Annotated in this window: 47 protein-coding genes and 5 pseudogenes (1 of these 52 running past the window's edge); 29 read left to right on the top strand and 23 right to left on the bottom strand. The window is 71.0% G+C overall.

What is annotated here, in order from left to right; genetic code table 11:
- Nucleotides 1-1,258, bottom strand: the start of a protein-coding gene (locus IF43_RS0120775) for an RHS repeat-associated core domain-containing protein (RefSeq protein ID WP_158939430.1). The gene continues 5,075 nt to the left of window position 1, outside the view; 1,258 of the gene's 6,333 nt are visible here — the first part of the coding sequence; the start codon lies at nt 1,256-1,258; its stop codon lies beyond the left edge, outside the window.
- A 338-nt stretch (nt 1,259-1,596) separates the two neighbouring features.
- Here IF43_RS0120775 and IF43_RS0120770 point away from each other — a divergent pair, with 338 nt between their 5' ends.
- Together IF43_RS0120770 and IF43_RS0120765 are read left to right on the top strand one after the other, a co-directional pair.
- Nucleotides 1,597-5,235: a ricin-type beta-trefoil lectin domain protein gene (locus IF43_RS0120770; RefSeq protein ID WP_030202701.1), complete on the top strand. Its 3,639-nt coding sequence runs from the start codon at nt 1,597-1,599 to the stop codon at nt 5,233-5,235.
- Between the two features lie 251 nt (nt 5,236-5,486).
- Nucleotides 5,487-5,723, top strand: coding sequence for a hypothetical protein (locus IF43_RS0120765; protein WP_030202698.1), 237 nt, complete (start codon nt 5,487-5,489; stop codon nt 5,721-5,723).
- Nucleotides 5,724-5,852: 129 nt separating this feature from the next.
- Here the strand turns inward: IF43_RS0120765 and IF43_RS0120760 are convergent, their stop codons facing one another.
- Together IF43_RS0120760 and IF43_RS0120755 are read right to left on the bottom strand one after the other, a co-directional pair.
- The gene (locus IF43_RS0120760; RefSeq protein WP_078910320.1) at nt 5,853-6,815 is read right to left on the bottom strand and encodes a PaaX family transcriptional regulator C-terminal domain-containing protein; all 963 of its coding nucleotides are present in this window, start codon (nt 6,813-6,815) and stop codon (nt 5,853-5,855) included.
- Nucleotides 6,812-7,429, bottom strand: a complete 618-nt coding sequence (locus IF43_RS0120755; RefSeq protein WP_051795718.1) for an N-acetyltransferase — start codon at nt 7,427-7,429, stop codon at nt 6,812-6,814. Before IF43_RS0120755 ends, IF43_RS0120760 begins: the two co-directional genes overlap by 4 nt.
- A gap of 99 nt (nt 7,430-7,528) precedes the next feature.
- On the opposite strand from IF43_RS0120755, the gene IF43_RS0120750 reads away from it, so the two are divergent.
- Complete coding sequence (locus IF43_RS0120750; protein ID WP_051795716.1) at nt 7,529-8,629, top strand: S9 family peptidase; 1,101 nt, start codon at nt 7,529-7,531, stop codon at nt 8,627-8,629.
- A 219-nt stretch (nt 8,630-8,848) separates the two neighbouring features.
- Complete coding sequence (locus tag IF43_RS0120745) at nt 8,849-9,598, top strand: ZIP family metal transporter (protein ID WP_030202678.1); 750 nt, start codon at nt 8,849-8,851, stop codon at nt 9,596-9,598.
- A gap of 121 nt (nt 9,599-9,719) precedes the next feature.
- On the opposite strand, the pseudogene IF43_RS42855 reads toward IF43_RS0120745, so the two are convergent.
- Nucleotides 9,720-10,256, bottom strand: a pseudogene (locus IF43_RS42855) (phosphatase PAP2 family protein).
- An 852-nt stretch (nt 10,257-11,108) separates the two neighbouring features.
- Between IF43_RS42855 and IF43_RS0120735 the strand changes: the two are divergent.
- On the top strand, nt 11,109-12,581 hold the full coding sequence (locus IF43_RS0120735) for a hypothetical protein (RefSeq protein WP_158939428.1): 1,473 nt from the start codon (nt 11,109-11,111) through the stop codon (nt 12,579-12,581).
- 220 nt (nt 12,582-12,801) lie between these two features.
- Here the strand turns inward: IF43_RS0120735 and IF43_RS39665 are convergent, their stop codons facing one another.
- The gene (locus tag IF43_RS39665; RefSeq protein WP_078910319.1) at nt 12,802-15,303 is read right to left on the bottom strand and encodes a CHAP domain-containing protein; all 2,502 of its coding nucleotides are present in this window, start codon (nt 15,301-15,303) and stop codon (nt 12,802-12,804) included.
- Between the two features lie 150 nt (nt 15,304-15,453).
- Complete coding sequence (locus IF43_RS0120725) at nt 15,454-18,228, bottom strand: hypothetical protein (protein ID WP_158939426.1); 2,775 nt, start codon at nt 18,226-18,228, stop codon at nt 15,454-15,456.
- Nucleotides 18,229-18,610: 382 nt separating this feature from the next.
- On the opposite strand from IF43_RS0120725, the gene IF43_RS0120720 reads away from it, so the two are divergent.
- A complete protein-coding gene (locus tag IF43_RS0120720) occupies nt 18,611-19,309 on the top strand; it encodes an RICIN domain-containing protein (RefSeq protein WP_158939424.1) in 699 nt (232 codons plus the stop codon).
- A 378-nt stretch (nt 19,310-19,687) separates the two neighbouring features.
- Here IF43_RS0120720 and IF43_RS40900 read toward each other — a convergent pair whose 3' ends face one another.
- Entirely contained in the window at nt 19,688-21,418 is a 1,731-nt protein-coding gene (locus IF43_RS40900) for a hypothetical protein (RefSeq protein ID WP_158939422.1), read from the bottom strand.
- Nucleotides 21,419-21,761: 343 nt separating this feature from the next.
- Between IF43_RS40900 and IF43_RS0120710 the strand changes: the two genes are divergently transcribed.
- On the top strand, nt 21,762-22,565 hold the full coding sequence (locus IF43_RS0120710) for an aminoglycoside 3'-phosphotransferase (protein ID WP_030202653.1): 804 nt from the start codon (nt 21,762-21,764) through the stop codon (nt 22,563-22,565).
- A 52-nt stretch (nt 22,566-22,617) separates the two neighbouring features.
- Here IF43_RS0120710 and IF43_RS41715 read toward each other — a convergent pair.
- Nucleotides 22,618-22,992 (bottom strand): annotated as a pseudogene (locus IF43_RS41715) (transposase); the annotation flags it as partial.
- Between the two features lie 285 nt (nt 22,993-23,277).
- Nucleotides 23,278-24,666, bottom strand: a complete 1,389-nt coding sequence (locus IF43_RS0120700) for an NAD(P)/FAD-dependent oxidoreductase (RefSeq protein ID WP_037889327.1) — start codon at nt 24,664-24,666, stop codon at nt 23,278-23,280.
- A gap of 151 nt (nt 24,667-24,817) precedes the next feature.
- Between IF43_RS0120700 and IF43_RS0120695 the strand changes: the two genes are divergently transcribed.
- Complete coding sequence (locus IF43_RS0120695; RefSeq protein WP_234332384.1) at nt 24,818-25,915, top strand: glutamate--cysteine ligase; 1,098 nt, start codon at nt 24,818-24,820, stop codon at nt 25,913-25,915.
- 739 nt (nt 25,916-26,654) lie between these two features.
- Here IF43_RS0120695 and IF43_RS0120690 read toward each other — a convergent pair.
- Complete coding sequence (locus IF43_RS0120690; RefSeq protein ID WP_158939420.1) at nt 26,655-27,413, bottom strand: hypothetical protein; 759 nt, start codon at nt 27,411-27,413, stop codon at nt 26,655-26,657.
- Nucleotides 27,414-27,524: 111 nt separating this feature from the next.
- Nucleotides 27,525-28,052 carry a transposase family protein gene (locus IF43_RS38185; RefSeq protein WP_158939418.1) on the bottom strand — a complete coding sequence of 176 codons (528 nt, stop codon included), beginning with the start codon at nt 28,050-28,052 and terminating at the stop codon, nt 27,525-27,527.
- An 889-nt stretch (nt 28,053-28,941) separates the two neighbouring features.
- Here IF43_RS38185 and IF43_RS0120675 point away from each other — a divergent pair.
- From IF43_RS0120675 to IF43_RS42850, 5 genes are all read left to right on the top strand, one after another.
- Complete coding sequence (locus tag IF43_RS0120675) at nt 28,942-29,481, top strand: hypothetical protein (protein WP_051795706.1); 540 nt, start codon at nt 28,942-28,944, stop codon at nt 29,479-29,481.
- Nucleotides 29,478-29,954, top strand: a complete 477-nt coding sequence (locus IF43_RS38180; protein ID WP_051795705.1) for a hypothetical protein — start codon at nt 29,478-29,480, stop codon at nt 29,952-29,954. Before IF43_RS0120675 ends, IF43_RS38180 begins: the two co-directional genes overlap by 4 nt.
- Before the next feature lie 2 nt (nt 29,955-29,956).
- Nucleotides 29,957-30,853: a hypothetical protein gene (locus IF43_RS0120665; RefSeq protein WP_158939416.1), complete on the top strand. Its 897-nt coding sequence runs from the start codon at nt 29,957-29,959 to the stop codon at nt 30,851-30,853.
- An 86-nt stretch (nt 30,854-30,939) separates the two neighbouring features.
- On the top strand, nt 30,940-31,872 hold the full coding sequence (locus IF43_RS0120660; RefSeq protein ID WP_030202608.1) for a hypothetical protein: 933 nt from the start codon (nt 30,940-30,942) through the stop codon (nt 31,870-31,872).
- A 384-nt stretch (nt 31,873-32,256) separates the two neighbouring features.
- Nucleotides 32,257-32,715 (top strand): hypothetical protein, encoded by a 459-nt coding sequence (locus tag IF43_RS42850; RefSeq protein WP_234332383.1) that lies wholly within the window; start codon nt 32,257-32,259, stop codon nt 32,713-32,715.
- Nucleotides 32,716-32,723: 8 nt separating this feature from the next.
- Here IF43_RS42850 and IF43_RS42845 read toward each other — a convergent pair whose 3' ends face one another.
- The gene (locus IF43_RS42845; RefSeq protein WP_030202602.1) at nt 32,724-32,969 is read right to left on the bottom strand and encodes a hypothetical protein; all 246 of its coding nucleotides are present in this window, start codon (nt 32,967-32,969) and stop codon (nt 32,724-32,726) included.
- Nucleotides 32,970-33,028: 59 nt separating this feature from the next.
- On the opposite strand from IF43_RS42845, the pseudogene IF43_RS43895 reads away from it, so the two are divergent.
- The 6 genes and pseudogenes from IF43_RS43895 to IF43_RS0120620 all read left to right on the top strand — a co-directional run.
- A pseudogene (locus tag IF43_RS43895) lies at nt 33,029-33,418 on the top strand (DNA polymerase III subunit beta); the annotation flags it as partial.
- 23 nt (nt 33,419-33,441) lie between these two features.
- The gene (locus IF43_RS43890) at nt 33,442-33,819 is read left to right on the top strand and encodes a hypothetical protein (RefSeq protein ID WP_369405189.1); all 378 of its coding nucleotides are present in this window, start codon (nt 33,442-33,444) and stop codon (nt 33,817-33,819) included.
- Nucleotides 33,820-34,112: 293 nt separating this feature from the next.
- Nucleotides 34,113-34,736, top strand: coding sequence for a hypothetical protein (locus tag IF43_RS0120635; protein WP_030202599.1), 624 nt, complete (start codon nt 34,113-34,115; stop codon nt 34,734-34,736).
- Between the two features lie 127 nt (nt 34,737-34,863).
- Nucleotides 34,864-35,226, top strand: coding sequence for a MarR family winged helix-turn-helix transcriptional regulator (locus IF43_RS0120630; RefSeq protein WP_014173936.1), 363 nt, complete (start codon nt 34,864-34,866; stop codon nt 35,224-35,226).
- Nucleotides 35,223-36,656 carry an MFS transporter gene (locus tag IF43_RS0120625; RefSeq protein WP_030202596.1) on the top strand — a complete coding sequence of 478 codons (1,434 nt, stop codon included), beginning with the start codon at nt 35,223-35,225 and terminating at the stop codon, nt 36,654-36,656. Before IF43_RS0120630 ends, IF43_RS0120625 begins: the two co-directional genes overlap by 4 nt.
- Nucleotides 36,657-36,689: 33 nt before the next feature.
- Complete coding sequence (locus IF43_RS0120620; RefSeq protein ID WP_030202593.1) at nt 36,690-36,983, top strand: DUF1330 domain-containing protein; 294 nt, start codon at nt 36,690-36,692, stop codon at nt 36,981-36,983.
- Here the strand turns inward: IF43_RS0120620 and IF43_RS38175 are convergent.
- A complete protein-coding gene (locus IF43_RS38175; RefSeq protein WP_051795699.1) occupies nt 36,911-37,480 on the bottom strand; it encodes a hypothetical protein in 570 nt (189 codons plus the stop codon). The two genes, IF43_RS0120620 and IF43_RS38175, sit on opposite strands and share 73 nt — an antisense overlap.
- A gap of 488 nt (nt 37,481-37,968) precedes the next feature.
- On the opposite strand from IF43_RS38175, the gene IF43_RS42835 reads away from it, so the two are divergent.
- The 4 genes from IF43_RS42835 to tsaD all read left to right on the top strand — a co-directional run bounded on the left by IF43_RS42835 (nt 37,969) and on the right by tsaD (nt 40,709).
- Nucleotides 37,969-38,214, top strand: a complete 246-nt coding sequence (locus IF43_RS42835; protein ID WP_324605120.1) for a histone-like nucleoid-structuring protein Lsr2 — start codon at nt 37,969-37,971, stop codon at nt 38,212-38,214.
- A gap of 2 nt (nt 38,215-38,216) precedes the next feature.
- The gene (locus IF43_RS43530) at nt 38,217-38,345 is read left to right on the top strand and encodes a hypothetical protein (protein WP_267884795.1); all 129 of its coding nucleotides are present in this window, start codon (nt 38,217-38,219) and stop codon (nt 38,343-38,345) included.
- Nucleotides 38,346-38,461: 116 nt separating this feature from the next.
- Nucleotides 38,462-38,698, top strand: a complete 237-nt coding sequence (locus IF43_RS42830) for a hypothetical protein (protein WP_234332376.1) — start codon at nt 38,462-38,464, stop codon at nt 38,696-38,698.
- 952 nt (nt 38,699-39,650) lie between these two features.
- Nucleotides 39,651-40,709, top strand: coding sequence for a tRNA (adenosine(37)-N6)-threonylcarbamoyltransferase complex transferase subunit TsaD (tsaD, locus tag IF43_RS0120590; protein ID WP_030202580.1), 1,059 nt, complete (start codon nt 39,651-39,653; stop codon nt 40,707-40,709).
- 195 nt (nt 40,710-40,904) lie between these two features.
- Here the strand turns inward: tsaD and IF43_RS0120585 are convergent, their stop codons facing one another.
- On the bottom strand, nt 40,905-41,090 hold the full coding sequence (locus IF43_RS0120585) for a hypothetical protein (protein WP_030202576.1): 186 nt from the start codon (nt 41,088-41,090) through the stop codon (nt 40,905-40,907).
- 442 nt (nt 41,091-41,532) lie between these two features.
- Here IF43_RS0120585 and IF43_RS43730 point away from each other — a divergent pair.
- Nucleotides 41,533-41,856, top strand: a pseudogene (locus tag IF43_RS43730) (ATP-binding protein); the annotation flags it as partial.
- A gap of 184 nt (nt 41,857-42,040) precedes the next feature.
- Nucleotides 42,041-42,391: an STAS domain-containing protein gene (locus IF43_RS0120580; RefSeq protein ID WP_030202574.1), complete on the top strand. Its 351-nt coding sequence runs from the start codon at nt 42,041-42,043 to the stop codon at nt 42,389-42,391.
- Nucleotides 42,392-42,546: 155 nt separating this feature from the next.
- On the opposite strand, the gene IF43_RS0120575 is transcribed toward IF43_RS0120580, so the two are convergent.
- Complete coding sequence (locus tag IF43_RS0120575; RefSeq protein WP_063753374.1) at nt 42,547-43,209, bottom strand: DUF6098 family protein; 663 nt, start codon at nt 43,207-43,209, stop codon at nt 42,547-42,549.
- Between the two features lie 550 nt (nt 43,210-43,759).
- Here IF43_RS0120575 and IF43_RS0120565 point away from each other — a divergent pair.
- Nucleotides 43,760-44,044 carry a DUF3027 domain-containing protein gene (locus tag IF43_RS0120565; RefSeq protein ID WP_078910314.1) on the top strand — a complete coding sequence of 95 codons (285 nt, stop codon included), beginning with the start codon at nt 43,760-43,762 and terminating at the stop codon, nt 44,042-44,044.
- A 7-nt stretch (nt 44,045-44,051) separates the two neighbouring features.
- On the opposite strand, the pseudogene IF43_RS43725 reads toward IF43_RS0120565, so the two are convergent.
- Both IF43_RS43725 and IF43_RS0120555 read right to left on the bottom strand, forming a co-directional pair.
- Nucleotides 44,052-44,962 (bottom strand): annotated as a pseudogene (locus tag IF43_RS43725) (IS630 family transposase); the annotation flags it as partial.
- A 467-nt stretch (nt 44,963-45,429) separates the two neighbouring features.
- On the bottom strand, nt 45,430-45,876 hold the full coding sequence (locus IF43_RS0120555; protein ID WP_030202565.1) for an EF-hand domain-containing protein: 447 nt from the start codon (nt 45,874-45,876) through the stop codon (nt 45,430-45,432).
- Nucleotides 45,877-46,591: 715 nt separating this feature from the next.
- On the opposite strand from IF43_RS0120555, the gene IF43_RS0120550 reads away from it, so the two are divergent.
- Nucleotides 46,592-46,831, top strand: a complete 240-nt coding sequence (locus tag IF43_RS0120550) for a hypothetical protein (protein ID WP_030202559.1) — start codon at nt 46,592-46,594, stop codon at nt 46,829-46,831.
- 189 nt (nt 46,832-47,020) lie between these two features.
- Entirely contained in the window at nt 47,021-47,611 is a 591-nt protein-coding gene (locus tag IF43_RS39640; protein WP_078910313.1) for a replication-relaxation family protein, read from the top strand.
- A 596-nt stretch (nt 47,612-48,207) separates the two neighbouring features.
- Here IF43_RS39640 and IF43_RS0120540 read toward each other — a convergent pair.
- The 6 genes from IF43_RS0120540 to IF43_RS0120515 all read right to left on the bottom strand — a co-directional run bounded on the left by IF43_RS0120540 (nt 48,208) and on the right by IF43_RS0120515 (nt 56,575).
- Nucleotides 48,208-48,957 carry a hypothetical protein gene (locus IF43_RS0120540; protein ID WP_030202547.1) on the bottom strand — a complete coding sequence of 250 codons (750 nt, stop codon included), beginning with the start codon at nt 48,955-48,957 and terminating at the stop codon, nt 48,208-48,210.
- A 44-nt stretch (nt 48,958-49,001) separates the two neighbouring features.
- On the bottom strand, nt 49,002-50,099 hold the full coding sequence (locus tag IF43_RS0120535) for a hypothetical protein (RefSeq protein ID WP_030202543.1): 1,098 nt from the start codon (nt 50,097-50,099) through the stop codon (nt 49,002-49,004).
- Between the two features lie 55 nt (nt 50,100-50,154).
- Complete coding sequence (locus tag IF43_RS0120530; RefSeq protein WP_030202540.1) at nt 50,155-51,507, bottom strand: cytochrome P450; 1,353 nt, start codon at nt 51,505-51,507, stop codon at nt 50,155-50,157.
- A 270-nt stretch (nt 51,508-51,777) separates the two neighbouring features.
- Nucleotides 51,778-52,728, bottom strand: a complete 951-nt coding sequence (locus IF43_RS0120525) for a polyprenyl synthetase family protein (RefSeq protein ID WP_267884796.1) — start codon at nt 52,726-52,728, stop codon at nt 51,778-51,780.
- Between the two features lie 626 nt (nt 52,729-53,354).
- A complete protein-coding gene (locus IF43_RS0120520) occupies nt 53,355-56,015 on the bottom strand; it encodes a DEAD/DEAH box helicase (RefSeq protein ID WP_030202532.1) in 2,661 nt (886 codons plus the stop codon).
- On the bottom strand, nt 56,012-56,575 hold the full coding sequence (locus IF43_RS0120515) for a hypothetical protein (protein ID WP_030202529.1): 564 nt from the start codon (nt 56,573-56,575) through the stop codon (nt 56,012-56,014). The genes IF43_RS0120520 and IF43_RS0120515 overlap by 4 nt, the downstream gene beginning before the upstream one ends.
- A 129-nt stretch (nt 56,576-56,704) precedes the next feature.
- Here IF43_RS0120515 and IF43_RS0120510 point away from each other — a divergent pair, with 129 nt between their 5' ends.
- On the top strand, nt 56,705-57,079 hold the full coding sequence (locus tag IF43_RS0120510; protein ID WP_107048549.1) for an ankyrin repeat domain-containing protein: 375 nt from the start codon (nt 56,705-56,707) through the stop codon (nt 57,077-57,079).
- Nucleotides 57,080-57,671: the final 592 nt, after the last annotated feature.

The raw sequence follows: 57,671 nt of genomic DNA, 5'->3' as shown, positions 1-57,671 counted from the left end.
GCCGGTGCTTGCCGAAGAAGTACTGGGCACCCTGTGCGGTGGTGACCTTCCAGTACTCGTTGTCGTCGTCGCCGTTGGCCGTGTCGGTGCCGCCGCCGTTCAGGTGCTCGACGCGGGAGCCGTCGTCCTGGGCCGGCTTCCAGACGCCGGTGGTGCGGTCCTTGACGAGCGGGGTGGAGCTGCCGTTCAGCGACATGACCGCGTTGTCGGAATGCCAGCAGAGGTCGCCCGAGGCGGCCGGGGCGTTGCTGCCCGTGCCGTTGTCGTCGGGGCAGGACATGTACTGCCGCTCGATGAAGCCGGTCTCCATCGACCAGCCGTCGCCGATCCAGGAGGACTGGTTGTTGCTGGAAGCCGTCCGGCCGTCGATCGACGACGAGGAGTAGCCGAGTTGCAGCTTGGGGGCCAGACCGCCCGGTACGGGCGGCAGGGGGAGCGGGTACTGCCAGCCGAACCCGCCTTCGTTGCCACCGGCCGCCCAGGTGCCGGACGGTGCCAGGGGGGTGGCGGTGAAGTCGCCGTTGCCGCCGGAGGGGGCCGCGGTCGCGGCGACCGCGGTCAGCGCGGCCGGGGCGGCGGGGGCGGCGGAGGCGGCCGGGGCGCTCGCGGCGGCCGGCCGGGGAACCGGGGCCAGCGGCACGTCCGCGGTGAGGGTGCCGGTCCGGACGTTGTTGCGGGTGGCCAGCGGCTTGCCGACCTTGCAGGCCGGCTTCTCCGGCGTGGTCAGCGCACAGGCCGGGAGCTGCACCAGGCGGAGCCGGGTCGCCCAGTCGGCGCCGTACGCGCCGCGGAAGGCGCCGTAGTCCACCCGCAAGGAGACCGTGCCGGCGCCCCGCTGCCCGTCGGCACGGCCGACGCCCAGCAGGACGCCCGCCACGCCGGCCTTCGCCGTGGTCCTCCGGTCGGCCATCCGCAGCCGGACCTTCCCCGGCGCCTGCGCTGCGGCGGCCAGGGTCCCCTTGGCCGAGCCGGACCGGGCCGGGGCGGCCACCGACAGCGGGAGCCCCGCGGCGGCCCGCGGCCGGCCCGCCGTGCCGCCCGTCAGGTCGACCACCCGCTCGCCGGCGGCCGGCCAGCGGACCGTGCCCTGCGCCGGCCGGGCGTGCGCCCGGTCGGTGTCGGTGACCCGGGAGGGCGCCTCCGGTCGTACGGGCGCCCCGGACACCGAGCCGGTCCGCTGGGTGGCGCGCACCTTGAACTCCACGGCCGCGTATCCCGGGCCGGCCGGCAGCAGGGCCGCCAGGATCGTTCCGGCCACCAGCCCCCCGGTCACCACGCGGCGGCGGGTGATACCGGAACGGCCGGCGGTCGCCCCGCCCGGCGCTTTCCGGCCTCCAGCGGAGCGCCTGAATTTCTCGTGTCTCACTGCCTTCTCCCCCTGTCTCGTCTGGGGCGAAGTCTGAGTGGAAATCCGGTGCGAAACCGCTGATGGACAGCGGAGTAATAGCAGGTGTGGACCACTAGGAGGGCGGAATGCTTGGTTCCCTCCAAGGTGTCCCGGCATGATGTGGACCGCACCTCAAGTGCGCCTCAATTCAGGCCATTTGACGGACGCTCACGTCATCGAATGCGCCGCTCCCACGAAAGAAACGAGCCATGAAGCGCCGAATTCTCCCGACGGAATCCGTCGGACACCGCTGGAGGCCGCTCGCCGCGGCGCTGAGCCTCGCGCTGGCGGCCGGACTGGTCACTGCGGCCTCTCCGCAGGCCGGGGCGGTGGACCGGGACGTTCCGCCGAAGCAGCAGCGGCCGGCGGCCGGTCTCGTGGCGGCCGATCTGAAGGCGCAGGCGACGGCCCGCCGGAACGGCCGCCCGGTCGAGGTACCGGAGCGCCGCGACGAGCACACCGAGGTGCTGGCCAACCCCGACGGCACCTTCACCTGGCGCCAGCACGTCAAGACCGTCCGCGTCAAGGTCGCGGGCGCCTGGCGCACGCCGGACGCGAGGCTCGTACGGCGGCCCGACGGGAGCCTGGCGACCCGGGCGACGACCTTCCCCATGACCTTCTCGGGCGGCCGCGGGGGGCCGCTCGCGACCATGGTCCGCGACGGCAAGTCGCTCTCCCTGACGTGGCCGTCCCGGCTGCCGTCCCCGGAGGTCAACGGCAACACCGCGCTCTACCCGGAGGTGCTGCCCGGCGTCGACCTGAAGGTCGTCGCCCACGTGGAGGGCTTCGCCCACCACCTGGTAGTCAAGAACCGCAAGGCCGCCGCCAACCCGAGGCTGAAGACGCTCACTTACGGCATGAAGGCCGCCGGCGTCACGGTGAGGACGGCCGAGGACGGCAGCCTCACCGCCAAGGACCGGCGCGGCACCACCGTCTTCCAGGCCCCGCCCGCCGCGATGTGGGACTCCGCCCGCGCGCAGCGGGCCGCGAAGGCCGCCACGGCCCGCTCCGGCGCCCCCGGCAGCGGTGCCGGAGCCGACTCGCCGGCCCCCGAGGACGCCCGGCGGATGCCCGTCAGCGTGTCGGGCGGCACCCTGCGGCTGGTCCCGGACCGGACCCTGCTCACCGGCGCGAAGACGGTCTACCCCGTGGTGATCGACCCGGTCTTCTCGGGCGGCGGCCGGATCAACTGGACCGTGGCGTACAAGCAGAAGTACAACGCCAACGCCGCCAACACGTCCTACTGGTGGGGCGCCCACTTCGACGACGGCCTGGCCCGTACCGGCTACGAGGACGACCCGGCCTACAAGAGCTACGGCACCGCCCGCAGCTACTTCCAGATGGACGTACGGGGGCTGGGCGGCACACAGATCATCAAGGCCACCTTCAACGTCTTCAACACGTACAGCTGGTCCTGCACCGGTACCCCGGTGGAGCTCGGCTTCACCGGTGCCATCGGCACCGGCACCACGTGGAACAACCAGCCCGGCTGGGCACAGACCCTCCAGACCAAGTGGTTCGCGCACGGCCGCAGCGGCTGCGGCGCGGCCGGCGAGGACTTCGCCGACAGCCCCCTGAAGGACCTCATCCAGCGGTCGGCCAACGAGGGCGGCTGGAACGACGTCACCCTGGGGCTGCGCAGCCGGGGCGACTACGAGACCAACCACGACTCGTGGAAGAAGTACAGCAACGACCCGCACCTGGAGATCACGTACAACCGTCCGCCCGCCGTGGACGCCTACGGCGCCTACGAAGGCCCCTGGTCGCCCGGCAGCACCACCGCCAAGCAGATCGTCTGCGACACCGATCCCGCCACGTGGCCGATCATCGGGAACAACGACGTCACCCTGACGGCGAAGGTCTCCGACCCGGACGGCGAGGACGTCAGGGCCCACTTCGGCATCTGGGCCGACGGCGGCAACGGCGTCCAGTCGTCGGACCCCACGGTCTCCAGCGGCAACTGGGCCACCGCCGGGGTCTCCCGGGACCTGCTGGCCGACGGACAGAACTACCGATGGGCGGTGGCCGCCCAGGACGCCTACACCAGCTCCCCCAACAGCCCCTCCTGCGGCTTCCGCGTCGACCGCACCCCACCGAGCCAGCCCACGGTCACCGCCGCCGACGGCGGTGACAAGCCGGCCCGTACCGAGCGCACCTTCACCCTGGCCGCCACCGACAACGTCGGCGTCGCAGGCTTCTGCTACTCGCTGAACAAGCCGCTGCCCACCTCCAACACCCGCTGCGCGGGCGGAACCTGGGCCGACGCGGCGGCGGACGGCACGGCCACCGCCAAGGTCGTCCCGACCCTGTGGCCCAGCAACCAGCTGTACGTCACCGCGTACGACAAGGGCGGCAACATCACGTCGTACGGCGCCTCCGGCGGCGCCGAGGTCAAGGCCACCAGCCCGGGCTTCGTGGCCTCTCCGTCCGGCACCCGCACCGGCGACCTGCCGGGCGACCTCAACGGCGACGGCTACGCCGACCTGGTCGCGGCGGTCACCGACGACACCCTCCGCCTCTACCCGGGCAAGGGCGCCGGCAGCCTCGACCGGGGCCGCACCATCGGCGCCGGCGGCTGGCGGGGCGCGCTGATCACCCACCGCGGTGACTTCGCCGCCGCCTCGGCCGGCCTGACCAAGGACGGCTACGAGGACTACCTCGTCAAGCTCGGCCCCAAGCTGTACGTCTACCCCAACGACGGTCTCGGCACCCCGCTCTTCGACCGCCGCACCGAGCTCAGGCACCCCACCGCCGACTGGTCCGGCACCCGGCAGATCCTCGCCACCGGCAACGTCGACGGCAGGATCGGCAGCGACCTGCTGGCCGTCGACGGCGACGCGCTCGTGCTCTACAGCGGCACCAGTTCCGGCCCGCTGGCCCAGGACGCCGCCGGCAGGCTGGTCCCGGTCACCGCAGGGGCCGCCGGCTGGTCCGCGTACGACATCGCCTCGCCCGGAGACCTGGACGGCGACGGCATCGGGGACCTGCTGGCCCGCAACCGCACCACCGACCCCGCGCACGCCGAGTTCGGCCGGCTCTTCTTCTACCCCGGTGCACGCCCGGGCGGTGCCGGCACCTACGGCACCGGCGCGCGCAGCGTGCTCGCGGCCTCAGGCTGGTCTCCGAACCGGGTGCCGATGTTCAGCAGCCAGGGCAACCTGCACGGCTCGGTGGTCACCGCCGCCGACGGCAGCCGCCAGTACGTCCCGACCGCGGGCAAGGAGGGGCCGGACGTCTGGACGGCCACCGCGGGTGACGCCACCCCGGTCGACTACGTCGACGACGCCGGCCAGGACGCCGCCACCACCTGCCCGACCGGCTGCCTGCTGCTCGCGCCGCTGACCACCACCGGCGCGGGCCGGCCCGCCATGATCGGCACCGGTGACTGGGCCACCACCATCACCACCGTCGACGCCCTCAGCGACCCCACGCCCAAGCCGGCCAAGGCCGTCAACGGCGTGGACCCGAACAAGTGCATGGACGTCAACTGGGGTGCCACGGACGACGGCACCAAGGTGCAGATCTGGGACTGCAACTCCTCCGCCGCGCAGCAGTGGACCCTGCCCGGGGACGGCACGCTCCGGGCCGTCGGCAAGTGTCTGGACGTCGCGGGCGGCGGCACCGGCAACAACACGCTGATCCAGCTGTGGTCCTGCAACGGCACCGGTGCGCAGCAGTTCGTCCCGCGCGCCGACGGCTCGTTGTACAACCCGCAGTCCGGGCGGTGCGTGGCCCTGCCGGCCTCGAACACCACCAACGGCACCCAGCTGATGCTCTGGGACTGCCTCGGCATCGCCGACCAGCGCTGGACCATCCCCGGCACCAGCACCCCCACCGGCACGGTCTAGTACTCCGGCCGCACCACGTGGACGCCGAAGCGCCCGCCCCGGGACTCCTCCCAGGTCGGGCGCTCCGTCATGTCCCCTCCAGGACCCGCGCCACGGCACCAGCGACGGCGAAGACGCACGGGGGCGGGCGAGGGGTGGAAGATGCACGGGGTCGAGACGGGGCCGTTGCCCCGACTCCTCGGGCGCGGGCCGGCTGCCCGGGCGGACGCAGTCCGGATGCGTCCGGAGCCGTCCCGACGGAGGCTGGGCGCATGGCGGATCGCGCGCGGATCATCGTCCACCCTGTCGGCCCGATCGGCGGCCGGGCGGTGATCGCGCACGTCCACGGCACCGACGCCGCCCTCGGCACGGCGTACGACCTCGCGGACGTCGCGGAGTTCATGCGCCGGATCGGCCTCGAGGACGCAGAGGACCTGCTGGCCGCCCGGGACCCGCTGATCGAGTGGCAGGGCGGCGGGCCCGATGTGTGGGGCGAGTCGCCGCCGTGACCTCGGGGCCGCAGCCGCAGTCAGCCGGACGTGATCCACGACGAGTACGCGCCCGACGACGGCGCCGACCGCCTGCCGCTCCTCACCCGCGACGGGGCCGTCGAACTGATCGCCCTCGACGGGGCTCGCCTACGGGTTCGAAGCGTGTTCGGTGCCCTGGGTGTAGAGCCGGAAGAGCCGGGGCTCGTTCGGCTCGGCGGGCAGTTCGGCCAGCCGCTGCCACAACTGCGCCGCCAGCGCCCGTGCTCGCCTCCCGGCCCAGTGTGCGGGCAGGAGCTCCGGTGGAAGCAGCGGGTCGGGAGTCATGGCCCGGGTGAACTCCGCGGCCGCCTCCACCGCGTACGTCAGCCGCTGCACCGCACCCAGTTGCCCGGATCCCGCGCCGGCGCCCAGTGCCGCCTCGACCAGTGCCAGCCGGTCCGTGGCGAGCGCGGCGAGGTCCTGGTACCGGGCGGCGATCTCCTGAAGCGGCCACAAACGGGCAGCCAGCTCGCTCGGCTCGGACGTCCCCCCGACACGGAGATCGGTGCTCGTGAGCGTGGTGACGGCCGAAGCGATGCCGAGGTCGACCGCGGCCGCGCCCACGTACGGCCCGATGTCATTCGCGGTCACGTACAGCCCGCCTTGCAGCGGTGCTGCGCCGAGTGAGATGAGCCGGTCGCGCAGCGCGTCGCGGGCGGGGCGCTGGGACTCCGGGACGGCGAAGGCGATCAGGTGCCACCGGCCGTCCCACGGGGCTTCGCCGCGGTCTTGGCGATAGGCGAAGCGGACGAAGTCCGCATCCGGCGCGAGGGCCCCCGAAGCGTCGGCGACGGCGCGCAGGACGGCCCTGCGCCCCCGACCCTCGTGGCTGAACCGCCCCTCCGCGACCAGCCGCTTGATGCACAGGCGCACCTGCTGGTCCGTCATGCCCAGGGCCGCCGCCACGGCGTAGAGCTCGCCTGCGTCCACGCTGCCGTCCTCGCGTACGAGGGCCTCGACCAGGAGCCGGGTCGGGATCCCGGGGGCCTTGACCCCGGTCGCGGCGCTGGCCCCGGTCCGGGCTCCGGCCCGGGGTGCGTGCCTGGTGGCCTTCGCGGCCTCGCTCGTCATGATGTCGCTCCCGGGGTGCGGTCGGCTGCGGTGACGGGGCGGTGCATGGTGGTCACGGCCTCGAATCCCATCAGATCCCGCAGGAAGGGAGTGCGCTGGGTGGCCGTGGCGCGAAAGCCCTGACGTTCGTACAGTGCCCGGGCCCGGGCGTTGACGTCGATCACGTCCAGCCGGAGCCGGTCGCAGCCGTGCTCGGCCGCGACCGCGTACACCTCTCGCAGCAGGCGTGCCCCGATACCCAGGCCTCGCAGCTCCGGCGCGACGGCGAGCCCGTCCATCACCATCTCCCCCCTTGCCGCATCGCGCTCCAGCAGGGCGAGCAGCGCGAGCCGGGGCAGCCCCCGCACAAGGCCATACCCGCGCAGGACATCCACCGCGCCACCGCCCGTGAGGCCCCGGCCGTCGGAGGTCTTGTACCCGCCGACCGCGACGACCCGCCCCTTGCGCAGGGCCACCACGGCCCGATCGCGGTGCAGGTGGGCTGCAAGGAAGGCCCGCCCCGCCTCGGCCGGACCCAGGGCCGGCCCCAGCTTGCGCTCGAACGCCTCCCAGTACAGCTCCGCCACCCGTCCCTGGGCGCCCTCAGGCACGCCCCGCCGAATCTCCGTCACCATGTGGTCAACTGTAATACGTTCGAATCTGAAACGATAGTTTGTCGTCTGATAGAAAGAGTGGCGGGGCGCGTCAGAGGGCGCGCGAAGGGGGCGGAAGCGATGTTGCACAACCACGAGACCGAGCAGAAAGCCCAGGAGCAGCTCGGCCCGGCGAGCAGACCGCGTTCGCGCAGGCGCCGCTTCCTGCGGGCACTTGCCGCAACGGCGGCCGCACTGTCGCTGGTTGCCGCCGCTCTCACTGGCCTCGCCGCCTGGCAGAACACCTACGACCTGCGCGAGGAGCACGTCGTGATCCACACCGGCGGCCGAGCCCTGAACGCGGTCCTGGCCCTGCCCGACATCGGCCGGGGCCCGTTCGGCGTGGTGGTCTTCGTCCACGGCGACGGACCCGTCGACGCCACCCACGACACCTTCTACCGGCCCATGTGGGAGGCGTTCGCCAGAGCCGGCTATGCCTCGCTGTCCTGGGACAAGCCGGGCGTCGGCGGGTCCCGGGGCAGCTGGCTTCACCAGAGCATGGCCGACCGCGCCGCCGAGACCGCCGACGCCATCGCGTGGGCCCGCACCCGGCCCGACCTCGACAGCGGGCGCATCGGCCTGTGGGGCGCCAGCCAGGCCGGCTGGGTCCTGCCCAAAGTCGCGGCCACCACCCCCGGCATCCGCTTCGTCATCGCCGTCTCACCAGCCGTCAACTGGCTACGCCAAGGCCGCTACAACACCCTCGCCGAGTTCGCCGACCGCGGCGCCCCACCGGCCGAGCGCGATGCCGCCCTCGCTCGCCGTGAAGCTGGCCTCGCGGTGCTGCGCCGTGGCGGCACGTACGCCGACTACCGCGCGGCCGTGCCCTCCGACCGGGCGATGACGGCGGACCGCTGGCACTTCATCAGCCGCAACTGGACTTCTGACGCCACGTCTGACCTACGAGCGGCCGGCGCGCGCGGTGTGCCCACCCTCCTCGTGCTGGCCGGGCACGACCGCAACGTCGACGTGGCCGAGACCGAGACGGTCTACCGCCGCGAACTTCCGCCCCGCTCCTTGCAGGTGGAGCACTACGCGCAGGCCGACCACGGCCTGGCCGACCTCGATGTGATCCGCTCCCGGACGCGCGCCTTCCTGACGGCGGTCTTCGCCCCCCGCAGCCTCTTCACCCCCGGCTACCTCGATTCCTTGCGCACCTTCACCGCACGCTTCAACCCCTGACACCCGCCCCCGAGGGGTGCTCCCACGCGGGCCGGCGCCCTACGGCAGCGAACGCGCACCGAGCCCACCCACGGAGTGACGGTGGGCGACCGCGACCCCCGTGCACCGGTCGACGCCTCATCACCGGCCTGGCAGCCGGGCGGCTTGGGCCCGGGATGCATCCACCCCCGTGGGCGGGTACACGCTCTCCACGGTCAGCAGCGGAGGAAAGGGGCGGTCGTGGGTGGAGCGCTGGTTGCAGGCGGTTGGGGACTGTTCGCGGGGGCGGCACTGTTGGTTGGTGCTGCGGTCGGGTCGTTCGTGCGAGTCGCACCACGGTGGATCGCGCTGGTGATGGCGTTCGGCAGCGGTGTGCTGTTGTCGGCGGTGCCATTCGAGCTGATCGCCGAGGCCTACGAGCGTTCCGGCATGTGGCCGGTGGCAGGCGGGGCGGTGGCCGGGGCGGCGGTGTACTCGGCGGCCAACGTCCTGCTGGCACGGCGTGGCGCGCAACACCGCAAGCGCTCCGGGCAGCACCAGCCCTCGGAGTCCGAAGAGCCCGGTTCGGGCAGCGCCATCGCGCTCGGCGCGCTGCTGGACGGGGTGCCGGAGTCCGTGGTCATCGGCACCAGCCTGCTGGGAGGTGGTCACCTCGGGGCGGCCACGGTGGGGGCTGTCTTCATCAGCAACCTGCCCGAGGGCCTGGCCAGCGCAGCCGGCATGCGCGCCGCCGGCCGCAGCCGCACCTACGTCTTCGCCTTGTGGGCGAGCATCGCCGTCATCAGCGGCCTGGCGGCGCTTGCCGGCTACGCCCTGCTGGGCGGAGCGTCCCCGGCCCTGCTGGCGGTGATCACTGCCGTCGCCGGCGGGGCGATCCTGTCGATGATCGCGGACACGATGATCCCTGAGGCATACAGCCGGGTGCACCTGTTGACCGGCTTGGTCACCGTCACCGGTTTCCTCGCAGCGTTCGCTCTCGGCCACCTGTAGGGGGGGCCGAGGCCCTCTCCACGGCGAACGAGGCATGAGCCCTGAAGGGCAGCGGGGACCGCGTCGAGGTCAGGCCGTGGCCGGCGCTGCCAGCCCGAGGGGCCGGCAAGGCGGGGGCGGGTCAGCCGGGCCGGGTGCCGGTCAGCCGTCCCGCGGTGGCGGCTCCTGCCCGGTCGACGGCCGCCGTGACGACGGCGAAGATCGCGCCACCAGGGCAGCGGCGAGCAGGACCTCCTGCCAGGCGCGGTCCTCCTCGGGGGCGCCCGGAGCGTCGTCCTCGTGGCCCATCACCTTCCACACCAAGGAGGCGAGCCCGTAGCCGGGCGCGAACCAGAAGGCGGGGCGCCGTACGGACCAGGGCCGCGGCCGCGCCACCGATCACCGCTCCGGCCGCCACGTCAGAGGGGTAATGAGCACCGCTGTGGACCCGCTCGACGGCCACCAGCACCGTCGGAACCGCGCACGCGGCCCCGGCCCACGGCCACGACGCCGCAACAGCAGCGGTGAAGGCCACGGCGGCGGCGGTATGCCCGGAGGGGAACGACGAGCTGTCCGGCCGGTCGGCGACATCGCCGTGCGCAATCCACTCCGCAGGCGGCCGGCGCCGCTCGACCAGCTGCTTGGCGACCCCGTTCGACAACAGCTCGGCCACCGCCATGGCCAAAACCCCGCCGGCCGCGGCCCTGCGGCCCCGCCAGCCGCCCTTCACGGCCATAGCGAGGGCGGCGGCCCACCACAGTTTCGTGTGTTCGGCCGCTTCCTCGACCGCGGGCAGCAGGCCGCGCACCGCCGGAGAGTCCCAGGCCGCCAGCCGCCGGGTCACCTGGTGATCGCGGCGTTGCAGCCCCGCCAGCACCCTCATCGCCCGCCTTCGCCTCCCTCACAAGTCCCCGACCGCGGCTCACTCCATCCGGCGCCGGTCTTCCTCACTCCACGCCCGGTGTCGCGGGGCGCGACGTACGGCTCCTCGTCCTCGGGCTGCCCGCCGGCGATCGCGCGCCGACGAACCAGCCCGGCGTCGAACTCCAGGCCTTGCGCATTTCCACTCCCGCCGCACCCATGCCCGCCCCCACCGAACGCCCCCGGCCCCCTCAGCCCGCCGTTCCAAGGCCGGCGGCCCGCATCCGAGCCCCTGGCCCAGCCATGGGGCGGGGGACCGTCGATCGCGGGCTGATCACGATCGTCCGGCTGACCCCACCCTCCGCGCACATCTCGCCTCGGAAGAGCGCTGGCCAGGCACGCAGCAGCTCGCGACGTGCAGCACGGCTGCGTCCTGTGGTGGACTGGGCGGCCGATTGCCGGGCCCCCTCCCAAGGCAACCGACTCGTCTGGGCGGCCGGTTTGCGGGACGAGGTGGTCCGCGGTGAGGCATCCTCGAGGGGCGGGCCCTCAGACGTTGCGCACCTGGCGAGCGTCAGCCTGTCCGGCGCCTGCGTCTGGGGGGATGGTCATCGTGCGTTCGGGCTTGAGAACCCTTGCGGCGGCTGTGGCGGCGCTCTGCACGGCAGCCTTGCTGTCCACCTCGGCGGCAGCGGCACCCGATCCGCTGCCCTGGTCGTACCACCAGGGGCAGGGCAACGCCGGGGAGTGCCTGGCGATCTCCGCCTCCGGCAACGCCTTCACCTACTCCTGGACCGAAGAGGACCCGACCTGCAGGCCGAAGGTCGAGTTCATCCGGCACTCGTTCTGGGTGCGCCGGCAACTACCGCAGGTGGATGACCCCGACGTCGCCTACGTCTATCCCGACCCCGGCCCCTACCAGGTCACCATGCCCGGCATCGGCGTCTACTCGGTCTCCATCGCCTCCAGTGACGACGAGGGCAGCTGGTATCCGGCAACGGGCGGCGTGGTCACCATCGGCGCCGACCGGGACGACGACTGGATCCCGGACGCCCTGGACGCGTGCCCGACCCTGTCCGGCCTGGGCCCCGAGGGCTGGCCGGATCTCGGGCTGCGCCCCGAGCACCTCGGCTGCCCCAACCGCGCCCCCCGGGTGCGCGCCGGCGCCGACCTTGCCCTGAACGGGCAGGACGGCACCACCCTCAGGGCCTCCGTCACGGACGACGGACTGCCCGAGTACTTCCCGGTGACCAGTGCCTGGTCGACCCTCTCCGGTCCGGCGCCGGTGCGCTTCGCCCACCCCGACCGCGCCACCACGGCTGTCACCTTCACCGCGCCGGGCCGCTACGTGCTGCGGCTGGCCGCCACCGACCAGGCGCTGACCGCGCACGACGACGTGGTGGTGACCGTCACCGAGCGCTACCGGGTCGAGGTCCGGGCCTGGATCCCGCACCCCAGGGTCGTCGACCCCGTCCACCCGGTGCCCGAGATGCTCCCGCACGTCAACAGCGTGGACTCCATGCATGCCTGCGGCGTGGTCAACGGCCCCCTGTGGCAGACCTCCACCTTCCGCGGCGACAACCACCGCGGCTTCGACGGCAGCTACCGCGGCCGCGTCTGGACCGAGTTCACCTGGGACGGCACCACCATCACCGGCATCAAGACCACCCGCGACCCCGCGGCACTGTTCGGCACCTCACACCGCGACTTCGTCATCGACCCCATGCCAGGAGCCGCCAAACACTGCACCGAGGCCCAACGGCCCACCGAGAAGGCCACGGTCACCCGCAACGGCACCACGGGCGTGCACCTGGACCTCCACACCCCCAACCCCCTCGTCGACTGGTTCCCGGGGCTCGGCCACGCACCGGCGATCGACTCCGACCTCTGGGTCACCTTCTCCTCCCGCAGCAAGATCACGTTCAAGGCCGGCGCCGACGAGTTCCCCAACCACGGCTTCCGCGCCTGGCGCAACGGCAAGCCCTTCTACACCCGTGCTGTCAACCAGGCGGCATGCGTCGACGTCCTCGGCCCCACCGGTGCCTGGAACCTCTTCCACCGCCTGATCTCCCAGACCAACCACGGCACCTGGACCACCAGCACCCACGCCACCCCACACACCTTCGACAAAACCTGCGGCTGACCCCCTCCGCGAGCCGACGTGCAACGCGCCAGCGGGCCCGGAGGGCCGTCGGGAAGGCGGCAGAGCACCAGGGCCGGCACGCTTGTCGTCCGCGGTGCGCAGGCCCGCGCCGTCCCCTACCGGACCGTGGCGATGCCCGCCATGGCCTGATCGTGAACCCCGCGGGCGGGCACACGTGACAGGGGGCGCCGCGCGTCGGCCGGCGGCAGCTCTGCGCCGGTCAGCCGACGACGGCATAGCCCGAACCGCCGCCGCCCAGCACGGGGCGGCGGCTCGTCACGCCGGGCACGCGCATCGGCACGGCGCTCCGGGTGACGGTGCCCGGCTGGGGGCCCGGGTTCCAGAAGTCGTGCCACCGCTGCCCCAGCTCGCCGCCACCGTTGTCGCCCCATGCCCACACCGAGCCGTCGGACCGTACGGCGTACCCGTTGCCGTACCCGGCACCGATGGCGGTCACGGCGGTGAGGTTCCGCACCGGCGCGGCCGTGCTGCTGTGCTGGAACGCGGGACCGTCATCCTGACCGCTCGTGCCGCGGCCGAGTTCGCCGGTCTGGTTCCACCCCCACGCCCACACGGTCCCGTCGCCGCGCAGCGCGTAGCCGGCCAGGCCGAGTGAAGAGGCGATGCTCCGCACCCCGGTCAGACCCTTCACCCTGGCGGGCGTGAGTGCGACCTCGCGGTCGGTGCCGCTGCCCAGCGCGCCGCCGTACTTGTCGCCCTCGCCCCAGGCCCAGACCGTGCCGTCGGTTCGCAGGGCGAATCCGTTCATGGCGCTCGCCGCGATGGAACGCACCTGGGTGAGTGCCTCGATGCGGATCGGGGAGTACGCGTCGTCGGTGCGGCCCGTGCCGTCCTTGCCGTTGCCGAGGCGTCCCCGCAGGGCGTCGCCCCACGCCCAGACGCGGCCGTCGGCGTCGAGGGCGTAGCCGTTCATACCGCCGACGGCGATCTGCACGATGCGGGCCAGGCCCGGGATGCGGGTCGGGGTGTCCACGACCTCGTCGCGGGGCGGCTGCCCGAGTCCCAGCTCCCCGTTGTGGTTGAACCCCCAGGACCAGACGGTCCCGTCCGCGCGCAGCGCCAGCGTGACGTCCTGACCGGAGGCCACCGCCGTGACCCGGTCGAGCTTCACCCTCACCGGCACCGTCACGACCGTGTTGCGGGCGTGGGTGCCGTTGCCCAGCTGCCCGTTGACGCTGTAGCCCCACGCCCACAGCGCACCCTCGGCGGTGAGGGCGTACCCGTTGCTCAGGGAGCTTCCGGAGACGGCCGTGACGTGATCGAGCCCCGGTACGGTCCCGGCCTGGTACGGCGCCCCGACCACGTTGCGCAGCGGCGAGCTCGTGCCCCAGGCGCAGAGCGTTCCCGGCGTGGTGCAGGGCGCCCCGGCGGGGGCGGCGTACAGGTACTCCAGACGCCGGCCGTACCCGGGCAGGTCGGACACGCGCAGGTACCGGGCCAGCGGGACATCGGCGAACGGGACCGCGAAGTACGAGGCGCGCTGCGTGGCCGCCTTGAAGGTGTACGCCCGCCAGCTCGTGGGGCCCCGCCAGTCGGTCGGGTAGGCGAAGACGTCGGTGCGGCCGGTGACGGCCATGGCGACGAGGTCCATGTTGACCGGGTACTGCTTGCCCGCCTTGACGAACCGCCAGCCCTTCGCCCCCTGGGCGACCAGCAGCACGGCCCGTTCGAAGCCGAGCTGCCGTGCGGTGCGGTCCATCTCGGAGGCGCCGACAGGAGTCCCGACACGGCTGCCGAGGCGGCCGGCGGCGTGGTCCTTGTCGCGTTGGGTGTACGGGTAGGTGTAGCCCTCCTCCTTGGTGTGGATCATCGCCTCGGTGTAGTGCCGGTCGGCGCCGAACCGCTTGCGGTCCAGTCCGATGGCGCGGGCCGCGGCGTCGCCCGTCACCACCCACTGGAGGGTGCGGCCCCTGCGCAGGTACCAGGCTCCGTTGTCCCCGCGCACGGACCGGCCGTCGGGGATCGCCTCGAACAGCTTCTGGTACGCGCGGGCCGTGGCCACCGCCGCGTTGCGCCGGTCGAACGCGGCCTGCTCGTCCGCCGAGCGCGGGGCGGGGGTTCCGTCCGCGAAGAGCCTGAGCCTGAACGCCCGGCTGTTGGGGCCGTTGAGGTCGATGAAGTGCTCGGGCATCCGGAGGCGCCCTGTACCCGTGGGCAGGACGGTGCGGCGCTGGAACTCGCCGTCCGACTCCTTGTTGTACTCGGCGACTTCGACTCCGCCGTCGGGCCGGACCTTCTCCACGAACGCGACGTGCCCGAACCGGCCGGGACCGGTGGTGGAGGTCGCCTCCCACTGGGCGATGTCGCCGACTTCGGGTGCCGAGTCGACCCCGTAGCGGGCTGCGAGCGCGCCCGCGTCCCAGTCCTTGGCGTCGTGCCAGCCCCTGATGTCCTTGCCGAACTCCTGCAGGGCGCGCCACCACACGTAGTCGGTGCAGTTGCGGTAACCGTACCCGGCGGGGCTGAAGACGCTGCCGTCCTTCTCGTAGTCGCCCAGAGCGGGGTCGCCGACGGGCACGGCGTCGTGGTGGGGGTAGTTGCCGAAGGCGTTGTAGGCGGTCTGGGCGTCCCCGCTTCCCGCCTCCGCGGCACGAGCACCGACCCCGCCGGACGCGCCCGCCGCGAACACCAGTGCCACGGCCAGTACCCCGCGCCCCGCCGCCCGGCCCACCCGCACCGCCGCGCGCACTCCACCCTGCATCCGGCCCACCCCCGCCCCCGGTCGCGAAGGAACCCACGGTACCGGCTGCGGACCGGTTCCGCCCTGTTGTCCGCCGGGCCGCACCCCGCGGATGCCAGTGCGGCGGGCGTTCCCCGGTCCGCGGCGAGGCCTGCCACCCACCGCAGCGCCTCAGGTGCGGGCGGGCGGAATGCTCACGGGCAGGAGCCTGCTGCTCAGAGCCCGCAGACTCCACGCCCCGCGCGCAGCGTCGATCAGGGGCCGTGCGCTGTGCGGGGACACGGCCAGCTCGAGTCTGGCCTCGGCAAGGAACTGGAATCCTCCCGACGGCGTTGCGCTCGCGCGGTTGCGCCGGTCCTCGAAGTCACCCGGGTGGAATATCTGCAGCAAGGTCAGTGCGTAGTACGTGTAGGCGGATGCCTCGGTGATCAGCTGCTGAGCGGCCTCCGGCGGATCGGCCGGGGACCCGCTGGGGGGTACGGCGCCCGAACCGGCCAGGTACTCCAGCGCTGCGACGAGTTCAGCGGTGGTGCCGGGGCGGGCGTGACGCAAGTGGTCCATCACGGTGCGGTAGCTGGACAGCCAGGCCGCGTTCTCGTGCGTCCACACCTGCTTGGCGAGAAGGGTGCGAAACCCTGCGAGCGTGTCGTGGAGCTCTTCCACGATGAGGCGCCGGGAGATCTCGGTGAGCTCCACCGCGGAAGCCTGTTGGGCCGACGAGATGTCCTCGTGCATCTCCAGGATGCGGCGCCCGTACCGGATCAGATCGCGTGGAATGCCCCCGGACAGCGCGTGCGCCAGCAGCACGTACGGCTCCGGCAGGTCCTCGGCACGTCTGACCATGATGGCGAGGGACTGTGTGACGTCGCCGGGCTGGACGTGCAGGATGTCGTCGAGTGAGCTGTCCGTGGCATCACGGTCCGGCAGGCCCCGCCGGACGAAGGCGGCGCCGACGTCCTCGGCGACGGAAATGAGGTAGTGCACACGGGGCACACCCAGGATGGCCTTGACCTCGCTCAGGAAGGCGAGGGCTGCTGTGTCCGACCCGAGCCGGTCGAGTTCGTCGATGCAGATGATGGTCCGGCCACCGCGCGCATGCACGTGCAGGGCGATCTCCCCGAGCCTGGCCCGCAGTTCCTCCACGAGCTGCGGGAACTTCGCGGGGATGCTGGCGAGCGACGACGTGTGTGCGCTGCCGAAAGCGGCGGGCCCCGAGGCGCTGATGTTGAGGGCCGCGGACGTGGACTGTGTGGTCCGGAGTTGGAACAGGTGGTCACGGCATCGGGTCACCAGCTCGGGCTCGGCCCTCCTGGTCCGCCAGAACCCGATCTTGAACAGGAAGGTGCCGGCGATGGTGTAGGCGAGCCGCGCCGGGTTTTCGGAGTCCAGCAGCATGCCCCGTACGTCGGCGCTCCGCAGGACGACCGAGACGGCGAAGCAGAGCGCGAGCACACTGACGAGCTTCCAGAGCTGCTCGGTCACCAAGCCGCCTGCCTCCCCTCCGAATACGTACGCACCCAGGCAGACGGCGATCGAGAGAACCAGGAGCAGGACGGCAAGAGCTCCGTCGGCGTGAAGGTCTGCGGCAGCCGCGAAGTGGTGCCTGATGCCGGGGTCGAAAGGAAGGCTCACGGCCGGGCCCACGATCAGACAGCACGCAGCCACACGGACCACGGACACCGGCCAGTGAAGCAACCTGTCCCGCCACCGTTCGGACTTCCCCATCCGCCACACCAGAAGACCGGCCACCGTCACGACAAGTCCGGCACCGACGCTGCGCCCCTGCCAGACCTCCTCGGCGTGCCGCGCGATCCAGTCTCCTGCCTCGCCTGCCCAGGACCGCACACCATCACCGTGCTGGGCCCACAGGGCCCTTGCGGTCTTGGCGGTGCCGAGAACGATGAGCCCGACCGCGAAGACGCCGAAGAACATCGCGCGCCGGAACGCCCGGAAGCCCTTCCGTAGGCGCTGGCCGGTCCGCACGAAGCCGGACAGCCGCGTCAGCTGCGGCACCTCGAACCCTTCGCGGGCGATGAACCGCTCGCAGAGCTCGACGAACGTGGCAAAGACCAGGTCGTAAGGGGTGTAGGCGGCCGGCACGCGAACGGTGACGTGGAAGTCCTTCGCGCCGGCGGCGTCTTGCAGCAGCGTCGACTTCCCGGAACCCCGGGGACCGCACACGGCGATCGTGCCGCCTTCGAGAGCGGCGAGTTTGCGCTCCAGCTGGCGGGACGCTTCGCCGGGCACCACCCATCCGGGGCCGCTCGGCGACCGCAACCCCTTGAAGCTCCCGGGCAGGAGTACGGAGTGGGGATCCCTGCCCATCAGCTGCTCGATCACCGCGAGGGCCGCCCGGGGGGTTCCGTTCTCCCGGAGATCCCGCTCCCAGCTCTTCGCCGCCCTGCGTACGTCGAAGCGGTCAAGGGCCAGGCACAGCGTGTACCAGACGAGTGCGAGTTGATTCCTGAGGTTCTGCCGGGACCTCGGAGAGATGACGGCGAAGAAGATCGGCAGGGCTTCCACGCCGAGTGCTCCGATGATCGCCGCCTGCTCGGCCCAGAACGACAAGCCCGACGACATCGCATGGACGAGCGCAGCGAGGGAGACGGGCAGAAGGACGTAGACCAGCGCCGACCGCGCGTCGACGCCCACGACCGACCGCAGCCTCGCTCGCTCCGAGCGGGTACGGGACAGCCCCTCGACGGCACGGCGATAGTTGCCCAGGGTCGTCGTCACGTAACCCAGGGCCTGCCCGATCGTCTCCGGCGTCGCCATCTGGGCACGTACTGCCGGCGCGGTGACCCCGGGCCGGGCATCGAAACGCCGGCGCACCTGCGGGGAGACGAGCGCTGCCCCTACGGCATTCCCATAAGCAGCCTGTTCCTCGGCCGTGTCGCAGGCGAGTAACCGGCGTGCGCCCGGCGTCGGAGGAGCGGCACTCTGCACAGATCGTTCCCTTCACCTTCGGATAGCGGCGCGAGTGTAACCGGAGGGCTGAACTGGCCCACCCGTACGGGCGACGGAACCGATGCCGTCGAGCAGTCCCGCCGCAGCGCGGCGGCGGCCTGCGGACGGTCGAGATCGACGGCGCAGGCCGCGTCCGGCGCGGGCGGCGAGCCGCGACGTCCCGCGCCCAGCCGACCCCAAGGCGTCCGGCCGCCACTCAGATTGCTTGCAGGGTAGGAGGGTTGAGACTGTCGTGAGACTGCGGCGGCCCGTCCGGTCGGTAGCGTCATGCCCGCCGGATCCGGACGGAGAGCACCCCTTCCGGCCAGCATTTGTCAGGTACACCTCACTAGTCCGTCACTTGGAAGGACCGACAATGAAGTTGGCCCGCACATTCGCAGCGGCCCTCATGGCCGTGATCGCGGCCTTGTTCGTGATGCCCTCCGGCGCCACAGCCGCCACCTTCGCCACCGTGCCCACCACGGACAAGTACTTCACCGGCGACGGCTGGGGCCCGTACAACCTCGTCCAGGAGATAGCCGTCAACTCGGCCTACGCGCAGGCCGCGGCGGAAGGGTACCCGTCCTCTCTCTGCCACATCACCCAGGGACCCACGGAGCCCGTCTGGCAGGGCGGTGACACGTACCAGTCCCTCGTGAAGATCCACTGCTTCCCGCCGCCGCCGGCGGGCTCCGGCCCGATCGTCGCCGTGCCCAACGGCAAGTGTGTGGACGTCAAGGACGGCAGCACCAAAGACGGCGCCATCGTCCAGCTCTACAACTGCCACGGCGGCTCCAACCAGATGTGGGTCCTGGAGCCCGACAAGACCATCCGCTCCATGGGCCACTGCCTGGACGTCCAGTACGCCAAGACGGACAACGGCTCGCGCCTCGGCCTGAACTCCTGCCACGGCGCCGCCAACCAGCAGTTCGAGCTGCTGGCCGGCGGCAAGCTGCGCAGCGTCCACTCCGGCAAGTGCGTGGACGTGCTCAGCACCCTCTTGGGTACCCGCCTCGTCATCTGGGACTGCTCCGACGCCCGTCCGTACCAGAACTGGCGCGGCTCGGCCCTCGGCCTCTGAACCCCCGGACGCCCGTGAGCACGGCCCCCGGCCCCCCGGGGGCCGTGCCTCTGCGTCAGCGGCCCGCCGGAAAAGCCGCGGTGCCCGCGTCTGCCCGTTCCTCCCGCCGCCCCCCGGCGCCGGCGCCCTCGCATGTGCTCGTGACGGTTGGCGTCCCGCTGCCGCATGTGCCACCGGCCCGGTCCGAGCCGCCGAGCTGGTCCTCCACCTCGTACGTGCTGCCATCCCGCTCTGCACGTGCCAGGACGATCTGGGCTGGCGCACCTGGGCATCTGGGGCTTGCAAGGGGTTCGCAAACCAGCGGTGGGGGTCCTGCCCGTCTGACGGGACGGACAGGTGTCCGCGGCCCGCAGGAGGGGTGGCGGACACCTGCCGATGTCAGCTTGTCGCCGGCCTGCACCTGGCGAGGACCACGGTGGCGAGCAGGGCGAGGCCCTGGTTGAGCCTGCGGAAGTACGTGGCCCGGCTCAGGTGCAGCCGGTTCGCGATGAACTCGTGCCCGCCGCACCGCTCCACGTAGTACTGCGACAGGATGCGCCCGGCTTCCGCCTCCGTCGCGACCGTGCTGTTCAGCAGGTGCTGCACGCCGGATCCGAGGAGTTCGCGCAGTGCGGCCGGGTCGCCGGCCACGGGCAGCAGCGGGCTGCGGGCGAGCAGCTGCGGACGGTGCAGGGCGTCCAGCGCCTCACGGATGCGGCGGCTGAGCCAGGCCGCGTCGTCGGGCAGCACCGGGGCCGGCGACGGAAGTCTGAGCCGCTCCAGCCAGGGCGGCACCCCGCCTTCGCCGGCGAAGTCCTGCGAGTACACCCGGCAGGCGGAGCCCCCGCCGTACACGTCGTGGCGGAGCTGCCCGTGTACGCGGACCCCGACGTGCTCGTAGAGCGCCTGGTACTCGGGGGAGGGCGTCGAGGTGACCAGCCGGCCCCGGCCGACGGCGGTGGACAACAGGTGCCGGAAGAGCGCCGAGCGGGCCGCCTCCTGCCGCTCCTCGTACACCGCGAGTCCGATGAAGAGCCCGCCGCCGGACGCGGCGTCCGCGTGCTGCTGGAGCAGCGGTTCGAGGACCGCCACGGTCGCGTCGTGGAGCGGCGCGGTGCTGCTGAGTCCGATCGGTCGGTCCTCCCGGTCACACACGACGTACACGCCTTCGGGCACGGCGTGCACCAGCGACCCGAGCAGCCGCTCGGAGCGCCGGACGTCCATGCCGCCGCGCTCCGCCCACACGCGGACGAGCCGGCCGACGTCGGACGCGTCGTCGTCGCGGGCCGGACGGACGTGCACGGGCCTCGTCACCGGGCTGAACAACCGCCGCACCGGCCCGTCCAACGACGCGAACAGAGATCCGGCCATCCGATCGCCTCGTGCGGCGCAACTGTGCTCGGCGGGTATCAGCCTCGTGTGGTGCGCGGCGGCCAGCGTCCGCGCCGAGCGGTAGGCCACGGGCGTGCGCCAGCGCAGGGCCTGGTCGAAGACGGTGCGAAACGGTTCCGCCACGGCCAGTCCGAGCGCGTCCGGGACGACCACGCTGCATGCGCGAAGGCGGTCGAACACCGTTCCGTCCTCACCGAGTTGGGTGAGCAGCTCTGCGTCGCACTGCCCCACGGCAGCGACCAGCAGCAGCGCCCGCTCGATCCCGGCCACCTCGTCGCCGAGCCGCTCGCACACCTCGCGCGCCGCGGCGTCGGCTGCGGCGTCGAGCGCGCCTGGCACGCTGCCCGGGGCAGCGTGCAGGGCTCGGCAGAGAGCCGAGGCGAGCAGTACGTTGCCGCCCGCGAGCCGCAGCACACCGTCACGCAGGTGCGGATGGGTGACCCCGAGCCCTTCGGCCAAGAGGCCGATCTCCTCATCCGGCCACGGCCCGGCTTCGACACCGATCACCTCGACCCCCGGACGCCACGCACGGTACGACGGCAGCGGACGACGGCTGGCCACGACGACCGGGCCTCCGGCCGGGAGCGCGAGCCGGTCCAGGTCGTCCTCGTCGCAGATGCCGTCCACCACGGGCACAGCGGTGGCGAGTTCGGCCAGGATCGCCGACTTCCCGCTGCCGACAGGACCCGTCAGGTTGATCACTACTGGTCTGGTCGCCGCGTCAAGCAACGCTTCCATCACGGCCGTTCGACCTGTGGTCTTCGTGGTCACGTGATGGCCTGCCCAAAGAACGCCTGTCTGCACCGGTCAGATCGGGACGGGATGCGCACTGCGGGGTGATCCTCCCATGTCGCGGATCGGCCCCGGCCGACCGACGCGGCCGGGGGGTCCTGCCCCTCAGATCATCGCAGCCCTGTGCGTCTTGTTCGACCTCGGACCGGTGCGAGGCTCCCGACCACGTCCAAGGACTCTTCCAACGCCAACGCCAACGCCAACGCCAACGGGCAACCAACATGGGCTGCTGACCGAAGCGTCCAGAAATGGTTGGCTGGCTATCGGCCGCTCTGGTGAGAATGAGCGGATGATTACCCCCTCGCCCCAAGGGCCTGTCGAGCCGCCACGTATCGTCACCGAGCTCGCGGCGGGACAGCCGGTACGGGCCGTATGGAAGAACGGACTCGGCGGGTTGACGTTCCAAGTCGGCTTGGGTGATACGCGTCGATTTGTGAAGTGGACGCCGCACGGCAGCGGTATCGACCTTGCGGCTGAGGTGGCGCGCCTGCGGTGGGCGGCGAGGTTCACTGTGGTGCCGCGGGTACTCGGTGAGGGCGCTGACGAAACGGGGTCCTGGATCATCACCCATGGCTTGCCCGGACGTATGGCGGTGGACGGTCGCTGGAAGCGCGACCCCGGCACCGCGGTGCGTGCGGTCGGCTCCGGGCTGCGGGCACTCCATGACACGCTGCCCGTCGCGGACTGCCCCTTCGACTGGTCGGCCGAGAAGCGCCTGGAGAGGGCGCGCTCACGAGCGGCGGCGGGCCGGACCACTCCGGCGGACTGGCCTCAAGAGCTTCAGCACTTCCGCACTGTCGAGCGCGCGCTCGGCGTGCTCGCTGACACCCCGCCCATCGACCGGCTCGTCGTCTGTCATGGCGATGCCTGCGCTCCCAACACGCTGGTCGGTGATGACGGCATGTGGACCGGACATGTCGATCTCGGCACGCTGGGTGTGGCGGACCGCTGGGCCGACCTTGCCGTTGCCACATGGAGTACGCAGTGGAACTACGGTCCGGGATGGGAAGAGCCGCTGCTCGAAGCCTACGGAGTCGAGCCGGACTTGGAACGGATCACGTACTACCGGCTGCTGTGGGAACTGTCGGACTGAGCAGTGCAAGCCGCAGTGGCGTGGTTCACGCGGCCACCGCCTCGGGGCGTTCGACGAGGTGGGGTGCGTTCACGGCTCGCCAGCGGGCTTGGGCGGACTCGACGAGTTTGAACACCATCGCGAGTGCGGCAGCGCGGCTGCCCGCGCCCTTGGTGACCTTCGTGCGCAGGCGAACGGTCGCGAAGGTCGACTCGATGGGGTTCGTGGTCCGCAGACGTATCCAGTGCTCGGCGGCGGGAAGTCGTAGAGCGCCAGCAGGTCGTCGACGTCGTCCGTGACCGTACTGCTTGGCGAACGCCGCGACGGCCTTCAGCGCGAGCTCGCGGTCCTCGGCGTTGCAGATCTCCTCGAGGGCCTTCCTCGCGCTGGGCTGGGCCGACTTGGGCAAGGCGTTTCGAACGTTTGAGGTTTTGTGAACCCAGGTCCTCAGAGTCACCCGGCGCGTCCGGTTGACCCTCTCCGGGCGGTCACCGCTTCGGTCACCTATCCCCGATGCTGCACGTCCGGCGCGCCAGGGTGATGCCGACCAGTGCATGCTCACGACAGGCCCCCGGGGGCCCACACAGGTCACCGACGGGTCGGGGCCGCCTCTGGAAGGGCTGCGGGCTTGCCCTGGTTGGGCTGGGTCACCACCGTACCCGGGGGTCCGTCGATGTCCCCCCATGGAGTACGTGAGCTGGGTCGGGGTGTCAGGGAGCAGGGTTTCGGGTGGTCAGCGTGCCGGGACGAGGCGGGGGTAGGGGTCCAGCTCCAGGAAGAGGCCGCCGGGCGCGTGGTGGCGGCTGGTGGGCAGCGAGAACATCTGGTCGGTGGCGTGGCCGCCCAGGCCATGGGCCGGCTGCCCGGGCAGGGGCCCGCGGAGCCGGGAGTGGAGGACATCCACGGCTTCCTCGCGGGCGTCGCGGACGTCCTCGATCCCGGTGATGATGTTGAGGAACGACTCGTGCAGGCGCGTGCCGGCGCGGTCGCGGCGGCTGAGGGTCTGGGCCTTGCGGAAGTAGGTGTCGCGGCCGTCGTGGATGCGGTAGAAGGCAGTGACGAGGATGAGGAGCCGTTCGTAGGCCTGCCGGTAGGCGGTCTGGTAGAAACGCCGGGCCGCGTCCTCCTCGACCTCGCCGCGCAGGGTGCTCCCGATGGCGGCGGCGCTCAGCAGACCGCTGTACATCGCCAGGTGGACGCCGGTGGACAGCAGCGGGTCGAGGAAGCAGGCCGCATCGCCGACGAGGAAGTAGCCCTCGCCGCAGAAGGTGCGGCTGACGTAGGAGTAGTCGCCCTCCACCTTGACCGGGGTAACCAGACGGGCGTGGGCAAGGATCCGGGTCAGGTGCGGGGACTGCTCCAGCGCCTGGTGGTAGACGGCGTCGATGGAGCCGTGCTGTCCCCTCGCCCGGTTGAAAGACCGCTTGCTGGTGACCAGGCCGACGCTGAGGGTGCCGTCGTGGAGGGGGATGGCCCACAGCCAGCCGTCCTCGGGGAGCGAGAAGACGCCGATCGCACCCTGCGGTGCAGCGGGTAAAGGCGCTGCGCCACGCCAGTAGCCCCAGGCGGCGACGTTGCGGAACGCGTCGTGGAAGCGGCGGGCACCCAACTGACGGGCTCCCAGGACACCGGCCCGGCCGGAGGCGTCGACGAAGTACCGGAAGGCGGTGCTGCCTTCACGGCCGCCCTGGGTCGTCCAGGTGGCTTCCGTCGCCCGGCCGGCCGGCAGCTCGACCCGGCGGACACTGGTCTCCTCCCGTACCACGGCGCCCTGGCTGCGGGCGTGGTCCAGCAACAGGTGGTCGAACTCCCCGCGCACGACCTGAAAGCTGTAGGGGGCCGGCCGTTGGGGCTCGTCGAAGCCCAGGGACCACTCCTCGCCGCCCCAGCCGTAGAAGGCGCCGGTCTTGCGGACGAAGCCGTGCCGCTCGACGGCCTCGCGCGCGCCCATCGAGTCGAGGACGGGCAGTAGCGACGGCAGTAGCGATTCCCCGATGTGGTAGCGGGGGAAGTGGTCGCGTTCCAGCACCGTCACCTCCAAACCCTGCTGCGCCAGCAAGGTGGCGGCCGTGGCCCCGCCGGGGCCGCCACCGGCGATCAGAATCTGGGTCCGCTCCCGCATGTCACTCCCGAGAGAAGGTTTCGGCATCGCTGTCGGTGACAGGATGATGACCGTGACCAGTAAAGGGCGGACACCCCAGGTACCGAAAGGAGCCGGTTCGGCCACCGGCCACGGCGCCTGCACCGCAACCTGGCGCAGACGGGCACTGACCGTGGGAGCAGAGGAGGAGTACCTGCTGGTCGACCCGCTCACCAGACAGCTCAGACCCGAGGCCCCCAAGGTGGTGAACGAGGCCGCCGCCGAACTGGGCGAGAGGGTCACCACGGAGATCACCTGCTACCAGGTCGAAGCGCGCACCGACCCCCACACCAGCCTGGCCGCCTTCGCCGATCAGATCCACGCCATGCGCAGGGCCGTCGTACGCGCCGCCGCCCGACACGGCCTGCGCGTCGTCTCCAGCGGCACGCCCGTCCTGCCGCAGCCTCATCCCATCGCGGTGACCGAAGGCCCCCGGTACGCCCGCAGCGTGGCGATGTTCGGTGCCCTGGACGACGAGCAGACCATCTGCGCCTGCCACCTCCACATCGGCATCCCGGACCTGGACCTGGCCCTGCAGGTCAGCAACCACCTGCGCAGCCGACTGCCGCAGCTGATCGCCCTCGCCGCCAACTCACCGTACTGGCAGGGCCGGGACACCGGATACGCGAGCTGGCGCACCCTGGCCTGGGCCCGCTGGCCCGCCGCCGGACCCCCACCGCACTTCGATTCCACGGCGCACTTCGACGCCCTCGTCGAGGACCTCACGGGGACCGGAACCATCATGGATCGCGGCGGACTCTACTGGGACATCCGCCCCTCCCACCACGTGCCCACCCTGGAGATCCGGGCCTTCGACGCCACACCGACCGCCGCCGACACCGTGCTGCTCGCTGCAGTCACCAGGGCTCTCGTCGCTACCGCCCTCACTGACATCGAAGCGGGCAGGCCCGCCTTCCGCCCGCCGTCGAGCCTCCTGCGGACCGCCTGCTGGCGCGCCGCCCGCGACGGCCTGACCGGAGACGCCGTAGACCTGCACGCCCGGCGCCTCCAGCCGGCCACCACCCTCATCGAACGGATGCTGGACGATCTCCACCCCGCCCTGGCGCACCACGGCGACCTGGACACGGTCACCGCCGGCTGGGCCCGCCTGCGCACCCTGGGCAACGGCGCCGAACGCCAGCGCGCAGCCCACCGCCACCGCGACAGCCCCGCGGACGTCGTGGACGCGCTGATGCAAGCCGTCGACGCCGCGGACCAAGCCCGGCCCTGACAGCGCAGCGCGGAAGACAGGCGGGCACGCCGCACCCGACACAAGACAGCGGCCGCGCTCGCAGGCAAACCACCCGCCAGCCGCGTCCCCCACCTCACAGGGCAACACACCTGTGCTTCCTGCCGGTCGCCGCCTCGCCTTCCCGGGCGAGGCCGGCGACCGGACCCCTCCATGCCACTGCCCGGTCCGCGACCCCCCAGCCGTCGCGGCATGCCGCAGCCCGCAGCAGGAGGGCCTCACCCCTGACTCCCGCATCGGTGCGTATCCCCTGCCCGCGCCGCTGCGGCTTCGGCGGGTGAAGACATGATGCTTCAAGCCGCGCCGACCCCCGACATGCCGGAGCCGACCTCCAGCAGTGGTCTGATCCTGATGCTCGGCGTGGCAGGGGGGCGGTGCCTGTCATCCAGGGCAGGGGCGGCCGCACGTTCGTCTCGGCGGGCCGGCCCGAGATCCTTACGGGCCCACCCGACGGCGAGCGTGCCACGGACCGGGGAAGCGGTCCGCGCGGCGTTGCGGGACCCGGGGGCGTCGCGGCGGACCGGCTGACGGAGGCCCCTGGGGGCGTTGCCGCCTCTCCGGCCGTGGGTGACCGCCTCGGCGGTCTGCCACCTCGTGAAGGCCGCTCTCCTGGTCTACCTCGGCGGGGACATGCAGTTCCGCCACGTCCATCCGGAATCAGGTGGCCGCCCTGGTCCGTCGCCGCTACCTGCCCGCCCTGTTTCGCGGCGAACGCGGCCCGTTACCAGCCGACGGGTCGCGCGTCTTTCGGCGGGGTGATGGGCGGAACTCCGCCGAAGGAGCGGAAATCGATCGTGATCGTGGTGGAGCGTGCCATTCCGCGAGGCGTGCGCAGGTCTTCGCGTACGCGCAGCAGGCGGCCGGCGCCGTCCACCCAGGCGTCGATACCGATCTCGCTCACGTGCTTGTTCTCGTCCTGTTCGCCGTAGGTGAGCTCTTCGGTCATGTACGCCGCCCAGGGGATGTCGGTGCTCAGGTCCTTGACCGATTGGAAGGGCACGACCGTGGTGTAGTGCCCGGCGGCGCGGCCGAGGACCGTCTCTTGACGGGCCAGCCGCACATCCCCCGCGGCTCGCAGCGCGTTCAGGAAGAACGGGATGATGACCCTGACCGGCTGGTTCTGCTCGTGCTGAACCGCGTAGGCGTCCGGCGAGTCGGTTCCCGCCCAGACCAGGAGGGTGTCGTTGGGGTCGGTGCCGGGCTTCGGGCCGTAGACCCTGTTGGTGACGCGCCACCTGGACATCGCCGGAATCACCATGGACTCCTGGGCGCCGCTCCAGTTCGCGCGACCGGCCAGCGGTTCTCCCCACCTCTGTCCCACCTGCACCGCGATCTCGGCCGACCCCGCCTTCAAGGCCCGCTCCGCGGCCGTTCTCAGGACGCCTTCTGGCGATCGAGCCTCATGCACGCGCCAGCCGGCGAACGCCCCGCCGACGACCACGGTAGCGATGCCTACCGCGAGCACCACCCGCCTGCGCATCCGCTCGTGCCACCCCCGCAATGACGCCCCCCGTGTCCGTCTCGGGCCGGTACGGTCCGGAAGATCGAATCCTAGATGATTACTCCCCTTGATCTTGGGGCTGCTCAGCCATCAGGTGCCGGGCATGGCAATGCGCTGGCCGAGCCGGCGGCCGGGGAGGTGGGGGCCTCGCTGCGTCGGGCTGACCGCGCCGGGCGCGAGGCCGTTGGCGGTGCCGGGGGAGGTGCGGGTGATCGACCGATTCCGGGCGGGGACAGGCGGTCCGTGGGTGACGCTGGCGTTGCCGGCGCGGAGGGCCGCGAGGTGCATCCGGCGGCAGAGCCGTTCGCCGGCCCGGCCGCCGAGCTCGACCGCGACCTCGCGGAGCCAGGTCTTCAGCCCGAGGCTGGAGCGACGAGATCTCTCGCTAAGCCCGCTGACCTGCTCGACGAACGTCCGCCGCCGACACCTGGACCGGTCGCAGAAGAACCGCCGCACCCTCAGCCTGACCAGCAGCTTCGTCCCGGCCAGGGGCCGCTCGGCCAGCCTTCGTTCGTAGGAGGAATGGACCCTCTGGGCCCGGGCACAGCATCCCGGGCATCGGGGCGGCGGACCACGTGCGGCCGCCACCACGACCAGGGCCTCCGCCGTGAACTCCACGGCCTCCAAACGAACATCGACCTCCGGGAACGGCACATCATCCAGCGAGCAGACCCCCACCAGCCAGGCATGCCATGCCGAAACGTTCCCGCACGCGACCCTTGACCTGGGAAATCACGGAACTCCGGTCAGAGCCAAATTCGAGATCCGCATCAGGGCCAAGTGCTCGCTGACGGCGGCCTGGACGATCTGCCACTGGCCCTGCCGGCTCGTGAACGCCTCGCCGGCCTCCACCTGCCGGTCGCTGGTACTGAACAGCGCCCGCAGATCCCCCCGCCATGGCTTCCCCTGGTGATCGTCTCCCTTGTTCTCAATCTATGCCCGTCCAACACGCCATGAAGGTGCGTCAGGGCAGATTGGTTGGTCAAGCACGTCGGCGCGGCAAGCCCAGTGTGTCGTCGGCCCTTCCTACCGCTCGCCAGCAGTCGGCGCCCCGCACACCGCGACGCTGCAGTCGTACGGCTGCGTGTTACCGAAACGAGCAGCACAGCGGCAAGCCCATCGGCTTGCATCTACCGCTCCTGCCGCCTCGGAAGATAGTGAAATAAATGGGGACAATTACCCCGCGGACTGCCAGTAGTCAACATCAGCCATTCACATGTCCGGGAATTTCAGATTCCGCCGATGGGTGCGAGCGGAGGCTCCCACGTTTCCGCAGGTCGGGGAAACGCCCGCTCTCCATCCGGAGGCGTTCGGAGTCTTGGATTGATCTCAGACATCAGTTGTTGACACGCTCGGAAATGCTTGAGTCGGCTGCGGGCTGTCGGTCAGAGTCGGATCCACATCCCGCCTGGGTGCCGACACCATCGAATGCGCTACCGCTGGCGGCATCTTCCGAAATTCGGCTAGGTGCTCCCGTGAAAGTGCTCTTCAGGAACGGGGTATCGACATGAATCGCTTACTCGCCCGAGGGTCCGCCCTCGCTGCCGCCGTGCTGGCCATATCTGGGATCACTGCACTCTCGCCGGCGTCCGGGGCGGAGACCTGCACGACCACGAGCAACGCCAAGCCCATCCTCTTGCCCGGCATCCGTCCCGACACGGTCGTGTCCATCCCGGTCTGCCTCGAGACGCTGTCGGGCGGCAAGGGCCGCGGAAAGATCCTCTTCCACTGGAAACTGATCAACGACGGTCAGTCCGACGTGACGAGCAAGCGGTTCAGCTCGTTCCAGGGCATCACGCGTCTGGCGAGCCGCGAGCCCGGCGGCGAGGACACGGGGGTGAAGAGCCCGATGTGCGGCTTCACCGACGTCCTCAACTCGAACGCTCCCGAAGACCCGCGCCTCCCGATCGGCTGCCAGTCGCCGTGGGCGGTCCTCGATCCGGGCAAGCAGTGGTCTGGTGACGCCACTGCCGTCTACGACATCGTCGGTGACGGGCTGGGCCCGATCACGTGGCAGCTCGCTGGCTCGCCCAGTGCGAGCCGATGAGGAAGTCGGCCGCAGGCGCGCTCGCTGGGGCTCTGGCCGCGCTTGGCGTCCTGGTCGGAGCTCCGGCCGCCGAGGCGGACCAGTTCGATTCGTGGAACCTGTACCAGATGGACTCCTGCTACAAACCGTGGGAGTCCGCTTTCAAGTTCCATCTCTGGTTCAACTCCGGCCAGAACGGAACATGGCGGAACGTCGGGTACTCCTTCTACGACTTCGACGCCCTCTGGCCGGGCGACGGCCACGCTCACCCCATGCGCTTCTGCTCCATACCGCTGGGCAGCACCTACCTGGACGGAAGCGTCAAGAACGTGAAGAACAACGCCGCCTCCGGCCAGAACGACCACGAATCGTACGGGGCCACCGTCTACTACAGCAGCGGCTACAAGGGCCCCAAGGATGTGATGGCGCCGTACCAGCACATCGACCGGTTCGTGAACGTCTACAACGACAACGCGTCCTTCAAGTGGAGCTAAGGATGTTGAAACAGAAAATGAAAAAGGCTGCCTTACCGGTGGCAGCGGCCGCCACCGTGGCGGCGGTCGCAGTGGGCCTTTCCACCATGGACGGCCAACACGCCACGCCCACTGCCGGCGGCACGGCTGGCGCAGAGCCGCAGGCAGGTCAGGTGGTGAAGAAGGACCCGCGGGATCCAGCGACCTGGGCACTGCCCGTCGAGGCCTACATGCCCACCAGCTCGCAAGCACAGGTCATCACGCGAGCCCGGGCCAAAGCCATCGACAAGTGCCTGGCCGAAGCGGGCTATCCGCAGTGGACTCCACCGCCGGCCCTCCCGCCCCTGGGCGGCAAGACGCTCACGGACCGGCGCTACGGCATCCACGACAAGAAGCTGGCCGCCCGGCGCGGATACCACCCGGCCGCGGCTGAGCAGGAGGCCTACAACAAGGCCATGGAGGCCGGCGCGGTCGATCGCTCCGGCTCCGACGAGGGCGTGAAGCGCCGCTGCGCCTCACTGGCCGAGGCCAAAGTGCCCACCGCGCGACTCCTGGGCTCGTACGCCGAGACGCTCGGCAACAACGCCTTCCGCAAAGCCACCGCCTCACTGCCGGTGAAGGCGGTATTCGCCAAGTGGTCGGCGTGCATGAAGGGCAAGGGATACAGCTACAAGCAGCCCATGGACGCCAATGACGACCCGCGCTTCAACGACCCCGACACCGTCACCCGCCGCGAGATCGCCACCGCCCTGGCGGACATCGACTGCCGGGACACGTACAACGTGGCCAAGGTCTGGTTCGACGCGGAGGCCGCCCAGCAGCAGCCTGCGATCGCACAGCACAAGCAGCGCCTGGAGTCCGACCGCAACGCAACACTGCAGGCCGTGGCCGAGTCCCGAACCATTCTCGCCAGCCGCTGATCGAGCCGTCGATACAGGGGCGGCCCCCGCCTCCCGGCAGGGGGTTCGGGGGCCGCCCCACGACGAGGACCAGGAGTAGAGCCGACATGCGTAGGCCGACAAAACTCATCGCAATCTCCGCGCTGCTCCTCACCATCGTGGGTTGCGGCTCGACCGGAGCCGCCGAATCCGCCAGCAGCACCCCCACCGGTCGCGCAGTCGTTCCGCTGGCGTCGCTTCCCGAAACCCCCGTCCGGGGGCTTGCCAAAGGGCTGTCACTGCCGCTCGACGCCTACACCTACACGCCCAAGGACCGGTACGTGTGGCAGGTGGCGATCCAGAACCAGTGGCGTACGTGCATGCGTCGCTTCGGCTTCACCACGTTCAATCCACCTGCCGTCTCCCCCAACACGGTCGCAGCGAACATCGACGCAGGCATGGGCCGCCGCTACGGCATCTCCGACCTGGACGCGGCCAAGACGTACGGCTACCACCTGCCCCCTATCGCGCCCGACCCGCCGGACTGGACTCCCGCCCCGGGAGCCGAGGAAGCAGTCTTCTCCGGCAAGGGACCGGAGCTGACAGCCGGCACGTACAGAGGGAGGAAAGTCCCCAAGGGCGGCTGCCGCAGGGAAACGCAAGCCGTCTATCCGATGCCCGATACTCCTCGAGCCCTCGCTGCGCAGGGGCGCGCCTTCGCCGCCTCGCGCTCCGACAAGAAGGTCGTCAAGGCCATGGCGGCCTGGTCGTCCTGCATGAAGACCAAGGGATACAAGCTCGCGGACCCCTTCAAGGCGCCGGCCCTCGTCATGACCTCCATCACCGCACCCACCCCGTCGCCTGAAGAGCTGAACCTGGCCACCGCCGACGTGGCATGCAAGACCCGCGTCCACCTGATCCAGGTCTGGCACCAGGCCGAGACCGCCCTCCAGCAGCAGGAGATCACAAGGAACGCCGCAGCACTCCAGGAGGACCGATCGCACAAGGAGCAGGCCACCACCAAGGCAGTCGCCGGATACCTGAAGGGAGCGCCAAGATGATCAGGAAGATGCTCGCGACCACTACGGCAGCCACCATTCTCGCTCTCGTGGGCGCGATCCCGGCGTCCGCTGCGACGTCCTACGAGGCCGACCTGTGCACCAGCAGCGGCGACAAGTAGTGCTTCGCCATCCACTTCAGCAGCCGCGGCGCTGAAACCTGGTATTCCTTCGGCCCCTGATTCCTGTCTAACAGATCGATCCCGGACTACTTCGGTTACTCACCGAACTACGCCTCAGACGAATTTCCTAGACAAGCTGGCCAGAGGGACCCGCAACGCCTGCCGCCGGTCCAAATTGGCATGGGCGAGGCAGGTGACGCTACCGGGCATGAGTAAGTCTGTGGGGAGCCCGGACGACAAGCTGGACGCAAGCGTGGATTGTCATATGCCTGCATGTTCTGGAGCCCTCACCGCCGGCGTCCTCACCGACACCAACTACAGCGAGAGGCCGCCACGTGGGCGCAGGGCGGCGGCGGTAGCCACCGCCTACGCCCGGGCGATTGCCCGGCACCTGGGCTGGGGCCTCATCACCGTGCTCCGGTACGCGAACGCCGCACGCTGGCAGGACACCTTCCGCGAGAACCGGCCCCGGCCCAGCAGACTGGACCCCTACAAGCCGTACCTGGAGCGACGCTTCGCCGAGGGATGCACCAGCGTCACCCACCTCCACAATGAACTCCTCGCCGACAACGCGTCCGTCACCTACCAGATGGTCCGCGCCCACATCGCCACCCTCCGCGGGACTCCCGCCGGCACGCGATCCCGGCCTCCGACGGTGCGCCTGGTGACCGGCTGGCTTACCGGTCACCCCACGACCCTGACCGAGGAAGCCGAGCCGGCCTGAAGCAGGTCCTAGCCCGCTGCCCAGAACTGGACAAGGCCGCCGGACACGTCCGCGACTTCGGCGAGATACTCACCGACCGCCTCGGCTCCACACTCCCCACCTGGATTGACGAAGTCGACGCCAGCCAACTCCCCGGTCTCACCGGCTTCGCACTCCACCTTCTGCTGGGACCTTGACGCCGTGACAGCTGGGCTCACTCTCGACTGGAGCTCCGGCAGCATCGAGGACGCCGTCAACCGCATCAGGAAGATCAAGCGCCACGCTCCCTCAATCGAACGACACCGTCACCCTCCGCGACGACTCCCCAAGATCTGTGCCAGAACCCGGTCTCGTGGACAAAGCCACCAGCGGCACCGTGGCCGGGCCCGAGCTCGCCGAGGCCATCCACCAGGTCGCCACCGCCGCCGGCCGCGACGACGCCCTCCCGAGCCTGACCGGCATCCAGGCCGAGATCACAGACGACACGATCACCTTCGCCGCCACCGACCGCTACCGCTTCGCGCTGCGACCCATCTCCTGGACCCCCGCCGCGGCCAACGGCGCCACCACCCAGACCACTCTCCCGGCCGAGTCCCTCGCCGAAGCCGCCAAGATCCTCGCCACCGACGACCAGGTCCACCTCACCCTCCCCGCCTCTCACGGCGTCCTCGGCCCGGCCGGCCGCACGCCCACCCTCACCCTCACCCTGCGCGCCATGGACGGCCAGCTCCCCGACCCCAAGAAGCTGTGGCCCACCGGCTTCACCGCCACCGCCGACCTCGACACCGCCGACCTCGCCGACGCCGTCAAACGCATGGCCCTTGTCGCCGAACCCGGCCACCCCGTCAAGCTCCACCTCACCGACGGCGCCCTGGCCCTCAGCGCCGGCACCGCCGACGACGCCTCCGCCGCGACCAGGTCACCGCCACCACCGACCTGCTCACCGGCGCCCCCGTCACCATCGCCTTCAACCCCGGCTGCCTCCTCGACGGCGTCACGGCGCTCAAGACGGACCGGATCCGCCTGCAGATCGTCAACCCCGTCAAGCCGGCGCTCCTCGTCCCCGCCGATCCGGTCCCCACCGCGCTGCGCTACCTGATCATGCCGATCCGCCAGTCCGGCTGACCCGCCCCGGGGCGGCCGCGCCATCCCGGCCGGCCGCCCCGCCCACGTGGCGACCGCCACCCCGCGATCACCCCCAACACACCAATCACGCAAGGAGAACCAGATGTTCAACGCCGGCGCCGAGGTAGAGATCCTCCCCTGTGAGGACGACCCCAGGGCGAGGGCAAGACCGGCAGGATCGTCGACGAGGTCCCGCCCGGCCCGCTCACCGGAGGCCGGTGGACGGTGAACAAGATCAGCATCTTCATCGGGCCCGTCCTCTGCCACGCGCACGAGCTGCGGGCGACGGGAGGATGACGCTGGTCGACGCCGCCCAGCAGTGGATCCACTCGCTGTGGCTGTACCTGTGCTGGGGCGGAGGCCTCGTCGTCGGTTCCTGCCCGGTCTGCGCAGCGCCCCGTTTCTTCGCCGAGGTCCTCTACGTGCTCCGCCCCGCGCCCAGCCGACCGGCACCGGATCCCCACACCGCAGCCGTGCGATGGCAGGTGATCCAGCGAGACCACGACCGCATCAAGGACGAGTACGGTCGGCTCCGCATCGACCCGTTCCGCGGCGACGAGCTCGCCGTCCTCGACGACCTGACGGTCCCCGAAGCCGTCGCCCTCGTCCAAGCGCTCGCCGCCGCCAGTGACGCCGCCGACACCGCCCACCCCCCGACTTACCAGAAGGCCGTGCTGCACCTGGCCCACTCCTGGCGCCACGCCCAGGCCCGAGCCGCGAACAGCGAGCTCCAGCCCGACGGACCCGTACGCGCTGGCCGACGCCATGTCAACGACCCCGACGGCGACGGCACCGGCCGCAACTTCCCCGACCTCTACGCCCGCCTGTGCGCCCAGCAGCCGGAGGCTCGAACTCCTCGATGCTGCCCTCGACCCCCGAGCGCAGCCCGTAGAGCCGGAGCCAGACCGTTTCCATAAATTATGAATATAAAAATGCTATGCTTCGAGCATGAGTCGTCAACACACCGCTCCTGGCGCGTCCGCCGCCATCGGGGCAGCCCTCTACGGCCTGGCCACCAGGGCCGTGAGACGCCTGCCCCGGGACATGAGCCTGACGTCCGCCGCCACCCTGGCCACCCTGGACCGGACCGGCCCGCGGCGCATCACCGATCTGGCCGCGGTCGAGGGCGTCACCCAGCCCGCGATGACCGCCCTGGTCCGGGTGATGGAGGAGTCCGGCCTGGTCGAGCGGCGGGGCGACGCGTCCGACAAGCGGGTCACGCTGGTGTGCCTGACCGAGGCCGGCGCCTCCTATGTCCGGACGCGGCGCCAGGCGGGCGTCCACGCGTTCGAGCGGTTGATCGGCGAGCTCACCGGCGACGAGGTCGAGGCGCTGGTGGCGGCCCTTCCGGCGCTGAAGCATCTGGCAGAGCTCGAAAGCCAGGACCGCGAAGGGCCGAAGCAGTGACCGGGCAGCCGGTCGGCGGGGCCACGGTGAAGGCGTTCCCGGCTGCGCGTTCCGAGGCGCGGCTGCTGGTCCCCGCCCTGATGTTCATCGCTCTGGGCGTGGCGGCGGTCGCCAGCCTCGGGACGCCGCTCATCACCAGCGTGGCGACCTCGTTCCACGTCTCGCTCGGCAGCGCGCAGTGGACGCTGACCGTCGCGCTGCTCAGCGGCGCCGTCGCCACACCCGTCCTCGGCCGGCTCGGAACCGGCCCGCACCGGCGGGCCACGGTCCTCGCCACGCTGGCGGTCGTCGTCGCCGGCAGCGCGCTCACCGTGCTGCCGCTGCCATTCGCGTGGCTGCTGGCCGGCAGGGCGGCCCAGGGCGTCGGGCTCGGGCTGACGGCGCTGATGATGGGCGTGGCCCGGGACCACCTCCCCGAGGAGCGCAGCGCGGCCGTGATCGCCCTGATCTCGGTGGTCTCGATCATCGGGGCCGGCGTCGGCTACCCGCTGGCCGCACTGCTCGCCGAGCTCGGCGGGGTACGGGCCGCCTACGGCCTCGGCCTGGTCGTCACCGCCGCCGCCCTCCTGACCGCGTGGCGCTCCATGCCCGAAGCCCCCGAAGGCCGCTCCGCCCACGTGGACGTGGCAGGCGCGGTAGTCCTGGCCGCTGCGCTGCTCCTGGTGCTGTTCCTCGCCGGCGAACGGAATCTGTGGAGCCGGCACCTCGCCGTGGCGGCGGGCCTCGTCGTCGTGGCGGTGGTGCTGCTCTGCGTCTGGGCCGTCATCGAGCTGCGCAGCACGACGCCCCTGGTCGATGTGCGGGCGGTGCGGCACCCGGCGGTCGCCGGGGCGAACCTCGCCATGCTGGTCGGCGGGACCGGCATGTACCTCCTGCTCACGCTCATCACCCGGTACGCGCAGACGCCGCACGGCGCCGGCTACGGCTTCGGGCTGACGACCTTCGTCGCCGGACTGGTCCTCATCCCGTTCTCGGTGCTGGGGTTCGTCGCCGGCAAGCTCACGCCGCGGGTCCGGACGCGGATCGCCGACCCCCTGCTCCTGGCCGGCAGCGCCATCGTGGTCGGTGGCGGGTTCGCCCTGTTCGCGGCGGCCCGGTCGGACCTGGCCGAACTGTTCGCGGCGATGGGCGTGCTCGGCCTCGGCGTCGGCGGCTTCTCGGCCGCGATGCCCGGCGTCATCCTGGCCGTCACCCCCAAGAGCGAGACGTCGAGCGCCATGAGCTTCAACTACGTCGTCCGCAGCGTCGGGTACTCCCTGGGCAGCGCCATCGGCGGCCTGATCCTCGGCGCGGGCACCGGCCCCGGCCACCTCTTCCCCGACGACAGCGCCTACACCACCGCGGCGCTGGTCGGCATCGGCGCCATGGCGATCACGACGCTGACAGGCCTCGCTCTCGCCCGCCGACGCTCGTCCGAGACCAACCCGTAAGTCAGATGCACTCATCCCAACACTGGAGGTTCCATGCCCAAGGGCTACTGGGTCAGCGTCTACCGCACCATTGCAGACCCTGAGAAGCTGGCTGCTTACAACAAGCTGGCCGGTCCGGCCGTCCAGGCCGGGGGCGGGCGGAGGCTCGCCGTCGGCGGTCGGGTCGTGGCGCATGACGCCGGAATCGCCGAGCGTACCGTCCTGATCGAGTTCGACAGCTTCGAGCAGGCCGTCGCGGCACGCGAGAGCGCGGCCTACCAGGAGGCGCTGGTCGCCCTCTCCGACGGCGTCGAGCGCGACTTCCGCATTGTCGAAGGCATCGACTGACCGAGGTCCAGGCGGATCTTCACTGAACCCTCTCGGGTCCGGTGCATGGGGAGGACGCCCGTGGAGGCGTCCTCCTGCTGTTTCGGGACGGGAGCCAGGGATGTGCAGCTCAACGTGCTCAGCTCGCGGCGGAGCCGCTGGAGCTCGTCGTCTTTGGCGGCCATGACGGACAGGAGGACCCGTTGTCCCTCCTTGAGCTGGGTGAGCTCGGTGTGTGTGCGGGCGAGTCTGCCGGTGAGCCGCTGGTTGAGGTCCCGCAGTCGGGTGATGCGGGCCTCGCGGGGGTAGGGCTTCTGGCCGGCTGCCCGCCGCTTCTCGAACTCGTCCTTGAGGTGGCCCCAGGGCCGGTAGAGGGACGCGCGGGAGATGCCCGCCTCGCGGGCGAGCGTCTTGACGTCGCAGGCACCGCCGGGCGGGATCTTCCCGGCCAGCAACCGCTCGATGGCCTCGCGGATGCGCCGTTCGATCTGGTCGCGCTGCTGGTGGCTCAGTGCCATGTCATCGGACCTTTCCGACTGCCTTGTCGATCTCTTCGAGAACCCGCACGGACCGGTCGTGCTCGGCCCGCAGCCGGGTCTTCTCAGCGGGCGGGATCCGAGGGCTGGCCGGCAGGACGACGCTGTTGTCAGCTGTGGTCTGACAGACGGAACGGTGAACGATGTGGTGGGTGGCCTGCGGGCAGCGGGAGCTGTCACACAGCCCGGTCAGCGGAGCTGCGGCCGCCCTGGTGCCGGCAAGCCTGAGACACAACGCCTTCGCCGGGTCCTCGAACCAGCAGTAGTTCGCCGCTGAGAGGTGCCCAGCCAGGCTGCCGAAGCCCCGGCCATCGACGTCCCGGTCGTCGCGCTGCCCGTCTCCAACGCGCTCCAGGAGCTGATCGACTGGGCGGCCGCGCACCCGACCGCCTCGGTCCGCAGCCGCGCCGCCCGCATCACCGCGCCGCGCAGCGCGAGGCGGAGGAGAAGGTCGCCAAGGCCAAGGCCGACTGGAGAAGGCGCAGGAGGAGCTGCGCACCGTCAAGGCCGGCACCCGCACCACCACGGCGGCCGCCACCGCGCCCACCCCGATCCGGGCGGGCCTGGGCAGCGGCCGCACCCGGGAGGAGCTCGCCGCCGTCCGGGCGTGGGCGCGCGCCAACGGCCACCAAGTCGCCGACGCCGGCATGGTGCCCAAGCGGGTCCTGGAGGCGTACGACGCCGCGCACCGGGCGCCGGTCCGGAAGGCCGGCTGACCGTGGCCGCCGACGACGCGATAGCCCTGGACGGCTTCCTGGACGAGGAGACCGTGCCCAGCGACCTGCACGGCAGCACGGCCCAGTTCCGCCTCACCGTCTCCCCGAGGGACGAGATGATCCTGCCCTGAGCGTCGCCGACCCAGCGCTGGCGCACGCGGTCATCCACGACCTGGTCCCCGGCGACAAGCTCCGCGTCACCGGCTACCTCCGGCTGCCCCGCACGCCGGACGAGCCGATGTGGCCGGTGGTCACCACGCTCGCCGTGCTGGAGACCGCGCCGGAGCTGTCCGACCCGGCCGCCGTCGCCACAGCCGTCATCGAGCGCTACGGGCCGTACGTCTGCTGGTTCAACGCCGACACCACCGACGTGGAGGTGTTCACCGAGGGCGGCACGTGGGTCGGCACCGCGCCCGAGCCGAACGACTTGGGCGAGCTGCTCGAAGCCTTCGAGCAGCGCCAGGCCGCCGGCGGCGAGCAGTAGCGAAGCCGCCGTGCCCTCCGTCCCGAGAACCTGCACCGGTACCCGCGCGACTGGCCCCCGATCAGCGCGCGGATTCGGTTCCAGCGGGCGGGCGGCCGCTGCGAGTGCACAGGCCAGTGCGGCCTGGCGCACCCCGGCGGCCGCTGCCCCGCCGTCCATGAGGAGATCCAACCGGACACTGGGTCCGTGGTCGGTCGAATCAGCTCTGTTGGATCGGTACGTGGCCTCAGCAACAAGGCGTTCCGGAACGCATGCGCGGCCTGCTGCCACTGATGGGCTGGGGCGGACCGAGCAGAGGGACTGCGCTACGGGAGCCGGCCTTGGTCGCCGATGCGCCGACTCCGCCGCCGCATCGGCGACCGGAAGCGGCCAAGGGCACGACATCGCAGGTCGAGGTGGTGATCGATGATGGCCAGACCCGTATGGACAGGGTCGTCTCCTTCGGGCTCGTGTCCCTGCCGATCGCGCTCTACACCGCGACCGACAGCCACACGATCCGCTTCCACCAGCTCCAGCGCGGCACCGCGGACCGGATCCGCAACGGCGCGTCAACGAGCGCACCGGCGACGAGGTCGACCTCGGCGAGATCGTCCGCAGCCCCAAGGACACCGGCGAGAAGGCGACCAGCACCGACCGGCCCGCGCGCGGGCAGAAGAAGACCGAGGCAAAGAAGCGGGCCACCGCCAGCAGCAGCGGCCCCTCCCTCAAGGAGCTCACGAAGGCCGAGCTGTACAAGAAGGCCGCGGCCGCCGGAATCGAGGGCCGCTCCTCCATGACCCACGACCAGCTCGCCGACGCCCTCGCCCACAGCAGCCGCAGCAAGCGCACTTCGTAGGCCGCCGGCCGGCCCGTCCTGCCGCGCGACGGCAGGCTCTGCCGGGCCGGTACCTTATTGCACATCTATTGCAACAGCACATAATGTGTGAGAGGGGGCCGGGCGTTGAGTGCTCCGGTGGTATTGGGAATCGAGTCGTCGTGCGACGAGACGGGAGCGGGCATCGTCTCCGGCGGCCGGCTGCTGGCGCACGTGGTGGCGTCGAGCATGGATGAGCACGCCCGCTTCGGCGGCGTGGTGCCGGAGATCGCCGCCCGGGCGCATCTGCAGGCGTTCAACCCCGTCGTACGCGAGGCGCTCGAGCAGGCGGGCCTGAAGCTGTCCCAGATCGACGCGGTCGCGGTCACTACCGGCCCGGGCCTGTCGGGTGCGCTGCAGGTGGGGCTGGCGGGGGCGAAGACGCTGGCGTACGCGGCGGGGGCCCCGATGTACGGGGTGCACCACCTGGCCGGACACGTCGCCGCGGACACCCTGGAGCACGGTCCACTGCCCAACCCCTGCATGGTCCTGATCGTCTCCGGCGGACACACCTCGCTGCTGCTGGTGCGGGACCTGGTGCGCGATCCGATCCTGCACTTGGGCGACACCGTGGACGACGCGGCCGGCGAGTGCTTCGACAAGGTCGCCCGCGTCTTCGGCCTGCCCTACCCCGGCGGGCCGGCCATCGACCGCGCCGCAGCCACCGGCAACCCGTGCGCGGTCGCCTTCCCCCGCCCGCTGACGGGCGCGAGGGACGACCCGTACGCCTTCTCCTTCTCCGGCCTGAAGACCGCCGCCGCCCGCTGGGCGGAACGGCAGCGCGCCGACGGCCGCGAGATCCCGGTCGCCGACGGCGCCGCGTCCCTCCAGGAGGCCGTAGCCGACGTCCTGACCCGCAAGGCGCTCGCCGCCTGCCGGGCGTACGAGGTGGGCACCCTCGTGATCGTGGGCGGGGTCGCGGCGAACTCGCGGGTGCGGGCGCTGGCGGAGGAGCGGTGCGCGGCCGCCGGCGTCGAGCTGCGGGTGCCGCCGCTGACCCTGTGCACCGACAACGGGGCGATGATCGCCGCCGTCGGCGACCTCCTCGTACGCGCCGGAGCCGACCCGGCCCAGCTGGACATGTCCATTGACCCCTCCGCCCCGCTGGAGTACGCCGCCCTGCATCCTGTGGCGCGCCCGGCCGCGGTCCTGGCGTGATGGCGGTTCGCCGGGTGGACGGCGCCGAGCTGCTGACCCACGGCCAGGACGTGCAACGGGTGTACGGGCAGGCGTGCCGCCGTCGGATGTCGGCGCCCCGCACCACGGTCCCCGGTGGGTGGCCTCGGGACACCGTGGGCTGGTACGAACGGCCCAGCCCTGCCCTCCACCCGCTGCCGGGGGACCAGAGGCTGCTCAGGGGCGGAGGGCGTCGTCCAGGGTGGCGGCCACGGTGAAGAGGTCGTTGGTCTGGGTGCCGTCCAGGAGGGCGGTGGGGGAGTGGGGGAGCGGGCCGGCCAGGATCAGGTCCGGGCTGGCTGCGGCGGTGATCAGGGTGTGGAGGAGGGTGAGGTCGGCGAAGGTGATGCCGGTGCAGTCCACGACGGTTTGGCCGCTGGTGCGGGCGGCTCGAAGACCAGGGTGAGTTCCTTGGTCTGGTCCGTGTCGAAGTCGCCGACGAGCGTGATGACGCAGACCCCGGTGTCAGTCGTCCGGCTGGTCGCGCTGCCGGCCCGGTCGGCCGGCGCACCCCCGAGGTCTGGCGGACATTCGCGCTTGTCCATCATGAGGGGTGGGGTGCCTTCGGCTGGGTGGCGGGGGCCCCTGTGGTGCGGGCGGGGGACCATCCCAGGCGAGGCGGTGGCCGCTGCCTTCAGCCTGGCACCGTGGCCTGTCGAAGACCAGGCGCGGAGCGTGACCAGCCCGGCATGCAGGGGGACGGCACCCTGCGTCGGGTCGTGGTGGCACCGGGTGCGTACGGCGGGTGGGCTCGGGCAGGCGCGTGGTCCGAGCAGCAGCCGGGACGAGCGCCGAAGGAGGGGAGATGGACCACCCCCACCGACGGCACTGCGATGTCGACGGCGATGGTGCGGCCACGCGGGCCCGCGCGGAGGTCCGCCACTTCCTGGATGAAGCCCTACTCACCGGCCACCTGGTATCAGTGGCCGTACAGGACGCGGCCCTGTTGGTGGCGACCGAGCTGGTGACCAACGCCGTCCGCCACATACCCGGTCCGTGTTCGCTGGAGGTGTCGTGGGCGGGGGACGGGATCGACATCGACGTCAGCGACCCCAGCCCCACCCCGCCCCGATCACGCCCGACGGACCCCGCCACGGGCGCGGTCGGGAGGTACGGCTGGCCGTTGGTGCACCGCCTGGCTTCCCAGGTGGAGGTCCAACCGGCCCGCGAGGGCGGAAAGACCATCCACGTCCACCTGACGGCGCCGCGTGAGACGGGCCTGCGGCCGGGTGGCCCAGGCCGGCCGGTGCGACGCTGGCCACCCGCCCTGCCGCGTGCCTACCGTGGAATGATCCACGAAAGGGGAGCATCACGTGCGCGGTGGCAGCGGGACGGGCAGCCCGGGCATCGAGGTCGAGACCCGCGGCGGCACGGCGGTGGTGCGACCGTACGGCGAGATGGACATAGCCCGGGCCGACGGCTTCCGTCAGGCCGTCTTCGAGGCCCTGACCGGCGAGCCGCGCCTGAGCGACGTCGTCGTGGACCTGCAGCACCTGGTGTTCTGCGACTCCTCGGGTCTGAACGTCCTGCTGGACGCCCGCACCGCGGTCGCCGCGAGTGGGCAGAGCCTGCACCTGGCCGCTCCCCGGCGCCAGATGGTGCACCTGCTGGAGCTGACGGGCACCAAGGAGTTGTTCAGTATCGACCCCGCCCCGCCGTTCTGACCGCTGCCCCCGGCGAACGCTCTGGTTGGCCGCTGCGCCGGCGCCGCGCGCTGCACCGCGCTGGCTGTGCGGCGTCCATGCCGATCACCGGGGCCCGGCACAACCGGTGCCTGTTCGCCCCGAGCGGGGCCACTGAACGCCGCATCCGGCCGGTCTCACGGGTGGTCGGGGCGCTGCTCCGGCGGGGTGGGGCCTCCTGTCTGGGCCTGCTCGTGCTCCTCCTTGCCTGTCTTCTTCGGCTGGGCCGCTTTGAGGTGCCTGCTGTCTTGTGGGGTGGCGGCGCCTTTTCCGCTGCGCCGTGCTTGTGGTTGCTGAGCGTCACCCATGATCCTTTTTCCTCTCGGCTGTGCTGTGGGGTCTTGATGTTGCAGGCGGTCGAGCGGTCCCCACAGACCTTGCTGCTGTTTGATTTCCTGTTCGGCTTCGGCGATCACGCTCTCGTGGATCCATCCGAGAGGCGCCACGTTGCGGACCAAGGGCTCGTTGTCCGGCCCACGGCCGGCTTCGGTACCGTGCAGCAGCCACGGCCTGATGCAGCCGTTTCTGACGCGTGGCAGGTGGGAGTAGTCGAACAGGCGGCGTGCGGCCCACGTGCGCAGCGGCCGTTCCCCCCACCATTCCTCGAGGTCCAGAGGGTTCGCCGACAGCCCCGGCAGTTCCACCCCGGTGAGGTCGTCGCGGCTGGAGGGCGCGGGAAGATCAGCCCGCGGGCCCCTGGACCAGCGCACGTACAGACCCCGCCGCCTGGAGAGGAGACTGGCCAGTTCGTCCAGCGACGAGATCGTCGCAAGGTCCTTCTCGCAGTCGGCCTCCTTCATGCCGGGCGGCTACCCGGCTCCCCACCCTCCACTCCTGCCCGCTGCCACGACCCGGCCGGTGGTGCTGCCAGTGCCCGGGAACGGGCGTCGCCCAGCTGGAGCGGCCCGTCGCGGATGCCCGCGGGCCTTGTCTGCGCTCAACGCGCCCGTATTCAGGAAACGCCTCGGGGCCGGTGACCACGACGCGCACGGCGCAGCGGCCCTGCCGCGCCCCTCGAACGCGCCTGGGGGCGCCGCAGGCGGGACCCTCCGGCGCTGGTGACTTCGGCGAACACGGCGCGGGCCGGTGCGCTGTCTGGGCCGGTCAGTGGCTCTGGCCGGTGTGGGTGAGGGCGGTCTGCAGGTGGCGGACGGCGAGGGGGCGGCTGGCGGGGTGGTCCGGCACGGGGTGCCGTACGCGGGCTCGGGCCAGGGGTGCGCCTGCCGCCGGCACGACTGCGGGTGCCTAGTGCCGCACCAGAGGACCTTCGCCCTGTTTTTCGGTGAGAAGATCACTGGCACGTGCCTTGACTGACGGTCTCGGATCGAACGGGGCGGGGAGACATCGCGAGTGGCCGAGGATGAGCCTTGGACGGGTGACGATCAAGATCACAACAATCGGTGTCATGCGCGCTGGCGAGCGTCGTTGAACCGCTCGACGGCCCAGTCCGAGTACCGGGACGAGTGGTATGACGCCCAGTGCGGTGGATGCCTCTTCTGGATCGCGTTGAGCGGGCAGCTCGGCCAGGACTACGGGGCGTGCAGCAACCCGGGCTCGCCATTCGATGGGCGAGTGCGGTTCGAGCACGACGGCTGCGAGAACTTCGCCGGTCGCGCCGACGGCTCGTTCGGGTAGCGGCCGTTCAGGCGACGTTGGCTCTGGCCACGACCCTGCGGAGGCGCTCATCGGCGGCGTGCTTGTTCCGCCAGATGATGTAGCGGCGGATCATGCTGCCCCGGGCCTTGTGACTGGGGTGGCCGGTGCCGTCGAGGGCGAAGTAACGGAGGGCGGTGAACTGGGCCTCGATCCGGTTGAGCCAGGAACTGTTGGTCGGGGTGTAGGCGATCTCCACGTTGTTCGCCGCCGCCCAGGTCCCGACCCGCTGGCACCGCTTGGTGGTCAGGTGGGGTGAGTAGTTGTCGCAGGTGATCGCGATGCGCACGTCCAGCGGGTGCAGCGATCGCAGGTAGCGGCAGAACTCCAGGAACTTCGACCGGTTCTTCGTCTTCTTGATGTGCCCGTGGAGCTGGTCCTTGGCCAGGTCGTAGGCGGCGAACAGGTGCCGGACCCCGTGCGGGCGGGTGTAGGTCGCTCGCCTGCGGGGCCGGGGCTCGCGGTCGGGGTCCTTGTGCCGGCCGCCGCGTTCGGCCCACTGCCTTCCGGGGTGGGGCTGGAGGTTGAGCGGCCCGAACTCGTCAAGGCAGAAGACGACTCGGGCTCGCCATCCTCGGGTATGACCTCACCGTCGGCGATCGCGTAGAGGTGCTCGACCCGGGCCTTCTTCGTCGCGTAGTCGGGGTCGCGGGAGTTCTTCCAGGTCTTCACCCGTTGAAAGGAGACGCCCTCCTCGCGGAGCAGGATGCGCAGGCCCTCGTGGCTGATGTCGTCGACCACCCCCTCGGCGACCAGGAAGTCCGCCAGTTTCGCCAGGCTCCAGGTCGAAACCGGCAGGCCGTGCTCGGCCGGCTTGGACTTCGCGGTCTTCTTGATCTCACGGCGCTCGGGCAGGTTGAACGTCCTGGGCCGGCCGCCCTTGCACTTCGGGTAGAGCGATTCGTAGAAGAGCGCATGACGGGAATCGAAGCCGTCTCAGGCCTGGGAATCTACGGCGCGGAATGCGTTCACACCGCCCTTCACCTGCGTACACGGTGTCCGGCGAGCATGTCTCGGAGGCCCTCCGGGGTCCGGTGGGCGCGGGCGGCGGCCGGTTGGTCTCAAAGGCTTCGTCGGCGGTTGCCCCAGACGAGGCCCACCTCTTCGAGCTCGTCGGCCCCTGCGACCACGGCGGCCTCGGGTCACCTGGTGAGGGGCCCGCCTGCCTTTTGGTTGACCTCGGCAGTGACCCGCAGCTTCGCGGTACCCGGACCCGCGCATGCTCCGGACCATCGGGGCGTGCGCGGGGCAGGGATCAGCCCGCCTGACCGACGGGGCCCAAGAGGTAGTTGCCCGGGGCGTTCGGGTCGGTGCTGAGGTAGAAGTCGACGCTGGTGGCACGGTACTCGTGGCGGCTGATGTCGCCGTCACCGTTCAGGTCGACCCGCTCGAACGCCGACCGACCCGGACAGTTCCTCGGGAACGCCGAGCGCCCGGTAGAGCGCCACGTACTCCGCACGGCTCAGGACACCGTCCACGTTGGTGTCGGCCGCGTTGATGACCGCGTCCGCGATTTCCATCACCGCGCTCTGGAAGTTCGCCGGAGCGGTGACGCTGTCCGCCGTCGCCACGATGAACTCCCCTCGCGAGCCCCGCCCATCACCGTCGCTGTCGGCGTACTTGAGCAGCAACTGCCACCACTGCCCAAACGCGGTGCGGATCGCGTTGCGGTTGGCCAGGTCCTCCTGCGGCGCCACTTGGGCGAAAACCGCCGCGGTTGCCTGCAGGTCCTGCTCGGTCAGGTGTCCGTTCAGGTCCTGGTCGAACCAGTCGAACAGGAGGCTGGACTTCTGGTTTTTCATCGTGCTGTTCATCGCGTCGTCCTCAAGCCTGCGGTCCCACCGACCGGCTCGGCGCGCGGTGTCTGGCTAGAACGGTAGAGGCCACCGGCTGACGACACGGGTTGCTTCGCCAGCAGCCATCACTTCGGGTGACGATCGGAGTTTGCAGCTGCTGACGACGTGGCCGGCGAGGACCAGGTGTCCGGCAGGTCCACCGACGCCGACGCCGATGTGCTGGCCGAGCGGTTCCGGTCGGGGTCGGGCGGCCTGCGGGTAACGCTTGCGTGGCCGGCCCGGGTGTGGGGCACCGCGGAGGGGTCGGCGGGCGGGGTGGTCCGTCTTGGGGTGCCGTACGCCGGGCCAGGGCCAGAGTGCGCGTGTGGTTGGCCGGGGATGAGCGCGGCCAGGCGGTACGTCGCCGTGGTCAGCGTCCGTAGCGCGCAGCTCAGTGCGCCCGACCTCAGGCGGTTCTGGCTTGTCCCCGCTGAACCTGGATCAGTAGACGCTGCTGCGCGGGGTCCGTCATCAACGCGCTCGCCGTTGTGCGTCACCGTCACCGTCACCGTGGCGGGGGCAGTGCCCGACCCATGCCGCGCTGCAGGCTGCGGAGCAGTACCCGGCCTCGCACCGGCTGCCTCCTGGCTCGCTGGCCGCGAAGCTGTAGCCGGTCGGGCTGTTGGGGTTGGGTTGGGGTGGCATCGGGGTGAGTGGCCGTTTCACCGCCGGGGGGTGGTTCGTTGCCCCGGTCATGAAGAAGATCATCACTGCTGCCGCGCTGGTTCTGGCCACCGTCGGCGCCGCGACGCCTGCCCATGCCGCTGACAGCGACTTCGGGGGCGGGCTTGCCTCGGGTGTCTGGAACTTCAGCTCCGCGGCCGTCTGCCTGGTTGAGGCCGCGATCGTGCCCGTCCTCAGCGGCGGCGCCGGCTACGTGGGTGACCGCGACAACAGCTGTTCTGCCGGGAACGTCATCAACCCGACCAAGTAGCCCCCCGGAGCAACTGACTATGGCCCCGGTCCGAGTGCGCGCCGGGGCGCACTCGGACCGGGGCGGGCAGGCGCTTGGATTCAAGGCCGTGTCGCGGTCAGTGCTCCAGGCGATGCGATGACGTGGCGGGCCTGGAGTATTGGAAGGACCTTGGTGGCGCCTGGGCCGTGGGGACGTGGAGGAGTGGGGATGGGTCAGTACGACACCAACGGGGAGACCAGCTACCGGGAGGTTACGGTGTTCTCCTTCTTCGAGCACGACCGGGGGCAACGTCACCTCGCCACGCGGTCGGTGGTGGCGCAGGGCCAGTACCTGACCGACTGGCAGGGGAGGTCAACCGCGCCGTCAAGGAGACCGTCCTTCCACACCGACGCCGTCCTCGCCGTGCCGACCAAGACGAGCGAGGTCCGCTTCTTCGAACTCGACAACGGCACCATGTCCCAGGCCCGCCTCGCGAAGGAGGTCTGGGACTACGAGCGCTACGCCGGGCATCGCGTCTGGGAGGGAGTCCGCGGCACCATCGGCGGGACGTACCCGTTCTGGCAGCGCCACCGCTACACCCGCTCGGAGACCTTCCCGCGGCTGCACGTTGTCCTGGCAGGCAAGGCCGAACACCTCCTCGACAACCGCCTCCAGGCGCTCAGCGCCGCCGTGCAGGGCATCACCATCGCGGTGTGGGCCAACACCCTGCCCAACACCGGCGCCGCTCCCGCTACCCCGAAGTCGGCCCGGTACTCACGGCCACCTTGTGGTGGCCGGACTGCCGCAACTTGCGGATGATGTCGGCCCGAAGACCGGATGGCGGGAGAAGGTTCACCGCATTCGTATCAAAGATGATCAACCGTGCCTCCGTGGCGTCCACCGGGCATCATCTCGTGCAGCTCGGCACCGGCTGTAGGCCGCACCTGGCTCAGGGGGGTGTACCGGAGGGAGGCTGGAGGGTTGTCTGCACGGTTGCACTAGGCGGGGGACCGGAGGTGTGACCGGGAGCGGGACCCTCCGAATCTGATGATCTTGCATTCGTGCAGGTCAGATGCGGTGGGCAAGCCTCTTTCGGAAAACGAGACCTCGTACCCACGCGATAGCCGTGGGAAGAGGTCTGTTCCGTGTACCGGGGGCCGGGCGGCGCCGCAGGGGTACATGCACGGGTATGGCTCGTGAACGGATCCGGTGGCCCCTCATCGTGGACCGTGCCCGGGAGATCGTGGACGGGCCGCCGCTCCCAGTCCTACGCCGACGTCGTCCGCGACGTGCCTCGGGAGAGGACATCGAGCGGGACTGGCCCCCGCACGGGGTGCTGGAGCTTGGTGACCCGGGTGCTGCTCACCCATGAGCAGGTCCGCGCGACAGCAGGCACGGCGCATGTGGCGGAGGCGTCAGCGCAGATAACGGCGGGCGGTGCCGATGCCGTGGTCCGTTGCTGTCGACATTCCGCCGAGCTGCTGGATGGTGCCGTGCTGGGCGCGCAGCAGGAGGCGGGCAGTCGACGGTTGTCGGGTGCGGGGGATGAGGTGGGTGTCGCTGCGGGCGACCAGCGATGCGACGAGCCGGACGGGCGGCACGGCGAAGGGGTCGTTGAAGTCGGTGAGGATGATCGCGTTCTGGCCGTCGGCGCGGAAGCGGCGGAACAGGCCGACGGCGAGGAGCGGCGACTGGAAGGCGTTGCCCAGCGTGATGCGGCCGGGGAAGCAGTCGACGTGCTGGCTCCGCGCCCGTTTGCTGGGGTCGAGGCCGTTCAGGGCCCGGTTGCAGAGGGGCAGGAACATGCGGCACAGCCGGTTGTCGATGGGCACGCTGTAGTGCGGGCGCCCCGGGCTGGTGTCCGGCAGGCCATCACTGTCGCGGCGTTCCAGGAAGCGTACGAGGGCCAGGTTTGGCTGACGGTGGTCGAAGACCTGGAGGATCCCCCACATGGAGTGCCCCGGGTTGCGGTGTGCGGGGCCTAGCCGAGCTTCGAGGCTGAAGGCCTCGGAGCCCCTCTGGCCGGTCCACGCGGCGTAGCCGCCGTCGGGGACGCGGTAGTGCTCGACGTGCGCATCGAGCGAGGACAGGTCTTTCGCTGCGGCGGTGAGGGCTTCCTCGACCCTCTCTGCCGTGTGGGCGGGCCACGTCCCATTGACGGGCATGGGTACACCACCTTTGGTGTGAGCCGGCAGCTTCGGGCCGGGAGTCAGTGGGTCGGGAAGGGACGCAGTCCGTGGCGGTCGCCGGCGCGCGAGGTCGACGGGGTGTCGGTGAAGCGCTGTCCGATCAGGTAGCGGGGGGTGCGGTTGCTCCAGTGGTTGACCCCGCCGGTGAACTTCCGCAGCCCGTCGGCGTAGCGGTGGACCTGAGCGCGTTCTCCTGCGGGCAGGCCGGAGCCTTCGATGAGGTCGGAGGCCACTTCGAGGTCGTCGGCCGCCGCGGCGGCCATTTCGGCGATCTCGTCGAGGGTCTCCTGCACTGGAAGGTCCAGTTCGCGGGCGAGGAGGCGCACGAAGGATCCCTCGGTGCGGCCGGCGAGGTACTCCTTGGTGAACGAGCCGGCGTCGTTGTAGAGGAGGGAGTAGTCGCTGCAGCAGTTCTCCGCGTGCACGACCAGCGGGTGCTGGTGGAGGTCGTCGGAGAAATCGACGCGGGAGATCCAGGCGATGAGGGCGAAATAGACCGGCATCGCTGCGGAAGTGCGGCGATTGGCGATGTAGTCGGCGGTGGAGGAGAAGGACGCCTGTCCTTCTCTGGGCTGTACTTCCTTGCGTGATGAGGCGCCGTACAGATGCATGGCGTGCAGGAACCTTTCGGCATGCCGGTCGTCCATGCCGTGGGCGCGCATGCGGGCAAAGGAGTCGTCGAAGGCTGCGAGTTCGGTGCTGCCGAGGGACTCGAGGACCGAGCACGCGCTCAGGCTCGCGGCCGTACTGGATTTGCGGTCCATGAGGTCGTCGAGCCAGACCGCCCAGTGGTGGAAGTCGGCCAGGGCCCGCAACTGGGCGGGATCGGCATCGGGGTAGACCCAGGAGACGAACCCTCCGACGTCCTCGCGGAGCAGGCGTTCGTACTCGGACCGCTCCATGGGCACCGTCTCGCCGAGCCAGCGGGCGCTGTCGCGGATCGCGGTGGTGTGGAAGTAGTTCCGCTGCACGGGGAAGGGCCTGGTGCGGGTGGTGAGGTCGTGCCGGGGCGTCGTCAGATCGGCCAGCAGCATGCCGTCCCACAGCCGGAGCGGCCCGGCCGCTTCCGCGTAGGGGAGGCGCGACGGAGCGGTGTCGTACGGGGACGGCGAACGCATGGGGCAGCCCTTCGTCGGAGGAACGGGAACCGGACGGCTCGATCGGCTGCCGCTGTCAGGTGCGTGAGAGGACCCGCATCCGCAGGCCGCCGGGCATGAGCGTGGCATGGACCGCGGCGCGCGGGACGCGGTCGGTGACGGGCGCGAACCGCCATCCGGCGGTCATGACGGCGAGTGAGAGGACGGCCTGGATGTGGGCGAAGCGGTCCCCGATGCACTTGCGGGCTCCGGCGCCGAAAGGGATGTACGCGGTGCGGTCGGGCTTGCGGCCCTCCCACCTGTCGGGGTCGAAGCGGTCGGGGTCGGGGTAGAGGTCAGGCCGCCGGTGGATGAGGTAGGCGCTGTAGCCGAGCGTCGTTCCGGCGGGCAGCCGTACGCCGCCCAGGTCGGCGTCACGGCTCGCGGTGCGGGTCAGGAACCAGGCCGGCGGGTACATCCGTAGGGCTTCCGTGGTCGCGTGGTCGGCCGAGGTCAGCACGGGCAGCAGGTCGTAAGACGGCGGCCGGCCGCCGAGCGCGTCGACGGTCTGGGCGTGGAGGCGCTCTTGGAGGGCCGGGGCCCGTCCCAGCTCGTACACGATCCACGCCAGCAGGTTCGCCGTGGTCTCCGCGCCAGCGAGGAAGAAGGTGAGGACCTGCTCGGCGACCTCGGTGTCGCTCAGAGCGGCAGGACCGGAGGCCGTCTCGCTTTCCTCGTCCTGGCTGCTCAGTAGTACCGACAGCAGTCCGCCGTGGTCGGCGAGGTCGGCACGGCGACTGGTGATCGCCTCGGCGACCGTGGTGCGCAGCCGGGCCTGGGAGGCGTTGTAACGCCGGTTGCCGGGGGTCGGTATCCGGCTGAGGCGGGGCGGGGTGAGCATGCGGCGGAAGATCCCGCCGGTGGCGACCGCGAGGTCGTCCACCACCTGGCGGTCCAGCTCCGCCGACAGCTGGGTGGCGAACATGGCCTTGACCATGGCCCGCATCGTGAGGGTGACCATAGCGTCGTTGACGTCGATCACCTCCCCGTCGCGCCACGAGGAGACAAGCTCCACGGCGGAGGCCACCATCGCCTCCGTGTAGGCGGGGAAGCGCACCTCGTGGAAGGCCGGCTGGCACAGGCGGCGCTGGCGTCGGTGCAGCCTGTGCGGACAGGTCACCAGTCCGTCGCCCGAAGCCTCCCGCGCCCGCTCGTAGAACGGACCGCCCTTGTCGAACGTCCGGTCGTCCAGCAGCATCGCCCGGGTCAGTTCGGGGCCGCACGTCATGACCACGTCCTGCGGACCCAGCCGGATACGCACCAACTCGCCGTAAGCCGGGAGCGAGGACAGGAATCCGAACGGGTCCCGGGCCAGAGCCAGGCCGTGGCCGAGGACCGGCAGCGCCCCACCGGCCAGGGGGACACCACCCTTGACGGATGCGGTGCTCATCGTGCCCTCCCCATGCGACGGCGGCAGGCACCACAGGCGCCTGTCCTGCGTGCCAGCGGCGGGCGAGGAGTCGGGTGCGAGCGGGTCATGGGGCGTCGATCTCCGATCCGGATGAGGGACGTGTCGGTCCGCCGATGGGCGGCTTCGAGTGCCGCAACGCTGCCCACCAGTCGCGAAACCGCAACCGAGCGTGGGCGGTGCCGCCGCATGGGACCGTCTCGGGCGCGGTCGGCCGGCCTCCCGCCGCCGAAGGCGCTCGCGCACCCCGCATCAGGAGGTCCTGACGGACAAGGTCTGGACGAAGTCCTTCAGCCGCTCGGCCACAAGGCGCGGCAAAGGGACGTCTTGAAGCGCCTGGACGGCCTCCCGTGACCGGCTCGCGACCTGTTGTTCCACCGCTTCCTGCGCACCGGTGCTGCGCAGCACTTCCCGTAGGCGTTCCGCTCCGTTCTCGTCCAGGCCTGGGTCGCCGACGTACCGGCGGAGCACTCGCAGGTGGGCGGGGTCGGCGGTGCGGTAGGCCAGGCTGAGGAGCAGGGTGTGCTTCCCCTCCCGCAGGTCGTCGAGGTTAGGCTTTCCCGTGACGTCAGGCCGGCCGAACACGCCCAGCAGGTCGTCGCGGAGCTGGAAGGCTTCCCCGGCGGCACGGCCGTAGGCCGTGAGGGCGCCGAGGAGGCCACTGTCGGCACCGGCGAGTTCGGCCCCGAGCAGCAGGGGGTGCTCGAAGGTGTAGCCGGCGGTCTTGAGGCGGACGACCTTCAGCGGTGTGGTGGTGCCCGGGCCCGGCCGGCCCGTCGAGACGAGGTCGAGGTACTGCCCGTACATCACCTCCGTGCGCATCCTGTCCGTCCGTGCCAGTGCCGCGAGGAGCCGACGGGAAGGCAGGCGGGCGGAGTGGAGGAGTTCACCCGCCCAGGCGAGAGCCACGTCCCCCACGAGGAGAGCCCCTGCACCGCCGAGCCGATCCGCTTCCTCATGGGTACGCCCCGTGTGGCGGTAGAGGGCCGCCAGGGCGCGGTGGACGGTGGGTCTGCCACGGCGCAGGTCGGAGCGGTCCATCAAGTCGTCGTGGATCAAGGCGAAGGCGTGGAACATCTCCAGGCTGGCCGCCACCTGGACGACCGTGCCCCGTGTGACGCCTCCGCCTGCGGCCTGCCAGCCCAGCACACACAACGTGGGCCGGACCCGTTTCCCTCCACTTCGGAGGAAATCCCGCAGCACCCGGACAACCTCCGCCGGCAGGCCGTCGGCGGCAGCGGCCGCCGACTTCTCCCGCAGGAACGCGTCCAACAGGGCGTCGACCGCGGCAGGCACTCCGTCCGCAGATGCTTGTCCTGGCACCGCGGCCACAGCTGGCACGGTTGATAAACCCGGCGAGACCACGACCTTCAGCCCCTTTCTGTCCGCTCACCCAGCCGCGATGTCAGCGACCTGTGCCGAACCTGCCCGGCCGGCGTGAAACACCAAACCGAGGGCGCACGTCGAACCGAAGCGCCGGGGGCACACGGCACACAGACCCGCGCACTGCACATGCGCTGGCCATGTGCACGCGCCCTCTGCTCCCATCTGTGCCCCCACATGGCACTTGCATCGCCCTTGCCGGATGGGACGGACCTAGGTACGGGCGAGGACGATGCGTGACGGAGTGAGGTGCGGTCTTCCGCGGCAGATTCAGGGCATGTCCATGGGTAGCCTCTGGCCGAGGACTGCGTGCCGAGGCGGCACCATGCCGCCAGGTGCTGGCCGTGGTCCTGCTCGCCTCTTGCGGCGCCAAGACCATCAAGACCGGCGTCTACTGGCACAAGCCCCCGAGGTCTCATGCTCTCCGGCTTTTGCGCCGAACTGTCTCATGCCCAGTCGATGCCTAGCTCCTGGAGTGCGCCCAGCTGCTTCTGGTCGAGGTTGTTGTGTCGGGTTTTGGTGTTGGTGATCCATACGCCCAGTTTCACCACTACTGGCTCCGCTTCGCCTTCGACCGTGATCTCTTCGCCGTGGGTGCGTGGGACGGGTCGGTGGGGGCCTTCCCGTTCTACCCACTGGGTGAGGGCTGTCAGGCCGCGCTGGAACGCCTGATGCGCCTTGCCCGCCCCCTTCGCGCCACGACCGGCCACGGGGGCGGGAGGGGGCGTCTGGTCGGGTTGTACGCCCAGCGCGGTCAGCCTTGCCTGTTGCTCGGGCAGGAGCCGTGCCCAGGTGGCTGGCTGTTTCTGCTGCTGGAGCCAGCGTCCGATGTCGTCGCCGTCCCACAGCACGCCGGGGGCGATGTCGGGCAGTTGTCCGTCGGCGTCGACGAGGTCGGCCAGGACGCGGTAGTGGCGTTGCCAGTCGAGTGGCCAGGGGCAGTTCCAGTCCTTGTCGATCGCGGTCAGCTGCGCCGCGCGTTCCGCGGCCCGGTCCGGGTCCTTGCCTAGGCCGTTCTTGGGGCCCTTGCGGCGGAGGTTGGCCATGTGCTGGCCGATGGGGACCATCTGGTCGTCTTCGCCCCATTTGGCGTCCTGTCGGGGTGCGAGGTGGCCGGTCGCCCGCCGGAACGAGCGGAGCGCGGCGAGCTTGGCCTCCCACGCCTCTTCACCGGGTTCCCAGACCATGCCGGCCTGGGGGGCGTCCAGCAGCGTCTTGCGCCGGTCTTCGAGTTCCCCGGTGCGTAGGGCTTTGCGCTGTTGGTGGACCCAGCGGCCGAGGGGGAACGTCTTGGTGATGCCGACCTCGGTCTCGGTGTCGTAGGGGACGGAGTGCAGGCCGGTGATGTCGTTCTCGGCCCGCCACCGCAGCAGGGCTTGGTAGCCCTGCAGCCAGACCAGGGATTCGGGTCGGTAGACGCGGGTGCGCAGGAACGCGGTGATGGTGGCGGCGTCCCGGGGCGAGGAGAAGTGCAGCAGCGCCGATTCGGCGGCCGCGTCGGTGTCGTCTTGCTGGTCCTCGCTCTCCCTGCCGGCGCCGATGATCTGTCCGTTCTCGTCGCGCCGGATATGGACCTTGCGCTTGCCGCTCGTCAGGGCGCGGGAGGCGAGCTGCTCGACGAGGCGTTCATCGTGACTGCGGAGGCCCTGGAGGACCGCTGCAAGGGGGCGGAAGCTGGCGCTGGCGACCATGTCGGTCGGGTCCTCGCCGGGCTCTAGGAAGACCGGCACGATGATCCGGGCGACCTTTGTGGAGCCGTCGGGGTTGAGGCGGAGGGCGCGGCCGATGTTCTGGACGATCTCGACTTGGGAGCCGCGGGTGTCGGCGAAGCAGATGGCCTCGACCCCGCGCTCGCCGGTGATGTCGACGCCCTCGCCAAGGACACGGACGGACGCGAGGAATGCGCGGTGTACGCGCCGGTTGTTGGCGTCGATGCCGTTGGCGAACTGGCGCAGGACCTCGCGGCGCTCGGTGACGAGGTGGTCTCCGCACAGCCACGCTGACCACACCCGGTCCGGCGGGACGTGGCGGCCGGCTTCCAGCTCGTAGAACTCCGCCTCGATCGACGACGCGGGGAGCTGCTCCGCGGCCGCCAGATCGGCGTCGGAGGCGTCGGTGACGTACAGCTCGGCGGCGGTCTCGGGCAGCTTCTCCGCGAACGCGGCGGCCTCCTCGACCTTCTGGTGGAAGGTCATGACCGTACGCAGGTTGTACGCCGCGGCGTGCTCCAGGAGCGCCGTCTGCAGCAGCGCCAGGCGCCGGCCCCGCTGCGCTTCCTCGGACTCGCCCAGGACGGGGGAGGGGTCGCGGATCTCCAGGACGTCGATCTCGAACCCGGCGAGGATCCCCCGCTCGATCGCTTCCGACAGCCCCAACTCGGCCAGCCAGGCGCCGTAGGTGCCGTCCGGGTCATCGGCCATGCTCGCGATCTCCGGCTCCTGGCCCGCCGCGCCCTTCTGAGGCGCGGCGGCGGCCAGGATGCGCGGGGTCGCGGTCAGGTAGAGCCGGAAGTCCGCCGGGATCCGGGTGTTGTCGTGGATGGCGGCCCAGGGGCGTCCGAGGTCACCGGCGGTGCCGTGCGCCTCGTCGACGATGGCGAGGTCGAAGCCCGCCATCTGCTGCCCGTAGAGCCGCTCCCCGCCCGCCAGAGCGGCCTCCAACGGCCCGCGGACCTTCCGCTGGCCCTCGGGTGCGTCGAGGTCCTCGCGGTCCACCAGGGAGGCGTACGTGGCGAACACGACGACCGGCCCGCGCCCGGCCCAAAGCGCGAGCTGGATCGGGTTGGTGGTGGTGCGCACCCCGAGCTCGTTAAGGACCGGGTCGTTCTCCAGCGAGCAGACGGCGACCATCGGGGCCCGGTGGCCAACCAGGCGCCAAGCCTGGGCGGTCTGCGCGAGGAGGTCCAGGGTGGGGACGGTGACGAGGATCCGGCCGCCCGGGAAGCACTCCAGCGCACTCGCGGCGGCCGTGATCGTCTTGCCCGAGCCGGTCGCGGACACGATCGTCCCCCGGGCCCCCTGCGGGGGCACAGATAGCTTTGCAGGAAATCCGACCCACTTTCGAAACGCGGATTTCTGGGCCAGCTGGTGTTCTCGGAGCTGGATCAAAAGAATTCCCCCGGTTCGGGAAGGACCTGCTCGACGGAAATGATCCGGTACTCGCGGTCCTGGCAGATACCCCCGGGCCGGCCGAACATGGCCCGGGCGTGCTCGACGGCCGCGCCGGTAGAGGCTGCGAAGATGTGGCGGACCAGGGCTTCTTCGCCCGCGGGGGCCGTGGTCGGTCGGGCGGTGATCCGGTAGATGCGATGCCGCCGTACTTCCACCGGCAGCCCGCCATCGGACTGTTGGCTCCAGGCAGCCTCGACAGCCTTACGCTGCGCACGCTGCTCTTCCCGGCGGGCGACTCGACGGTCCTCGTCAGGGGAGTACACGGCCATCCGCTGCTGCGTCATGAGGTGCTCGGTCCGGGCCCATTCGAGTCTCTGACACGAGGCGATGTCCAGCTCGGACGGCTTCCGCGGCTCCTGGGGTGCAGCGCGCGCCAGGTCCTCGCGATCCTGGGCAGCCCGGAGCTGTTCCTCCACCTCACTCAGAGTGAGTCCGGTGGCCCGCCTGACCACGGTAGACCACGCCAATTCATCCGGATGGTATTCGTAGACAGGCATCCGCGAAACCTCACTCGATGCACCTGGAGGATGTGGTGCTATTTCTCCAATGGTACATGCTGCATCATGCTAGGGTCGGCGTCCGAGCACACGACTGACGACCAGCAGCGGGAAGTGGAGGAGACGCCAGTGGTCGAGAACCCTTGGACGCCCGCCCACCAGGCGGTCGAGTCCAGCGACTATGCCAAGCTGACCCGCCTCCTCGACGAAGGCGCGGACGTCAACGAGGTGTGCTGCGGGATGACCCTGCTCGAGCATGCCATTGACCTGGAAGGGGACGCGGCACTTCAATCGGGGACCCCCATCGACAGTCGGCTCACGGCGATCCTTCTGGCCTACGGGGCCAATCCGAGACCGCAACCCCCGGGGCGGATGAGCGCGGTGGACCTGGCCGACTTCTACGGTCACGACATCGCCTACCGCCTGATAGACCGGATCACCCCCGCTGCCGCCAGCTGCCCGCGAAGCGGGCTGCGGTCCTGGAGGCGAAGCCGGAAGGACTGAAAGGGCGGGAGCGAAGCGGACGCCCAACCGGCCGAAGGCCCGGACCCCGCGAAACGGGGTCACCCAGGCCCGCGCAGCGGGCCGTTCGGGACGGAGCGAAGCGGAGACCCGAACCGCCCGAAGCGCAGGACTCCGCCCCTTCGGGCCGGAGTCCTGCTGCCAGCATCAGCCTGGCGAAGCCAGGCAGCTCCTGGAGCGAAGCGGAAGGAGCCAGGCCCGAAGGGCCCACGCCCGGAGCGAAGCGCAGGGCGCACCGGCCCCGAAGGGGCCGGCCTCCGAGCGAAGCGAGGAGGCTTCCCTGCCAAGCGCGCAGCGCTTGGGGGGCGTGTCCGTACCCCGCGCCTCGGCCGGACCCGAACGAGGCGCGGGGTGCTGCTGCCAGCGCCCGCGAAGCGGGCTGGTCCTGGAGGCGAAGCCGGAAGGGCCCGGGCGGGGGAGCGAAGCGGACCAGCCCAACGGGCCGAGGGCCCGGACCCCGTGAAACGGGGTCACCCCGGCCTGCTTCGCAGACCGTTCGGCTGGAGCGAAGCGCAAGCCGAACAAGGCCCGAAGCGAAGCGCAGGGCCTCCGGCCCGAAGGGCCGGCTCTAGCT

The sequence above is a fragment of the Streptomyces sp. NRRL S-87 genome, assembly GCF_000719335.1.
Classification (GTDB): domain Bacteria; phylum Actinomycetota; class Actinomycetes; order Streptomycetales; family Streptomycetaceae; genus Streptomyces.
The sequence above is the reverse complement of the archived record's forward strand: the minus strand, read 5'-3'. Positions and strand labels throughout refer to the sequence as shown.

What these genes read in the sequence shown, in the direction of transcription:
- IF43_RS0120660 (WP_030202608.1), top strand. Translation starts at nt 30,940, where the DNA reads ATGCGTAGGCCGACAAAACTCATCGCAATCTCCGCGCTGCTCCTCACC.
- IF43_RS0120575 (WP_063753374.1), bottom strand. Translation starts at nt 43,209, where the DNA reads ATGAAGGAGGCCGACTGCGAGAAGGACCTTGCGACGATCTCGTCGCTG.
- IF43_RS0120530 (WP_030202540.1), bottom strand. Translation starts at nt 51,507, where the DNA reads ATGAGCACCGCATCCGTCAAGGGTGGTGTCCCCCTGGCCGGTGGGGCG.
- IF43_RS0120620 (WP_030202593.1), top strand. Translation starts at nt 36,690, where the DNA reads ATGCCCAAGGGCTACTGGGTCAGCGTCTACCGCACCATTGCAGACCCT.
- IF43_RS0120755 (WP_051795718.1), bottom strand. Translation starts at nt 7,429, where the DNA reads ATGGTGACGGAGATTCGGCGGGGCGTGCCTGAGGGCGCCCAGGGACGG.
- IF43_RS0120515 (WP_030202529.1), bottom strand. Translation starts at nt 56,575, where the DNA reads ATGCCTGTCTACGAATACCATCCGGATGAATTGGCGTGGTCTACCGTG.
- IF43_RS0120540 (WP_030202547.1), bottom strand. Translation starts at nt 48,957, where the DNA reads ATGCCCGTCAATGGGACGTGGCCCGCCCACACGGCAGAGAGGGTCGAG.
- IF43_RS0120555 (WP_030202565.1), bottom strand. Translation starts at nt 45,876, where the DNA reads ATGAACAGCACGATGAAAAACCAGAAGTCCAGCCTCCTGTTCGACTGG.
- IF43_RS0120765 (WP_030202698.1), top strand. Translation starts at nt 5,487, where the DNA reads ATGGCGGATCGCGCGCGGATCATCGTCCACCCTGTCGGCCCGATCGGC.
- IF43_RS0120770 (WP_030202701.1), top strand. Translation starts at nt 1,597, where the DNA reads ATGAAGCGCCGAATTCTCCCGACGGAATCCGTCGGACACCGCTGGAGG.
- IF43_RS0120665 (WP_158939416.1), top strand. Translation starts at nt 29,957, where the DNA reads ATGTTGAAACAGAAAATGAAAAAGGCTGCCTTACCGGTGGCAGCGGCC.
- IF43_RS39665 (WP_078910319.1), bottom strand. Translation starts at nt 15,303, where the DNA reads ATGCAGGGTGGAGTGCGCGCGGCGGTGCGGGTGGGCCGGGCGGCGGGG.
- IF43_RS0120675 (WP_051795706.1), top strand. Translation starts at nt 28,942, where the DNA reads ATGAATCGCTTACTCGCCCGAGGGTCCGCCCTCGCTGCCGCCGTGCTG.
- IF43_RS40900 (WP_158939422.1), bottom strand. Translation starts at nt 21,418, where the DNA reads ATGGAAGCGTTGCTTGACGCGGCGACCAGACCAGTAGTGATCAACCTG.
- IF43_RS0120710 (WP_030202653.1), top strand. Translation starts at nt 21,762, where the DNA reads ATGATTACCCCCTCGCCCCAAGGGCCTGTCGAGCCGCCACGTATCGTC.
- IF43_RS0120690 (WP_158939420.1), bottom strand. Translation starts at nt 27,413, where the DNA reads ATGCGCAGGCGGGTGGTGCTCGCGGTAGGCATCGCTACCGTGGTCGTC.
- IF43_RS38175 (WP_051795699.1), bottom strand. Translation starts at nt 37,480, where the DNA reads ATGGCACTGAGCCACCAGCAGCGCGACCAGATCGAACGGCGCATCCGC.
- IF43_RS38180 (WP_051795705.1), top strand. Translation starts at nt 29,478, where the DNA reads ATGAGGAAGTCGGCCGCAGGCGCGCTCGCTGGGGCTCTGGCCGCGCTT.
- IF43_RS0120550 (WP_030202559.1), top strand. Translation starts at nt 46,592, where the DNA reads ATGAAGAAGATCATCACTGCTGCCGCGCTGGTTCTGGCCACCGTCGGC.
- IF43_RS39640 (WP_078910313.1), top strand. Translation starts at nt 47,021, where the DNA reads ATGGGTCAGTACGACACCAACGGGGAGACCAGCTACCGGGAGGTTACG.
- IF43_RS0120635 (WP_030202599.1), top strand. Translation starts at nt 34,113, where the DNA reads ATGACGCTGGTCGACGCCGCCCAGCAGTGGATCCACTCGCTGTGGCTG.
- IF43_RS0120750 (WP_051795716.1), top strand. Translation starts at nt 7,529, where the DNA reads ATGTTGCACAACCACGAGACCGAGCAGAAAGCCCAGGAGCAGCTCGGC.
- IF43_RS0120630 (WP_014173936.1), top strand. Translation starts at nt 34,864, where the DNA reads ATGAGCCTGACGTCCGCCGCCACCCTGGCCACCCTGGACCGGACCGGC.
- IF43_RS0120760 (WP_078910320.1), bottom strand. Translation starts at nt 6,815, where the DNA reads ATGACGAGCGAGGCCGCGAAGGCCACCAGGCACGCACCCCGGGCCGGA.
- IF43_RS42850 (WP_234332383.1), top strand. Translation starts at nt 32,257, where the DNA reads ATGCCTGCATGTTCTGGAGCCCTCACCGCCGGCGTCCTCACCGACACC.
- IF43_RS0120535 (WP_030202543.1), bottom strand. Translation starts at nt 50,099, where the DNA reads ATGCGTTCGCCGTCCCCGTACGACACCGCTCCGTCGCGCCTCCCCTAC.
- IF43_RS0120700 (WP_037889327.1), bottom strand. Translation starts at nt 24,666, where the DNA reads ATGCGGGAGCGGACCCAGATTCTGATCGCCGGTGGCGGCCCCGGCGGG.